General features: G+C 57.8%; 61 protein-coding genes and 1 pseudogene (2 of these 62 only partly in view). 52 read left to right on the top strand and 10 right to left on the bottom strand.

The features are described from left to right. From F7R06_RS13380 to F7R06_RS13245, 28 genes are all read left to right on the top strand, one after another. On the top strand, nt 1-134 hold the final stretch of the coding sequence (locus tag F7R06_RS13380; RefSeq protein ID WP_090318918.1) for an antiterminator Q family protein. Its footprint begins 220 nt before the window's first position; 134 of the gene's 354 nt are visible here — the last part of the coding sequence; its start codon lies off the left edge, out of view; the stop codon is at nt 132-134. A 95-nt stretch (nt 135-229) separates the two neighbouring features. Next, on the top strand, nt 230-1,060 hold the full coding sequence (locus F7R06_RS13375) for a DUF2971 domain-containing protein (protein WP_139204766.1): 831 nt from the start codon (nt 230-232) through the stop codon (nt 1,058-1,060). A 247-nt stretch (nt 1,061-1,307) separates the two neighbouring features. Further along, nucleotides 1,308-1,637 (top strand): phage holin, lambda family, encoded by a 330-nt coding sequence (locus F7R06_RS13370; protein ID WP_090318924.1) that lies wholly within the window; start codon nt 1,308-1,310, stop codon nt 1,635-1,637. Nucleotides 1,638-1,641: 4 nt separating this feature from the next. Further along, the gene (locus tag F7R06_RS13365) at nt 1,642-1,836 is read left to right on the top strand and encodes a DUF7940 domain-containing protein (protein WP_090318927.1); all 195 of its coding nucleotides are present in this window, start codon (nt 1,642-1,644) and stop codon (nt 1,834-1,836) included. Nucleotides 1,837-1,905: 69 nt separating this feature from the next. Continuing rightward, the gene (locus F7R06_RS13360) at nt 1,906-2,085 is read left to right on the top strand and encodes a YebO family protein (protein ID WP_090318930.1); all 180 of its coding nucleotides are present in this window, start codon (nt 1,906-1,908) and stop codon (nt 2,083-2,085) included. Further along, the gene (locus tag F7R06_RS13355) at nt 2,076-2,450 is read left to right on the top strand and encodes an HNH endonuclease (protein ID WP_090318933.1); all 375 of its coding nucleotides are present in this window, start codon (nt 2,076-2,078) and stop codon (nt 2,448-2,450) included. Before F7R06_RS13360 ends, F7R06_RS13355 begins: the two co-directional genes overlap by 10 nt. Nucleotides 2,451-2,609: 159 nt before the next feature. Next, nucleotides 2,610-3,095, top strand: a complete 486-nt coding sequence (locus F7R06_RS13350; RefSeq protein WP_090318937.1) for a phage terminase small subunit P27 family — start codon at nt 2,610-2,612, stop codon at nt 3,093-3,095. Next, nucleotides 3,095-4,816, top strand: a complete 1,722-nt coding sequence (locus F7R06_RS13345; protein ID WP_090318939.1) for a terminase large subunit — start codon at nt 3,095-3,097, stop codon at nt 4,814-4,816. Before F7R06_RS13350 ends, F7R06_RS13345 begins: the two co-directional genes overlap by 1 nt. After that, the gene (locus F7R06_RS13340) at nt 4,816-6,087 is read left to right on the top strand and encodes a phage portal protein (protein ID WP_090318942.1); all 1,272 of its coding nucleotides are present in this window, start codon (nt 4,816-4,818) and stop codon (nt 6,085-6,087) included. Before F7R06_RS13345 ends, F7R06_RS13340 begins: the two co-directional genes overlap by 1 nt. Before the next feature lie 39 nt (nt 6,088-6,126). Further along, nucleotides 6,127-6,768: an HK97 family phage prohead protease gene (locus tag F7R06_RS13335; RefSeq protein ID WP_245706676.1), complete on the top strand. Its 642-nt coding sequence runs from the start codon at nt 6,127-6,129 to the stop codon at nt 6,766-6,768. A gap of 3 nt (nt 6,769-6,771) precedes the next feature. Then, entirely contained in the window at nt 6,772-7,935 is a 1,164-nt protein-coding gene (locus F7R06_RS13330; protein ID WP_090318948.1) for a phage major capsid protein, read from the top strand. Nucleotides 7,936-7,970: 35 nt separating this feature from the next. Next, nucleotides 7,971-8,222: a hypothetical protein gene (locus F7R06_RS30755; RefSeq protein WP_090318949.1), complete on the top strand. Its 252-nt coding sequence runs from the start codon at nt 7,971-7,973 to the stop codon at nt 8,220-8,222. Beyond that, nucleotides 8,219-8,551, top strand: coding sequence for a head-tail connector protein (locus F7R06_RS13320; protein WP_090318952.1), 333 nt, complete (start codon nt 8,219-8,221; stop codon nt 8,549-8,551). The genes F7R06_RS30755 and F7R06_RS13320 overlap by 4 nt, the downstream gene beginning before the upstream one ends. Next, nucleotides 8,548-8,886 carry a phage head closure protein gene (locus F7R06_RS13315; RefSeq protein WP_090318955.1) on the top strand — a complete coding sequence of 113 codons (339 nt, stop codon included), beginning with the start codon at nt 8,548-8,550 and terminating at the stop codon, nt 8,884-8,886. Before F7R06_RS13320 ends, F7R06_RS13315 begins: the two co-directional genes overlap by 4 nt. Further along, entirely contained in the window at nt 8,879-9,364 is a 486-nt protein-coding gene (locus tag F7R06_RS13310; RefSeq protein WP_090318958.1) for an HK97-gp10 family putative phage morphogenesis protein, read from the top strand. The genes F7R06_RS13315 and F7R06_RS13310 overlap by 8 nt, the downstream gene beginning before the upstream one ends. Continuing rightward, nucleotides 9,364-9,729, top strand: coding sequence for a DUF3168 domain-containing protein (locus F7R06_RS13305; protein ID WP_090318961.1), 366 nt, complete (start codon nt 9,364-9,366; stop codon nt 9,727-9,729). Before F7R06_RS13310 ends, F7R06_RS13305 begins: the two co-directional genes overlap by 1 nt. A 63-nt stretch (nt 9,730-9,792) precedes the next feature. Beyond that, nucleotides 9,793-10,287 (top strand): phage tail tube protein, encoded by a 495-nt coding sequence (locus F7R06_RS13300; RefSeq protein ID WP_090318964.1) that lies wholly within the window; start codon nt 9,793-9,795, stop codon nt 10,285-10,287. Between the two features lie 9 nt (nt 10,288-10,296). Continuing rightward, nucleotides 10,297-10,722, top strand: coding sequence for a phage tail assembly chaperone family protein, TAC (locus tag F7R06_RS13295; protein WP_090318967.1), 426 nt, complete (start codon nt 10,297-10,299; stop codon nt 10,720-10,722). After that, nucleotides 10,674-10,931, top strand: coding sequence for a phage tail assembly protein T (locus tag F7R06_RS31455; protein WP_425530742.1), 258 nt, complete (start codon nt 10,674-10,676; stop codon nt 10,929-10,931). The genes F7R06_RS13295 and F7R06_RS31455 overlap by 49 nt, the downstream gene beginning before the upstream one ends. 71 nt (nt 10,932-11,002) lie before the next feature. Beyond that, nucleotides 11,003-13,492, top strand: a complete 2,490-nt coding sequence (locus F7R06_RS13285) for a phage tail tape measure protein (RefSeq protein WP_090318976.1) — start codon at nt 11,003-11,005, stop codon at nt 13,490-13,492. Beyond that, entirely contained in the window at nt 13,489-13,974 is a 486-nt protein-coding gene (locus F7R06_RS13280; RefSeq protein ID WP_090318979.1) for a DUF1833 family protein, read from the top strand. Before F7R06_RS13285 ends, F7R06_RS13280 begins: the two co-directional genes overlap by 4 nt. Then, on the top strand, nt 13,975-14,376 hold the full coding sequence (locus tag F7R06_RS13275) for a hypothetical protein (RefSeq protein ID WP_090318982.1): 402 nt from the start codon (nt 13,975-13,977) through the stop codon (nt 14,374-14,376). Next, nucleotides 14,348-17,458, top strand: a complete 3,111-nt coding sequence (locus tag F7R06_RS13270; protein ID WP_090318985.1) for a host specificity factor TipJ family phage tail protein — start codon at nt 14,348-14,350, stop codon at nt 17,456-17,458. The genes F7R06_RS13275 and F7R06_RS13270 overlap by 29 nt, the downstream gene beginning before the upstream one ends. A 12-nt stretch (nt 17,459-17,470) precedes the next feature. Further along, nucleotides 17,471-17,947: a hypothetical protein gene (locus F7R06_RS13265; RefSeq protein WP_090318988.1), complete on the top strand. Its 477-nt coding sequence runs from the start codon at nt 17,471-17,473 to the stop codon at nt 17,945-17,947. A 73-nt stretch (nt 17,948-18,020) separates the two neighbouring features. Beyond that, nucleotides 18,021-19,946, top strand: a complete 1,926-nt coding sequence (locus tag F7R06_RS13260) for a hypothetical protein (RefSeq protein WP_090318991.1) — start codon at nt 18,021-18,023, stop codon at nt 19,944-19,946. A 15-nt stretch (nt 19,947-19,961) separates the two neighbouring features. Next, nucleotides 19,962-20,687, top strand: coding sequence for a hypothetical protein (locus F7R06_RS13255; protein WP_090318994.1), 726 nt, complete (start codon nt 19,962-19,964; stop codon nt 20,685-20,687). Between the two features lie 99 nt (nt 20,688-20,786). Further along, a complete protein-coding gene (locus F7R06_RS13250) occupies nt 20,787-21,212 on the top strand; it encodes a cell wall hydrolase (protein WP_090318996.1) in 426 nt (141 codons plus the stop codon). Between the two features lie 76 nt (nt 21,213-21,288). After that, the gene (locus F7R06_RS13245; RefSeq protein WP_090318999.1) at nt 21,289-21,546 is read left to right on the top strand and encodes a hypothetical protein; all 258 of its coding nucleotides are present in this window, start codon (nt 21,289-21,291) and stop codon (nt 21,544-21,546) included. Between the two features lie 25 nt (nt 21,547-21,571). Here the strand turns inward: F7R06_RS13245 and F7R06_RS13240 are convergent, their stop codons facing one another. The 3 genes from F7R06_RS13240 to F7R06_RS13230 all read right to left on the bottom strand — a co-directional run bounded on the left by F7R06_RS13240 (nt 21,572) and on the right by F7R06_RS13230 (nt 22,839). Continuing rightward, the gene (locus F7R06_RS13240; protein ID WP_090319002.1) at nt 21,572-21,898 is read right to left on the bottom strand and encodes a hypothetical protein; all 327 of its coding nucleotides are present in this window, start codon (nt 21,896-21,898) and stop codon (nt 21,572-21,574) included. 294 nt (nt 21,899-22,192) lie between these two features. After that, entirely contained in the window at nt 22,193-22,402 is a 210-nt protein-coding gene (locus F7R06_RS13235) for a hypothetical protein (protein ID WP_090319006.1), read from the bottom strand. Nucleotides 22,403-22,629: 227 nt separating this feature from the next. Further along, a complete protein-coding gene (locus tag F7R06_RS13230; protein ID WP_090319009.1) occupies nt 22,630-22,839 on the bottom strand; it encodes a hypothetical protein in 210 nt (69 codons plus the stop codon). Nucleotides 22,840-23,033: 194 nt separating this feature from the next. Between F7R06_RS13230 and F7R06_RS13225 the strand changes: the two genes are divergently transcribed. Then, the gene (locus F7R06_RS13225; RefSeq protein ID WP_090319012.1) at nt 23,034-23,855 is read left to right on the top strand and encodes a MinD/ParA family protein; all 822 of its coding nucleotides are present in this window, start codon (nt 23,034-23,036) and stop codon (nt 23,853-23,855) included. A 184-nt stretch (nt 23,856-24,039) separates the two neighbouring features. Beyond that, complete coding sequence (gene aqpZ, locus F7R06_RS13220; protein WP_090319016.1) at nt 24,040-24,738, top strand: aquaporin Z; 699 nt, start codon at nt 24,040-24,042, stop codon at nt 24,736-24,738. Between the two features lie 208 nt (nt 24,739-24,946). On the opposite strand, the gene F7R06_RS13215 is transcribed toward aqpZ, so the two are convergent. From F7R06_RS13215 to F7R06_RS13200, 4 genes are all read right to left on the bottom strand, one after another. Further along, entirely contained in the window at nt 24,947-25,156 is a 210-nt protein-coding gene (locus F7R06_RS13215; RefSeq protein WP_090319020.1) for a hypothetical protein, read from the bottom strand. A gap of 369 nt (nt 25,157-25,525) precedes the next feature. Continuing rightward, nucleotides 25,526-26,056 (bottom strand): hypothetical protein, encoded by a 531-nt coding sequence (locus tag F7R06_RS13210; RefSeq protein ID WP_090319023.1) that lies wholly within the window; start codon nt 26,054-26,056, stop codon nt 25,526-25,528. Nucleotides 26,057-27,621: 1,565 nt separating this feature from the next. Beyond that, nucleotides 27,622-28,329 (bottom strand): cupin domain-containing protein, encoded by a 708-nt coding sequence (locus F7R06_RS13205; RefSeq protein WP_090319026.1) that lies wholly within the window; start codon nt 28,327-28,329, stop codon nt 27,622-27,624. A gap of 61 nt (nt 28,330-28,390) precedes the next feature. After that, nucleotides 28,391-29,248, bottom strand: coding sequence for a GNAT family N-acetyltransferase (locus tag F7R06_RS13200; RefSeq protein WP_090319030.1), 858 nt, complete (start codon nt 29,246-29,248; stop codon nt 28,391-28,393). 242 nt (nt 29,249-29,490) lie between these two features. Between F7R06_RS13200 and F7R06_RS13195 the strand changes: the two genes are divergently transcribed. The 13 genes from F7R06_RS13195 (at nt 29,491) to F7R06_RS13135 (ending at nt 45,530) form a co-directional block, all read left to right on the top strand. Then, nucleotides 29,491-30,963, top strand: a complete 1,473-nt coding sequence (locus tag F7R06_RS13195; protein ID WP_090319033.1) for an aldehyde dehydrogenase family protein — start codon at nt 29,491-29,493, stop codon at nt 30,961-30,963. A gap of 388 nt (nt 30,964-31,351) precedes the next feature. Beyond that, nucleotides 31,352-32,020, top strand: a complete 669-nt coding sequence (locus F7R06_RS13190; RefSeq protein WP_090319036.1) for a haloacid dehalogenase type II — start codon at nt 31,352-31,354, stop codon at nt 32,018-32,020. A 44-nt stretch (nt 32,021-32,064) separates the two neighbouring features. Beyond that, nucleotides 32,065-33,339 carry an NAD(P)/FAD-dependent oxidoreductase gene (locus tag F7R06_RS13185; protein WP_090319039.1) on the top strand — a complete coding sequence of 425 codons (1,275 nt, stop codon included), beginning with the start codon at nt 32,065-32,067 and terminating at the stop codon, nt 33,337-33,339. 94 nt (nt 33,340-33,433) lie between these two features. Further along, nucleotides 33,434-35,071, top strand: coding sequence for an ABC transporter substrate-binding protein (locus F7R06_RS13180; protein WP_090319042.1), 1,638 nt, complete (start codon nt 33,434-33,436; stop codon nt 35,069-35,071). 45 nt (nt 35,072-35,116) lie between these two features. Then, complete coding sequence (locus F7R06_RS13175; RefSeq protein ID WP_090319045.1) at nt 35,117-36,073, top strand: ABC transporter permease; 957 nt, start codon at nt 35,117-35,119, stop codon at nt 36,071-36,073. After that, entirely contained in the window at nt 36,070-36,945 is an 876-nt protein-coding gene (locus tag F7R06_RS13170) for an ABC transporter permease (protein WP_090319048.1), read from the top strand. Before F7R06_RS13175 ends, F7R06_RS13170 begins: the two co-directional genes overlap by 4 nt. 1 nt (nt 36,946) lies before the next feature. Beyond that, on the top strand, nt 36,947-38,788 hold the full coding sequence (locus tag F7R06_RS13165; protein WP_090319051.1) for an ABC transporter ATP-binding protein: 1,842 nt from the start codon (nt 36,947-36,949) through the stop codon (nt 38,786-38,788). Beyond that, complete coding sequence (locus tag F7R06_RS13160) at nt 38,785-39,093, top strand: (2Fe-2S)-binding protein (RefSeq protein WP_090319054.1); 309 nt, start codon at nt 38,785-38,787, stop codon at nt 39,091-39,093. The genes F7R06_RS13165 and F7R06_RS13160 overlap by 4 nt, the downstream gene beginning before the upstream one ends. Beyond that, nucleotides 39,075-40,451, top strand: coding sequence for an FAD/NAD(P)-dependent oxidoreductase (locus F7R06_RS13155; protein ID WP_090319059.1), 1,377 nt, complete (start codon nt 39,075-39,077; stop codon nt 40,449-40,451). Before F7R06_RS13160 ends, F7R06_RS13155 begins: the two co-directional genes overlap by 19 nt. Then, a complete protein-coding gene (locus F7R06_RS13150) occupies nt 40,448-41,602 on the top strand; it encodes an NAD(P)/FAD-dependent oxidoreductase (RefSeq protein ID WP_090319062.1) in 1,155 nt (384 codons plus the stop codon). Before F7R06_RS13155 ends, F7R06_RS13150 begins: the two co-directional genes overlap by 4 nt. Beyond that, nucleotides 41,599-42,756, top strand: a complete 1,158-nt coding sequence (gene argE, locus F7R06_RS13145) for an acetylornithine deacetylase (RefSeq protein WP_090319065.1) — start codon at nt 41,599-41,601, stop codon at nt 42,754-42,756. Before F7R06_RS13150 ends, argE begins: the two co-directional genes overlap by 4 nt. 211 nt (nt 42,757-42,967) lie before the next feature. Then, nucleotides 42,968-44,425, top strand: a complete 1,458-nt coding sequence (locus F7R06_RS13140) for an NAD-dependent succinate-semialdehyde dehydrogenase (protein ID WP_090319069.1) — start codon at nt 42,968-42,970, stop codon at nt 44,423-44,425. Between the two features lie 25 nt (nt 44,426-44,450). Next, on the top strand, nt 44,451-45,530 hold the full coding sequence (locus F7R06_RS13135; RefSeq protein ID WP_090319073.1) for a tartrate dehydrogenase: 1,080 nt from the start codon (nt 44,451-44,453) through the stop codon (nt 45,528-45,530). A gap of 124 nt (nt 45,531-45,654) precedes the next feature. On the opposite strand, the gene F7R06_RS13130 is transcribed toward F7R06_RS13135, so the two are convergent. Then, entirely contained in the window at nt 45,655-46,581 is a 927-nt protein-coding gene (locus F7R06_RS13130) for a 2-hydroxyacid dehydrogenase (RefSeq protein ID WP_090319076.1), read from the bottom strand. 273 nt (nt 46,582-46,854) lie between these two features. Here F7R06_RS13130 and gabT point away from each other — a divergent pair, with 273 nt between their 5' ends. The 6 genes from gabT to F7R06_RS13095 all read left to right on the top strand — a co-directional run bounded on the left by gabT (nt 46,855) and on the right by F7R06_RS13095 (nt 53,231). Continuing rightward, complete coding sequence (gabT, locus tag F7R06_RS13125; RefSeq protein WP_090319078.1) at nt 46,855-48,147, top strand: 4-aminobutyrate--2-oxoglutarate transaminase; 1,293 nt, start codon at nt 46,855-46,857, stop codon at nt 48,145-48,147. Between the two features lie 95 nt (nt 48,148-48,242). Next, nucleotides 48,243-48,899, top strand: a complete 657-nt coding sequence (locus tag F7R06_RS13120) for a 2-haloalkanoic acid dehalogenase (protein ID WP_090319081.1) — start codon at nt 48,243-48,245, stop codon at nt 48,897-48,899. 45 nt (nt 48,900-48,944) lie between these two features. Then, the gene (locus F7R06_RS13115) at nt 48,945-49,433 is read left to right on the top strand and encodes an Lrp/AsnC family transcriptional regulator (RefSeq protein ID WP_090182530.1); all 489 of its coding nucleotides are present in this window, start codon (nt 48,945-48,947) and stop codon (nt 49,431-49,433) included. 382 nt (nt 49,434-49,815) lie between these two features. Next, complete coding sequence (locus F7R06_RS13105; RefSeq protein WP_245706677.1) at nt 49,816-50,586, top strand: DUF4198 domain-containing protein; 771 nt, start codon at nt 49,816-49,818, stop codon at nt 50,584-50,586. Nucleotides 50,587-50,613: 27 nt separating this feature from the next. Continuing rightward, entirely contained in the window at nt 50,614-51,819 is a 1,206-nt protein-coding gene (locus F7R06_RS13100) for an acetyltransferase domain-containing protein (RefSeq protein WP_090319087.1), read from the top strand. A 65-nt stretch (nt 51,820-51,884) separates the two neighbouring features. Further along, on the top strand, nt 51,885-53,231 hold the full coding sequence (locus F7R06_RS13095) for an OprD family porin (RefSeq protein WP_090319090.1): 1,347 nt from the start codon (nt 51,885-51,887) through the stop codon (nt 53,229-53,231). 524 nt (nt 53,232-53,755) lie between these two features. On the opposite strand, the gene F7R06_RS13090 is transcribed toward F7R06_RS13095, so the two are convergent. Further along, nucleotides 53,756-54,085, bottom strand: coding sequence for a hypothetical protein (locus tag F7R06_RS13090; RefSeq protein ID WP_090319094.1), 330 nt, complete (start codon nt 54,083-54,085; stop codon nt 53,756-53,758). 294 nt (nt 54,086-54,379) lie between these two features. Then, nucleotides 54,380-54,500 (bottom strand): annotated as a pseudogene (locus F7R06_RS31450) (integrase); the annotation flags it as partial. Nucleotides 54,501-54,731: 231 nt separating this feature from the next. Between F7R06_RS31450 and F7R06_RS13080 the strand changes: the two are divergent. The 3 genes from F7R06_RS13080 to F7R06_RS13070 all read left to right on the top strand — a co-directional run. Beyond that, nucleotides 54,732-54,935: a hypothetical protein gene (locus F7R06_RS13080; RefSeq protein WP_090319097.1), complete on the top strand. Its 204-nt coding sequence runs from the start codon at nt 54,732-54,734 to the stop codon at nt 54,933-54,935. Nucleotides 54,936-55,106: 171 nt separating this feature from the next. Beyond that, on the top strand, nt 55,107-55,499 hold the full coding sequence (locus F7R06_RS13075) for a hypothetical protein (RefSeq protein WP_090319100.1): 393 nt from the start codon (nt 55,107-55,109) through the stop codon (nt 55,497-55,499). 368 nt (nt 55,500-55,867) lie between these two features. Continuing rightward, a protein-coding gene (locus tag F7R06_RS13070; protein ID WP_090319103.1) for an MFS transporter crosses the window boundary here: on the top strand, nt 55,868-56,107 show its start. It continues 1,098 nt past the right edge of the window; the window shows 240 of its 1,338 coding nt (coding positions 1-240); its start codon is at nt 55,868-55,870; its stop codon lies off the right edge, out of view.

Raw genomic sequence — 56,107 nt, 5'->3', positions numbered from 1 at the left:
ACACGGCTCGAGATAAGGCGCTGGTGGACGTTGGCAGGAAGATTGGTTTCGGCGAAGAGAAGACGCGGCAGCTTTGGAAGGCAGGTATTGCCTGGATTGATGGTGCGTTGGACTTTCGTCGTGATGCTGCTTAGCCAGATTTTTCATACGCGAGAAATCTGGTTTAATCACTTTTGAAGACCTGTAACTGAATATCGACTCGCATTGCGAGAGGGGTTAAGGAGTTTTTTTGAACGTTTATAAATATTTAGACTCCTCACGATTAGGCTTTCTTCGCGACGGATTAATACGATTTTCGCAACCTGGTGCATTGAATGATCCATATGAGTGTTTGCCAGCGTTGCCAGAGGATTTGATCCAAAAAAATATCGAATTGTTTAAAGCTTCTATTGTAAGTGAATATAGTCCGCGCATAGGTGATGACAGATCAACTAGGCGTCGCAAAGCGGCTCAGTTAAAGGTGGTTTTAAAAGATGCTGAGCGAAAAACGAAAGAGTCTTCAATATATCTAAGAAACAAATTCTTTGATTCAACAAGCGAAAAACTTAATTCTGGCTTAGGGATTTTATCTCTTTCACGCCGCTGGAATAGTGCTTTGATGTGGTCTCACTACACTTCGTCATATACTGGATTTTGTGTTGGTTTTAATGGAGATCATCCGTTCTTTGATGGAGTTCCCGATCATAATGGAGAAAGGTTTTCACTCAGTCCCGTAAGATATACAGAAGATAGGCTGAAAGTTCAGGGTCGCAAATTCAGCCATCAAGAGTCCATCGCAGTCGTTCTGACAAAGTCATTGGATTGGGCGTACGAGGAGGAAGAGCGCCTCGTTAGCATGCTTGATATGGCGGATGATATTAAAGAGATGTCACCTTACAACATTCATCTGTTTAAAGTCCCTTTCGACAGTATTAGCGAGTTGATCGTAGGGCAGCGAGCGAATTCCTCACTTAAAGAAAAAATACTTATTGCCTCGAAACGTCTTGGCGTTCCAGCTTACGAAACCAAAGTATCTGACGAGTCATTCGACGTCGAACGGAGACCGCTCAAGGTCCTTTGAGCTTTTACTTTGTGTGCTGAAGATTGGGGGCTTGACAGCCCCGGGGGCGAACTATAGATTTCAGTTACTTTGCGGTTTTTCCGCGAGCAAAGCCCGATCTTGAGTCGGGCTTTTTGCTTTTCGCAGTTCTCCAAGCCTCGGCACTTTGCCGGGGCTTTTTCGTTTTCGGCTCCATCACACCCATTGCTCCGAGCTGGGAGTGCTTTTGGGGCCGACCTATCTCGCTCCCCACAAGGGAGGACGCTGGATGCCACATATGCCCGACAAACCAGACACCTGGCTCTTCGTCATGGCCTGGCTTAGCCAGCATGCCCCGATGTTCTACGCCGCAGCGCTGTCGTGCTGGATTGCCTTCCTCCGCGTCATTTATGGCGGTGGAGGGAGGCGACAGGCCCTGTTGGAATCCTGCCTGTGCGGCGCGATCACGGCCGGGGCGTTTCCGCTGCTCGAGTACTTCAACCTCCCATCAAGTTTGGCGGCTGCTCTCGGCGCCGTCATCGGCACATTGGGAGTGAAGAAGGTGGCGGACCTGGCCGACCGATTTACTGACTTCAAATTGCCCAAGCGGCAGGAGTGACCCCATGCAACTGATCGACAACTGGAAGCAAGCGCTGAGCATGACCAGCGTTCAGGCGGGTGGTGCTGTCGCTGCCCTTGGCGTGACTGAGCAACTAATGCCATCGCTTCAGGCAGTGTTGCCCCCGATTGCCTATGGCGTGCTCGGCCTCTTGGTGATGATTGCCCGGGTCGTGCTGCAGCCGAAGCTGGCCAAGTAGCGCTGGTGATGGCGTGCACTGGATGCGCGGCCCGGCGTGAATGGATTAAGAAGTGGAGTGCAATTGCGTATGAGCGGGCAAGCGATCTCCTATCTCGCCGAGATACTGAGCGAGCAGAAGAAGCAGACAGCTATACTCGAACGGATGGCAGAGCAACAGAGCCTGCTGATCCAGGCGATGGCCGAGGACGAGCCTGAAGACTCAGATGCCCAGCCGCTTACCTACATGGATGGCACGCCATGCCGCTGAGGCCACAGAAGCCGTGCAACGCCCAGGGCTGCAACACTCTCACCCGCAACCCTCGCTACTGTGATGAGCACGCTCACCTACTGAAGAGCGCGGCGCGAGCCAAGCCTCGGGAGAGCAGCACCAAACGTCACTACAACTACAAGTGGCAGCAGGCGCGGGCCGGTTTCCTCGCGAAACACCCGCTCTGCCTTCATTGCTCGGCGCGGGGCTTGGTGGTTGTGGCCACCGATGTCGACCACATCATCCCGCACAAGAACGACATGGCCCTGTTCTGGGACAAGACCAACTGGCAGAGCCTCTGCGCACCGTGCCACTCGGCCAAGACGGCCGCTGAGGACGGCGGATTCGGCAATGCGAGGCGTTGAAAGCAGAAAAGCCCCAAAAAAACAGTGAAACTCGATCAAATGAGAGCGATTCGCGCTCACGGGGAGGGGGAGGGTCGAAAGTCTGGGCCTTTTCGCTTCTAGACCGCGCCCTCAATCGTTTTTTCACACCCGCGAAATTAAAAATCCAGGAGTTGCGCGATGGGAGGCACCGCCACGGTCGCCGGCCGTGGTCGCAAACCCAAGCCGACGGCCAAAAAAGCACTGGCCGGAAATCCTGGCAAGCGCGCCCTGAATAAGGCCGAGCCCCAGTTTTCCAAGATCACCCAGATCGACCCGCCGGAGTGGTTCAGCCCGCGGGCCGCCACCATGTGGAACATGATTGTTCCGGAGCTGCTGCGCGAAAACGTCGTGGCGATTACGGACCTGCACAACGTTGAAGCCTTCTGTTGTGCCTATGACAACTGGCGGTATGCACAGGAGTCGATCAAAGCACACGGCATCGTGGTCACCGGAGCCACCGGCGGTCCCATGAAGAATCCTGCGCTGACCGCTGCCAACGAAACGATGCGCCAAATGGTGACCTTCGGGTCGATGCTCGGCCTTGATCCGGCAAGCCGAACGCGCTTGATCGGCGGCAACAAGGAGAAAGAAACCAACGAATTCGCAAAACTACTGAGTAGCTGATGACCAAATCTGCCCACCCCAACGTCGATAAGGCTATGGCGTGGGGGCGGTCATTGCTCCGTGGAAAGGTCCCGGCCTGCCGTTACATTCACCAAGCGGTGCAGCGTCACTTCGATGACCTGGCAGCCAGCCGCAAACGTGGGTATCGCTACAAATTTGATCCGGCCAAGGCCGAGAAGAAGCTGAAGCTGATCCAGCTCCTGCCGCACACCAAGGGCGAATGGGCATTCAAGCGACAGCTGATCAGCCTGGAGCCGTGGCAGCTCTTCGGCCTGGCCGTCACATTTGGTTGGGTCAAGAAGAAAGGCGGGCACCGCCGTTTCCGCGAAAGTTATTGGGAAGTGCCGCGCAAGAACGGTAAGTCCGTGGTGGCCGGCGGCGTGGGCATCAGCATGTTCGTAGCCGACGGCGAGTTCGGCGCCGAAGTCTACTCTGGCGCGACCACTGAGAAGCAGGCGTGGGAAGTCTTCCGTCCAGCGAAACTGATGGTGAGCAAGTCGCCGATGCTGATGCAGGCTGCTGGCATCGAGGTCAACGCCTCGAACATGAACATCCCGTCCGACTTCAGCCGGTTCGAACCGTTGATTGGCAACCCGGGCGACGGCGCTTCGCCCAGCTGCGCCATCGTCGACGAATACCATGAGCACCCAACGTCAGCCCAGTACGACACCATGCTTACCGGCATGGGCGCCCGGCGGCAGCCGCTGATGTTCATTATCACTACCGCCGGGGCGGACATCGAGGGGCCGTGCTACGACAAACGTCGGCAAGTAGTCGAGATGCTCGAAGGTACCGTACCGGACGACGAGCTGTTCGGTTGGATCTGGACGCTCGACGAGGGCGACGACTGGACCGATCCGAAAATGCTGGCCAAGGCCAACCCGAACCACGGTGTTTCGGTGTTCCAGGAGTATCTGGAGAGCCAGCAGGCTAGGGCGATTCGCTCGGCGCGGTTCACCAACACTTTCAAAACGAAGCACCTGAACCTGTGGGTAAGCGCGAAGGCCGGCTTCTTCAACATGGAAGACTGGAAATCCTGCGAAGACACCACCCTGACCCTGGAGCAGTTCGAAGGCCAAGAGTGGAACGCCGGTTTCGACCTGGCGCGAAAGCTCGATATGAACTCAAGAGCCCGGTTGTTTTGGAGAATCACCGACGGCAAGACCCACTACTACAGTGTCGGCCCCAAGTTCTGGGTTCCGTACGACACCGTTTACAACAGTGACAACAAACGCATGTCGGAGCGATTTCAGGCATGGATCAACTCCGGGCATTTGGAAGTCACTGACGGCGCCGAGATTGATTATCGCGAGATCCTCGAGGACACAAAGGAAGCCAATCACCACGCGCCGTTGCGTGAGTCTCCGATTGACCCACATGGTGCGACGGGCCTGAGTCATGACCTCGACGACGAGGGATTCAACCCGATCACCATCACGCAGAACTACACCAACATGTCGGACCCCATGAAGGAATTGGAGGCGGCCATCACCGCGGGCCGGTTTCATCATGATGGTAACCCGATCATGACCTGGTGCATCGGTAACGTGATTGGCAAACATCTGCCGGGTAACGATGACGTTGTCCGCCCGATCAAGCAGGGCGATGACAACAAGATAGATGGCGCGGTGGCGCTGATCATGACGATAGGCCGGATACTCGCGAATGCGGATGTCCAGGGCTCTGTCGACGACTTCCTCTCCAGACCGATGAGCATGTAATGGCAGACACCGACTACAGCATTGACCTGCGCACCCGCAGCCCATTCTGGGCGCGCATGGTGAGCTTTTTCGTCGGCGGCCGGCTCGTCACTCCGGAGAAGGGTTCGCAGACCGGGCCTGTGTCGGCATCCGGAGTGGTGGGTGACTCAGTCGTCAATGACGAGCGCTCGTTGCAGATATCCACGGTTTTCGCCTGCGTACGCTTGATCTCGAGTGTTACGGCCTGCATGCCCTTGGACGTATTTGAGACCAAGGGGGATGACCGCAAGAAGGTTGGCCTGGACAATCCGTTAGCGCGCCTTCTGCGATACAGCCCCAACCAATTCATGACGGCGTTCGACTTCCGCGTTTCGATGACCATGCAGCTTTGCTACTACGGTAACGCTTACGCCTTGATCGAGCGCAACAGCGTCGGCGACGTGATCAGCCTTGTTCCCCTTATGTCGGTCAACATGGATGTTCGGCTTGAGGGGAAGCGGGTTGTCTACCGGTACCGTCGGGACAATGCGTACGCCGATTTCAAGCAGAGTGAAATCTTTCACCTCAAGGGATTCGGCTTCAACGGGCTCGTAGGGTTATCGCCGATCGCCTTCGCGGCGAAGACGGCCGGCGTGGCTGTGGCGATGGAGGATCAACAGCGCGACTTCTACGCCAATGGCGCGAAGTCCCCGCAGTTGTTGATGACCGGTGAAGGGAAGGTGCTCAACAAAGACCAGCGAGCCCAGGTTGAGGAAAACTTCAAGGAGATCTCCGGCGGTCCAGTCAAGAAGCGATTGTGGATTCTGGAAGGTGGTTTCACGACGCAAGCCATCGGTGTCAGTCCGCAAGACGCTGAAACAATGGCTGCGAGGAAATTTCAAGTCAGCGAGCTTGCGAGATTCTTTGGTGTGCCACCGCACCTGGTGGGCGACGTTGAGAAGTCCACCAGTTGGGGGTCGGGAATCGAACAGCAGAACCTTGGCTTTCTTCAGTACAGCCTGGATGCGTATCTCGAAATCTGGGAAGGCTGCATCCTGCGCTGGCTGGTCAAGCCTGCCGATCTGGGTCGTATCCACGCCGAGCATAATCGCGACGGGCTTTTGAGCGGGGATTCCACGGCGCGAGCAAATTATATGAAAACCCTGGTCGACACCGGCCTGCTCACAATCAATGAAGGGCGCCGTGTGAACAACAGGCCACCGGTTGACGGTGGTGATGTAGCCACTCGGCAATCACAGAACGTCCCGCTCACACAACTCGGCCAAACGAACCCCGTCCCAAGCGGGGTTTAGTTTTTCTGGAGCTACCCAATGTCCAATATTAAAAAGACCTTGGCCTTTGATCAGGTCGAGATCAAGTTCGATTCGTCTGGAAAAAACGGGACGTTCGAGGGCTACGCGAGCGTCTTCGGCGTGGTCGACAGTGATGGCGACATCATCATGCCTGGCGCATTCAAAAAAGCGCTCTCCAGCCAGAGCCGTCAGGTTGGAATGTTTTTCAACCATCGCACCTGGGAGTTGCCGGTGGGCAAGTGGCTGTCGCTCGAAGAGGACAGCAAAGGTTTGCTCACACGCGGTGAGTTGACCCCAGGGCTATCGGTATCCACCGATCTGCGCGCCGCCATGGAGCACAAGACAGTCGAAGGCATGTCCGTCGGATTCACCGCCCTTAAAAACGACTTCGACCTGATCGGCACCGGGCGAGCGTTCAAAAATGTGCAGGCCCTTCGTGAGATCAGCATCTGCACCTTCCCTGCCAATGAGCAGGCGACCGTCGAGTCCATGAAGAGCCTGGAGTCGATCACCACTATTCGCGACGTAGAGCACTGGCTGAGGGATTCGGCTGGCCTTTCAAAGTCGCAAGCCCTGGGCTTCATCGCCCGGATCAAGTCCGCAGTTCGGAGCGATTCCGAAGGTGGCGAAATCACCGCGATTCTCAATCGCCTCAAAACCTTCCCAACTGTAGGAAACTGAACCATGTCCGAATTGGCCCAGATCCAAAAGGCAATCGAAGACGCGCAAACGAACATGACCCAACTGTTCGATGCGCAAAAGAAAGAAATCACCGAAACCGGCGCGATCAGCAAAAAGCTGCAAACCGATCTCCAGAACGTTCAGGAAGAGTTGACCAAGTCCGGCACTCGGCTGTTCGACCTCGAGCAAAAACTGGCAAGCGGTAACCTGGATAATCCCGAAGCGAAAAAGTCCTTCGCCGAGCAGACCGCGCTGGACCTGCAGAAGTCGTGGGACGGCAAGTCGTCTGGCAAAGTCGACGTCAAAAGCTTCAACAAGCAACTGGGCAGTGGCACCGGTTCCGCCGGCGCCCTGATCGAGCCACAACGCAACGCAGGTATTCTGATGCCTGGGCTGCGTCGCCTGACCATCCGTGACCTGTTGGCCCAAGGCCGAATCAGCTCGAACTCGCTTGAATACGTTCGCGAGAACATTTTCACCAACAGCGCTGCGCCGGTTGCAGAAGGCACGCTCAAGCCCGAATCCAACCTGACCTTCACCAAGGAAACGGCGAACGTCAAAACCATTGCCCACTGGATCCAGGCTTCTCGCCAGGTCATGGATGATGCGCCGATGCTCGAGTCCTACGTGAACAACCGTCTTCTGTTCGGTCTGGCGCTGGTTGAAGAAGGTCAGTTGCTGAACGGCGACGGTACCGGCGATAACCTCATCGGGCTGAACAAGGTCGCCACCGCGTACGACGCAACTCTCAACGTCACCGGCGACACTCGTGCAGACAAGATCGCTCACGCTATTTTCCAGACCAGCGAGTCCGAGTTTGAAGCCTCCGGCATCATCCTCAACCCTCGCGACTGGCACGCGATCGCGCTGCTGAAAGATGCCGATGGTCGTTACATCTTTGGTGGCCCCGCCGCATTTGCCGCGAAGGTCATGTGGGGCTTGCCGGTCGTAGCGACCAAGGCCCAGGCATTGGGCACCTTCACTGTCGGCGGCTTCGACCTGGCTTCTCAAGTCTGGGATCGCATGGACGCAACTGTAGAGGTCAGCCGCGAAGACCGTGACAACTTCGTCAAGAACATGCTGACCATTCTCTGTGAAGAGCGCTTGGCCCTGGCTCACTACCGGCCAACCGCGATCATCACCGGTCCTTTCGCCACCGCACCGTAACCGAGGCCGGGGCAGGTAACTGCCCCGATTGCGCCATGATCAAAATTCGCGCGTTGCGCCAGTTTTCGCATTATCACGCCGGCAACTTCAGTCAGTTCGAGGTCCGCGAGGTCAAGGACGAATATGCCGAGGCATTGATCGGTCTGGACTTGGCAGAAGCGGTTGAGGCCGATCCAATCCTGGAGCCAGAGCCAGAGCCAGAGCCAGAGCCAGAGCCAGAGCCAGAGCCAGAGCCAGAGCCAGAGCCAGAGCCAGAGCCAAGCCAAAAAAAAGGCGCTAAAAAATGACCGTGGCCGCTGCTGATCTGCTCCCCATCGAGCTGATTCGCAAGCACCTGCGTCTGGACTATGAGGACGAAGACGACCTCATAGTCCTGTATGCCGAGTCAGCGTTGGCCTGGGCACTCTGGTTTTGTGATAACCCAAAACTTCTTGAAGTCGAAGATTTCCCGGCGAGTTTCAAAGCAGCGCTGCTGCTGTTGATCGGGCATTCCTACGCGAACAGGGAGGCGGTCGTGGTTGGCACAATCACTGCGGAAGTACCGTTGGCCGTTGAATCTTTGCTCTGGTCCTCGCGCAACTGGTCGGGTCCACCTGACCCAGTGGTGACGCCGTGAGAGCCGGTTCATTGCGCCATCGCATCACGTTCCAGAAAAGTGGACTGGTTCAGGATCTGGGCACGGGCGAAATGCTGCCTGGATGGGAAACCGTCTGGGAAGACGTGCCTGCCTCGGTTGAACCGCTCAGTGCTCGCGATCTGATTGCGGCGCAGGCAGGCCAGTCTGAAGCATCGGGCCGAATGGTGATCCGGTACCGCGCGGGCGTTCTGCCGACGATGCGCATTCTGCACCGTAGCGACGTCTACAACATTCAGGGGCAACCAATGCCCGATCCGGTGTCCGGTCTTGAATACCTCACCATTCTGGTAGCGAAGGGAGTGAACGATGGCTGACAACATCGAGTTCAGCCTGGTCGGCATGGATTCGCTGATCGGAAAACTCGAAGCCATCACCTACGACGTGAAGCGCAAAGGTGGCAGGTCGGCTCTGCGAAAGGCCGCACAGCTGATTGCCGAAAAAATGAAGGATGGCGCCCGGAACATCGATGATCCTGTAACGGGTCGATCTATCGCGGACAACGTCGCATTGCGGTGGAATGGTCGGCTGTTCAAATCAACGGGCGATCTCGGTTTCAGGGTTGGTGTTCTGCAAGGCGCCGTGCTGAAAAAAGGTGGTGATACATCGGCCAACTCGCCGACACCACACTGGCGCTTGATTGAGTTCGGTACGGAAAAGATGCGTGCACAACCCTTCGCGCGGAAAGCTCTGGCAGACAACATCAGCGAAGCGACCAACACATTCATAACTGAATACGAGAAAGCCATCGATCGTGCGATCAAGCGTGCGGCGAAGGCTTCAGGGAGTAACTGATGCCAGCAGCACCAATATTCGCGGTATGTGCCGCTGATGCGGGCATCCAGGCGCTACTCGGCGTTATACCCCGGCTGTATCCATTCGGTGAAGCGCCAGAGGGAGTGACCAAGCCGTATGCCGTGTGGCAACTGGTCACCGGCAGCCCAGAGAATTACCTGGCCGGGCGTCCAGACTTGGATGGATTCACTCTGCAGGTTGACGTGTATGCCGCCACTGCATCCTCAGCTAGGGCCGTCGCCGACGCAATTTCCCATGCGATCGAACTAAAGGCCTACGTCGTCCGCTGGGGCGGCGAGACTAAGGACACACCCACGAAGCTTTACCGGTCGAGCTTCGACATCGACTGGCTTGTACCCAGATAGCTGAACCTCAATCCCCGGCCCGCCATGTGCGGGTTTTTTTATGCCCGACATTTGGAGAGCGCCATGTCGATTCTTACCCAAGGCACCCAGATTTACGCTCTGGTCCCTACCGTCGCGAACCCTGCTATTTTCGAAATTCTCGAAGTCGAGTGCGCGACGGCATTCAATCCCGGTGGCAACCCTGCCGACCAGATCGAGGTGACTTGCCTGAGCGACAAGGTCCGGCGCTATCTGCGCGGCCTTCGTACTCCGGGCCAGGCCTCGCTAACCCTCAACGCTGATTCACGCAACGCTTCGCACATCCGCCTGCATGCGCTCTCTGAAGACGATTCCATCGAGACCGTTTCTTGGGCGGTGGGCTGGTCCGATGGAATCGGCATCGCGCCTACGGTAAACACGGGCGGTGATGATTTCGAGCTGCCAGCCACGCGTACCTGGTTCATTTTCGAGGGCTACGTATCGGACTTTCCATTCGATTTCGCAGCAAACGCTGTTGTGACCACTGCCGCGACCATCCAGCGTTCGGGCGGTTCTGCCTGGATTCGCAAAACTCCATAAGGTCTGATCATGAAGCTGAGCATCAATAACCTGAAAGAAGTGGGCGCCTTCACCGGCGCTCCAGTCGAAAAGGAAATCACCTGGAAGCAGGGTGATGCCGAACTCACAGCTACCGTGCTCGTCCGCCCGCTGGGTTACTTGTCGGCGGTCAGTGACGTGCTGGCGGCTGGCGGCAAGCGTGATGGCATTGCGGGGCGCATCGCAGCGTGCATTTGTGACGAGAGCGGCGCACCGGTGTTCGCTGTGGATGACATTACTGGTGCCGCTGATCCGGAGCGGGGCGCCTTGGATGGCAACTTGACCATGGCGCTTCTGGCGGTGATAGCAGAGGTTACCGGCATGGGAAAGACGATGAGCTCAGCGACCTCGACGAGCTCTGGCACGAAATCGCGATCACGTTCGGCTGCTCAATCTCGGAAGCCCAAGCTCGCCTGAGTTATCCAGAATTCCGGCAGTGGCAGAAATACCGAGCCAAACGGGGGTCACTCAACTGGGGAATGCGCATAGAGCGCGGCGCAGCAATGCTCGCGACGCTTTATGCCAACTCGAAAAGCCAGAAGGGTGGTTTCAAGATCTACGATTTCATGCCGCATGATTCGGAGCAGCCAATGACGCTCGAACAGGCAATGGAGTCCTGGGCATAGCTGCTGCATTTTGCTCAGAGCAACCGACTACTTGACTCGCTAAGGCGGGTTTTTTTACGCCTGGAGTTTTTATGGCTTCCCGATCGCTTGGTACGTTAACGCTGGACCTGATCGCCAAGATCGGAGGGTTTACGGGGCCGCTCGATAAAGCCAGTCGCGAATCTCAAAAGCGCATGGCCGAGATTCAAAAATCGGCTGAGAAAATTGGGATTGGCATCGGCGCCGGCGTCGCCGCTGGCGTTGCAGCGCTGGCCGCGCTGACCGTTTCGTCCGTGAAAGCAGGGGCCGAGATTACTCGATTTGCACAGGTGTCCGGTACAAGCTCCAGCGAGTTTCAGAAGTATGCTGCCGGTGCAAAAGCCGTGGGAGTCGAGCAGGATAAGCTGGCGGATATTTTCAAGGATGTGAACGATAAAGTAGGCGATTTCTTGCTCAATGGCGGCGGGGAATTGCAGGACTTCTTCAAAACAATCGCGCCCAAAGTTGGTGTGACTGCCGAGCAGTTTCGGAATCTCTCAGGTCCTCAGGCATTGCAGTTGTTCGCGTCCAGCCTGCAAAAGGCGGGACTTAGCCAGGCAGAAATGACGCAGCAAATGGAGTCGCTGGCAAACGATGCGACATTGCTCCTGCCTTTACTGCGTGACAACGGGGCAGCGTTCAATGTGCTGGGCGATGCAGCGCAGCAAGCTGGCGCGATCATGGATGAGAAAACCATCAAGGCTACTCAGGGCTTGGCCGCCGCCGGGTGGCTCGCAGAGCAATCCCTGGCCGGTATCAAAAATCAAGTTGCGGCATCGCTAATGCCGACGCTGAGCGACTATGCGGACATTCTTTTTGGTCTGAGCCAGGACACCGCCTCGATTTCCCTGCTTTCCGATGGCCTTAATAGCGTTCTCAAGTTTACTGCGAAAACTGCGGTCGGCATTGCGTACACCTTTGAACTGCTGGGTAAATCCATTGCTGGTGTTGCTGCGATCGTTGTCAGCGCTTTTGATGGGGTGGATTTTTCCAGTCCGATCGATGCCATCAACAAAATGAGCGAAAATTCATCCCGTACGGCGTCAATCGTTGGCGATGATCTGGATGCGTTAGACAAAAAATACAACAGCCTTTGGGGGCGAATCGACCAGGCGGGTTCGAGCGGGCAGGCAAGTGGGCATCTGAAAGAAATTGCTGATGCGTTGAATGGAGTTGGAGCGGCGGCGCGCCCTGGCACCTTCAAAGCGCTGACCAAGGACCAACAAGATGCGGCCAAGGCGGCTGAGGCGGCTGCTAAGAAGTTGCAGGGTGTCTTCGATACCACCGAAGAGGGCTACGAGCGTCAAATCGAGCTGATCAATACGTCAAATGATGCCCGAAAAGATGCCACCGAAATCGCCAAGCTTCAGTTTGAGATCGAGTCCGGCAAGTTGGTTGGTATCAATGCTCAGCAGCAGAAACGCCTTGAGGGGTTGGCCGCTGAACTGGACGGCTTGAAAAAGCTGAAGCAGGCCAATGAAGACGCCGTAAAGCTGGCTGCCTTCGGGGTTACGCTCAAAGACAGCAATCAAACAGTCAAACAGGGGTTTGAGATTGAGCTGGCTGGTGCTGGCTCAGGTGACAAGCTCAAAGAGCGCCTGCAGGCCGATCTGGAGATTCAGCAGGACTACAACAAACAGGCCGCAGACCTGCAGAAGCAGCTTAATGGGGGAGACATTACCCAGGAGCTGTACGACAAAGAAACCGCAATGCTCAGCGAGGCTCTCGCCGAGCGCATGGTTTTGCAGCAGGACTACTACAACCAGCAGGACACCGCGCAACAAAACTGGCTCGATGGCGTCAGCTCGGCCTGGGAGAACTACAAGGATACGGCCACCGACTACCAGCAACAGGCAGCCGATTTCACTTCGAGCGTGCTGGAGGAAAGCACCAGCGCAGTTTCAGAAAATATCAGTGCAATGCTCACCGAGCACAAGAGCCTTGGCGATTCGGTGATGGACGTCGCGTCTTCCATGGCTAATGCGCTCATTGATGCCTTGGCCAGGATGGCCGCGCAGTGGCTGGTATATCAAGGCGTACAGCTTGCGATGGGCGCGACTGGTGCCTCCGCTTCAGTAGCAGAGGCTGCTTTTGCAGGCCCTGCTATCGCGGCGGCATACGCGCCGGCTGCGGCGATGGCTTCCTTGGCATCCTTCGGTACCAACTCGGTTCCGGCAATTGCAGCCATCACGTCAACCAATGCCACCGCCTCATCGATGGCCCTGCTGGGCATGGCACACGACGGCATCGACGCGGTGCCAGAAACGGGAACCTGGCTGCTGCAGAAGGGTGAGCGGGTAACCACTGCGGAGACAAGCGCAAAGCTTGATCGAACTCTTGAGCGGGTTTCGAGGGAGGGTGCTGGTAGCGGCAAAACGGAAGTAAACCTCCATGAAGACGCCAGCCGCGCAGGGCAAGTGCAAACCAGCACGGGGCCGGACGGAAAGCAGATCACTGATATGTGGGTGTCCAACATCCGCGGTCAGGGCCAGATGGCCAAAACCCTTGAGCAAACCTATGGACTGAAGAGAGTTGGGCGATGACGGCACTTGAAACGCTGTACGCCTCTGGCGGCAAGGCTGTGATCATCCCGACGCTTGAGCTGTTTTGCACGCCGTGGGCGGCGCCGATTTACCTCTGCCAAGGGTTCGAAGACATCACGGCAAAAACTGAGGCCGGGGTGACTGCGAAATTCACCGCCTCAGGCTTCGCTGCGGCGCTGCCCAAGCGGGATAATAGCGGTAACCAGACGCTGACCTTCGCCATCGACAACGTAACGGGGGAGGCACAGCAGCTGATTGACCAGGCGCTTGAAGCCCGGGCGAGTATCGGGATGGTTTTCCGGATTTTTATCTCGACCGACCTTACAGCGCCGGCGGAACGTCCCTACCGAATGAAAGTTCTCAGCGGGTTCATGCAAGGTTCGAGCGTCCAGCTCAACGCTGGATATTTCGACCTGATCAACCTCGGCTGGCCTCGCCGCAAGTACACCTTGGCCTTCGCGCCCTGCCTTCGGTACATCTAAATGTTCGAGAAATACCTGAACGCTTCCTACGAGGATGGCGGGCGCGGCCCTGCGCGGCTGGATTGTTGGGGCCTGGCTCGACTTGTCCGACATGAGGTCTACGGGTTGCCCCTGCTTCCCAGTTGGGGCTACGTCCGCAACACCATGCCGAAGGAATTCACCAAGGCGGTGAACGAGGGCGCTGCTGCCATGGAGCGATGCGAGCCTGAAGTCGGCGCGATCGCCTGCGTGTGGCGCGGCCAGATCTGCATTCATGTCGCCGTGATCATCGAGGTCGACAGCCGGCTTCACGGAATGGAAATGAAGCCATCCGGCGCGACCATTAAGCCGCTACGCAAATTTCAAGACCAATACCTGACAGTGAGTTATCACCGTGATCGAACTCTACCCGAGCAAACTTGAAGGCCAGCCGCTGGAGCGCCACAAGACTGATCGCGTGATGACCCTCGAAAGCTGGTTGGTAGCCAAGGTGCCTAGCTACCAGGTGCGTGAATCACCGCCAATCAGCATCGAAGTCAACGGCCTGTTCGTTGCGCCGACCGGCTGGAACAAGGTGGAGTTTGGTCCGGATGACGTTGTTCGCATTTATCCAGAGCCAAAGGGCACCGGCCTGGAGATCGCGGCTTGGGCTGTTGTCGCTGCCATTGTTGCTGTCGGCGTGGTCATGCTGACGCAGAAACCACTGGTCACCCCCAGTTCGGCGAGCAACGCCGCATCTGGCAAGGGGCTAGGGTTGGCGAAAACCACGGCAAACCAGGTGAGGCTGGGCGATGTGATTCGCGAGTGCGCGGGGAAGAACGAGATTTTCCCGGATTACCTCACCCCGACACGTCGCTATTTCGGCACCGATCCGAAGGTTCAGTGGGTCGAAATGCTGCTGTGCCTCGGTGTGGGCGAGTTTGAGATCCAGCCTGGACAGGTGCGAATTGGTGGAACCCCGATTGCGTCGCTCGGCAGCACGGCAAGCTATGCCATTTATGGACCAGGTGAATCTGTAGCTGCCGAGCCTGCCCGGCTTTGGTGGCACAACTCGGATGAGGTCGGATCTACCTCTACAGGTAGCGCCGGCCTGACGCTGACCACCACCACCAATATCGATCAACAGCTCAATGCAGCTACCGTGCAGTTCAGCGATTACGTGGTATCCGTTCCCGTTGGAGCGGGGTGGTTCCCGACGGGCTGGGCTGCGGGCTTGATCGCGCGCATTGAAGTTCTTTATCCCTATGTGTTCACTGCGCCTGCAGATGGCTCGGCTACCGTCATCAGCGGTGACCATATCCCAATGCTCAAGCCATTTGTTGGCATGAAGATCGAGATCGCCGGCGCCAATGCCGGCGATTACGTGGTGGCCAGTTATGCGCCTTACGTTCCGGCAGTACCAGCGGTTACGGGTAGCGCGTCTATGGTCACTGGTAACGCAGCGCCGACGCGCTACGACTTCAACGTGACACCGCTAACGTTCACGGTGAGCCGGGGCGCGAGCAACTATTCCATAACTCTGAACACTGCGACCACCAACCTTGCCGGCCTGGTGACAGCCGTAAATGCCAAGCTGGTCAGTACAGGCCTTGTTGCTAGTGCCTCAGGCAGCTTCCTGCGGATCGCCGAGTCTGCATCGCCGTTCAGCGGGGTAGCGCTAACTTTGGGCGGATCTTCGTCGACGGTCTTCGGGTCGACACCGGCGTTCGTCACTGGCGTGAAGACAGTCGCGGCCGCTGATGCTGTCCCTGCGAAAATCACTCTGGCTTACGATGGCGGTGCACCTGCCGTTGGCCTTCAAACCGGAACCCTCTGGTCATGCATTGGATATCGCGATCTTCGCTACCGAATTGCATCGGTATCGGCTGACGCTGTAGAGGATAACGAAAGCACCACAGACATCGACGAAAGCCACGGTCCTTCGGCGATCACCGTGATTCGGCTGAAGGATACCGGCGCGGAAGATGAGAGCTGGCCAGGGTTCGACGACATCGAGACCAATACAGCATCCATCACCCTCGATGGTTCGACAACCGAAGGTGACTGGGCTGGGCCTTTTTATGCCTGTCCTGAAGGTGAGGTCATTCGCCGCTTTGAAGTGGACTTCTTCTTTCCGCAGGGGCTGGTTCGATACACCGAAAAGAATGGGAACACCCGCTCGCACTCGGCGAAAGTCGAGGTCCAGTATCGTGATGCTTCGACCGCTGGAGCATGGACTAGTGTGTCCTACACCTTCACGGCGATGAGCCCGGATCAGCAGGGTTACACGCGCAGTATTCTGGCCCCGTCCTACATTCGGCCAGAGGTCAGGATTCGTAGAATTGGGGAAGAGTCGCCGGAAAACTTCAAGTTCAATCGTGTGCAGTGGTATGGGTTACGCGGCCGCATCGACAAGGCGCCGAGCAGTTATAAGGACTGCACCACCATGGCGCTTTACGTGCGCGGCGGCGACAAGCTATCGGCTCAATCGCAAAATCAGGTGTCGGTGATCGCCACAAGGAAGCTGCCTATTCTATCTGGCGGTGCGTGGACTGCCCCCGTGGCCACACGCGACATCGTGCCTTGGGTGAACTACGTGATGAAGTCGGCCGGCGGTACCGATAGCGACCTCGACCTCGAGGAGTTTGCGCGGTATGGGGCGATCTGGTCACCGCGCGGGGATTACTTTGACTACAAGGTTGAGGACGACAGCACGGTCAAGGAGTGCATCAATGACGCCCTTTTGGCAGGGTTTGCCGAGTTCACACTCGAGCGCGGCCGGGTGACGCCAGTTCGTGATGAGCTGCGAACGCAGATCGGCCATATGTACACGCCTCAAAACATGACCGAGCAGCTCAAGCGCAGCTTCACTTTGCCAGGGCCTGACGATTACGACGGCGTCGACATCAAGTACATCGACGAGGTAACACACGCGACTGAAGTGGTCAGGTGCAGACTGCCAGGCGACCTTGGGCTACGCGTTCAAACTGTCACGCTGAAAGGGGTCACCAACCGCGATAAAGCTTGGCGAATAGGAAGGCGCATGCGGCGCGCCCAGGTCTATCGCAACAAAAGCTATAGCTGGAGCACTGAGTTTGACGCATTAAACAGCGGATATCTCAGTTATGACGCGGTAGCTGATGACATCCCAGGTTACGGGCAAAGTTCCCTCCTGCTGGGAATCACGACCGGCAACGGTCTTGTGCTTCTGGAGAGCTCCGAACCCCTGACTTGGAAATCAGGCGTTGCCCATGTTGTCGGCTTGCGGCGCCCGGATGGAACTGTAAGCGGGCCCTGGCCAGCAACTCGCGTCGACGACTACAGGCTCACCGTCCCTTCGCTGGATTTTGAGCCGGATGTCTCTTGGGATATCGAGCCGCCACACTTGCTGTTCGGCGAGTCGACGCGCTGGTGCTACCCGGTTCTGATCACATCAATTGACCCCGGCGATCACTCGGCGGACGTCGAGGCTGTCAACTATGACCCGCGCGTGTATGCGGATGACGACAACTTCGCCGACAACTAAGGAACGCGAATCATGCTGACAATGCCTGACGGCATTCCGCTGCCGTTGCGAGACGGATACGGATTCAAGCCGACAAGCCCCATCGTTCGCTCTCCCTTTGTAAGTGGCCGCGCCAGAAACCGGCGTCGATACCGGAGCGTGCCAACTGAGGTATCCGTTTCGTGGCTGTGCAATGCCGAACAGGCTCGACTGTTTGAGGGTTGGTGCAAATGGGGGATAGGCTGGGCCGATTGGTTCATGTGTCCCATAAAGAGCCCGCTCGGCCTGATGCAGTCACAAGCCCAGTTCACGGATATTTACGACGGGCCGACTCTGGTGGGCGTCAACCTTTGGCGATACACCGCTGTTCTTTCGCTTTTTGAAATGCCGATTATTACCGAGGCAGAACTCACTGACCTGCTGGCCGGCATGGATATTGGCGTCATGAATGCCCAACTGCGTGGATTGTTGCAGCGCTGGTACTCGAAGTCCTGGCCTGTCTCCACCTAACCGCTCGATTAACCGATCACCTTTCAATTCTATGGCCCGCCGTTGAGCGGGTTTTTTTGTGTCTGGAGAAAATATGAGCGGACCTTCGGATCTCGCCCGGCTTACCGTGACGATCGACACAGCCAACGAACTGTTGCTGTCCGATAAAATCAAGATGATGGATGTTGGCGGTGGCGTCATGCGCCCCACCAATGCCAAGGCCATCTCTGATCTGGCCGCGCAAATGAGCGGCGCAATGGTCTACCTGAGCGTGGCGGCTGGGCTGGCCGGCACCGTCGCCGGTGGGTATTTCAGCGTGGTCGCTGCTGGGGTGGAGGAGTACGTCATCCTCTACCGCAACGAGGCGGGGACTGCACTTGAGATCAAGCGTTACCCCGCGGCCAGCGCATTGGCAGCCATGCGCGAGCTGATCGACTTCAACAACGGCGAAGCCGGTGATATCGCCTGCTCGTTTCTGGATTCCAATCGCTTCACCCTGCTCAAGCTCATGGTCGACGGCGCGCTGGATATGCTTTCGGCGAAACTGCGTAACGCGGGTGATGGTCTGGAGGTTTCAGACGCTAGCGGCTTCCTGTTTGCGCGTCTTGGTGCTGGCGGCAGTGATATCAATGGTTGGGTGACCCGCCCAATGGATCGTCCCGGTACGGAGTACGTTGACCAATACGGGTTTGTTTTCGGGCGAGTCGACAACAACAAGGCGTATTTCGGACCTCCGCCTTCGCTTCCGCCGGCTCCGGTTATTCCACTGCCGGTCGCCGTGCTCGACCAGCAGCAGCGTACCGATTACAAACAGGTGATCGAGTATGGCCAGTCGCTGTCTCGCGGCGTGAGTTCGATCCCGGCTATCTCGCTGACGCAGCCCTTTGCCAACGTAATGCTGGCCAGTGGCGTGAAGCTGCGTTCATTTGAGGGGGGCTATGACCCTTCGTCATTTGTCCCGCTCGTTGAGTCCGGAACTACTGGGGAGGGGGAGACGCCTGTAACGGGCATCTGCAACGGTATTACCAGACGGGCTGTGGCCGCTGGTGAGAGTGCTGATAAATGGGTCATGGTCGGCACTTCCCCAGGGCGTTCAGGCAAATCGATTGAGGATCTATCTCCGCCACCGATGGGTAAAAACAACGACTTTGTGGGCATGGTGAAAACCATCTCCGACACAGCCGCGCTCGCCGCCAGCTTGGGCAAAACGTATTCGGTGTGGGCCTACTCTTGGGATCAAGGCGAGACTAACTACATCTCTACGGGAGAGTTCGAAAACTCCCCCTATCAGTACATGCAGTACCAGCTTTCCCTCTTCGACACCCTGACCGAGAACATTGTCGGTATCACCGGCCAGAAGTTCCGGCCGTATCTGTTTACCTACCAGGTGGCCGCGCACCGCAAATACGGACGCGATGATATGCCGATCGCCCTGACTCAATGGCGCATCAGTCGGCAGCGCGCCGACGTGGCCTTGGCCGTGCCGTGCTACATCTTCCCGGTAGCAGCCGACAATCTGCATCTGACTAACGAAGGTAGCTGGTTGATGGGCGAGTACAAGAGTCGAGCGATCTACGAAACCATGATCCGTCGTCATGGTAAATGGCGCCCGTTGGAGCCCATCGGCGTGGACTGGAAAGACGACCACGTCGACATCCAGTTTCATGTGCCGCGAGGGGAGTTGGTACTGGATGCCGCGCTGGCCACCCTGACGCCGAATTTTGGTTTTGATATTCGCGAAGGCGGTGTGCTGGCGTCGAATTTAATCACCAGCGTCGCAATCAATGCGCCTGGCTCTGTTCGTCTGGCCCTCTCGCGACCGGCCGCAGCTGACGCGACGTTGTCCTATGCGCGCGGTCGGGTAGGCGACGCGGCGCATTCCGGCCCAGCAACTGGCGCCCGTGGGAACTTGCGGGATACCCATGGCCTGTACGACACCGCTGTATCGCCATTGGGCAACACTTTTGCCCTGCACAACCCTTGCGTGATGTTTGAGTACGATCGCAAGACGGGTTTCTAAAAAGAGGATTTATCGATGGGTGTTCAAGTCGTAGCCAAAGGCGTTGATGCCGAACAATATGCAACTGAGTATGCCGCACCAGTACGTCGCGGCCTGGAGGGAGTTTTCTTCCTCAATACTTCGCTTGAGAAATGTGCCCGAAATTATGCGCCGGGCAAGGCCGCCGGTGCCATTGTCGGCTCGCCTCAGGTGGCCGCTGGCTTCATCAGCTGCAAGGGGATGACGAACTATGTTCAAACCCAAATTCAGGAAACCAGTGAAGTCACGATGCTGGTGATTGCCCGTAGCGCGGATGTTCCCGGCACCCCGGATACTACGCCGCTGATTTGCGGGTGCTTCGCTACCGGTGTCACGTCCGGCGTCAGCCTGTACGGCGCGGCCGCTGACCGTGTGTCAGGCACTGGCGGTTTTGGTGACGACGATCCGGGCAACTCTAACGTAGTGGCCTCGGTCAACCCGGTGGCGCTGAGCAGTTGGGGGCTCTATTCCGTTGTAATTGCGGCAAATGGTGTAACCACCAAGAGCCACACTGCAAATCTTTCCATTTTAAATGCTCAGACAAAACCGCGTCGTCCGTCGACCCGGACTCTCCGCATTGGCAGCGGCTACTCGAACAGCCAAAAAGGCAACGTGGACATCGCGCTGTTTCAATGCCACAGCGTCGCCCTGACAGCTGATGAGCTGGCCCGTACAGTGGCTGATCTTCGGGCCTATGCGGCGCGACGCGGAATCGTCGTCTGAAGACTATTCGCTTTCGAAACCGGACCGCCTTGAGCGGTTTTTTTACGCCTTGAATTTGATAGCCCGCCATGTGCGGGCTTTTTGCTACCTGGAGAAAACATGCCTGTATCAGATAAAGACCGCGACATCCTAGCTCGCACGCTGTGGGGTGAGGCTCGCGGGGAATCGTTGAACGGCCAGATCGCCGTAGCCTGGACCATCCGCAACCGCGTCAACGACGGCAATGCCAAGTCGTGGTGGGGCGAGGGCTATGCCGGTGTTTGCCAGAAGCCTTACCAGTTCAGTTGCTGGAACAAGACGGACCCGAACTATCAGTTCCTGATTGGCGTGAAGCAGATCCCGTTCCGCGAGCTGGCGCAGGCGCGCATCGCTGTCGATCAGGTCATTGACGGCAAGGTGGCGGATCCAACCGGCGGCGCCACTCACTACTATGCTACGACCATGCGCAAGCCACCGACCTGGGCCAAGGGTGCAAAGCAGACACTGACGCTGGGCCACCACATTTTTTTCAAGGATGTGCCCTGAGCGAGCGGTCATCCAGAGACAATGGTGGAGGCGATTACAGATAAGATGGTGCGCAGTCCAAACCCCGGAGGCCACCATGAAGTCTTTCATCTTGTTTGCGTTGATCGTTTTTATTGCAGGCTGCGCGAATCATCCGGGTGAGTGTGCGCTTGGTACGCCTCGTGCGGATTGCTTGCCAGGAACAAATGGCTACGCCGAGCGACAGCGTCGGATGAAGGCGGCGGCGGAAGAGCGGTCCAGCAAAGAATTGGCTGATGATCAGAAGTGCCGATCATACGGTGCGATACCTGGCAGCGACGCTTACGTGAGTTGCCGGGCTCAACTCGAGAAATAATTATCCTATGGCCGTCCGCAAATGGTCATCTCCTGTGGTTGAGCTTGAGCGCTTCCAGTTCGCGAATCTTCATGTCTTTTTGGTCAACGACTCGCGACAAGCTTTGGATCTTCGCTAACTGATCAGTGGTCTCGGCTTCGAGGTTTGCCATCCAGATCCGTTTCCTTTCGAGATCGGCAGAAAGCTGGTCGTTCATTTGGATCAGCCCCGTGATGTTTTCCTTTGCCGCGCGCAGTTCCCGCTTCAGCGCCTGGACGTCTTCCTCAAGCATGCTGGCGTAATGCTGGACGGTCTCCAGCCTGGATGGCGAGCCCAGCCAATCGCTGGTGTCTTCGATTTCGTTCGGGTCCACGGTGATGCCTTATCAAGTACTGTTTGGATATACAGTACTCGAGACGTGATATTTTCGCGAGGGGCAGGCGACGAGTGATTGTTGTGGGGGGTAGTGCTCGTTCGGCAGGACGCCGGGGGTGGGATTTTCTGCGGGAAATTCTTCCCCAAAACGCAACCGTTTGGACCAATGTTTATTGGGTTCTAAACAGTCGCAAAAGTAGCTGTTTTTCGTAGCTGATTTATAGCTCAAGGCCTTGATTATAAAGGCATTTGGCTATTTTTATGCGGCATCCCAGGCTTTGACACCGCAAAGTCACTCCGGCGTCATCATCACTGCGAGCGTCATATTGATGAATTCCTCGTTGCGGTCGATGGCGACCAAGGCACCACGGATGTTGTCGGCAACATCGGCCGCGCCTCGCTGCTCGACCCAGTTTGAGAGCTCCATGATGGCGGCTTCCAAGGCGAGCTGATTTTCATTGATCTTGTAGAGCAGGGAAGGGAGCAGGTCTGAATTTGGCATCGCGAATCCTCCGTGGAGTTTTCAGCGTAGCAGCAGTATTGCTAACTGACGAACGGTAGGCAGGACGCCGTAGGAGGGAATGAAGCTTGTACCAATTTTTGTACCACTGACCGTGTAAAGCAGGTTAAAACCGGGTATCCAAAGTAAGAATACCCCCGGTTTCATTGGCCCAGAGTACTTTGCCTTACCCCTTTAGAATCGCGGTGTAATTCTGCTCCTGTCGATTGTCAATCCGGCGTCATCATCACTGCGAGCGTCATGTTGATGAATTCTTCGTTTCGGTCGATGGCAACCAGGGCGCCGCGGATGTTATCGGCAACCTCGGCCGCGCCGCGATGCTCGACCCAGTTCGAGAGCTCCATGATGGCGGCTTCCAGGGCCAGTTGGTTTTCGTTGATCTTGAAGAGCAGGGAAGGAAGCAGGTCTGAATGTGGCATGGCGAATCCTCCGTGAAGAGGTAAGCGTAGCAGTGGCAGTTATGGTTCGCGTGATTGCCATGTAGTGGTTACAGCGTTTCTGGAGATCCTGTAATAAAGGTAGGGCTATGTGTCTGGACTTTTCAGCTACCATTGCGCTTTAGGGATAGTTTGCGACTACACGCACGCGTTGCGCATGGAAGGGAATCAATAACATGGATAGTGCGCGTTCTGTGCAAGTTATCGCTGTGACCGGCGGAAAGGGCGGCGTCGGCAAGACGACTGTGGCTGTGAATCTTTCATTGGCGCTGGCGAAACTTGGAAGGCGAGTCGTATTGCTTGATGGCGATCTTGGCTTGGCGAATATCGATGTCCTGTTGGGACTTTCGCAGCAGTACACGCTTGTCGATTTATTCGAAGGTCGCTGTGAGCTTTCCGATGTACTTTTACGCGGTCCGGGCGGGATACGAATCGTCCCCGCGGCTTCAGGTATCCAGAGCATGATGCATTTGTCTCCGGCTCAGCACGCAGGCCTGATCCATGCCTTCAGTGAAATAGGTGACAGCCTCGATGTGCTGGTGATCGACACAGCAGCGGGCATCGGCTCGTCGGTGATTAGTCTCGTCCGGGCGGCTCACGAAGTCTTGCTGGTGGTGTGCGACGAACCGACCTCGATCACTGATGCCTACGCATTGATCAAACTGCTTAATCGTGATTACGGAATGGACCGTTTCCGGGTGCTGGTCAATATGGAGCAGAGCCCGAAGGAAGGTCGCGCGCTGTTCGCTAAATTGGGCAAAATCACCGATCGCTTCCTCAGCGTAAAGCTACAGTATGTGGGAGCGGTTCCGTACGATGAATGTGCGCGTAGGGCAGTGCAGAAGCAGCGAGCAATCTACGAACACTTTCCGCGCTCCAAGTGCGCCCTAGCATTTCAGGAAATCGCTTTAAAGGTCGACGCGTGGCCGTTGCCGGCCTCCCCCAGAGGGCATATAGAGTTCTTCGTTGATCGACTCGTCCATAATTCGAGGCGGTGACATCTAACTCCTGGCGGTGCGGATGCTGCTCGTTCTAGTGTTCGAAGGCAATGGCCAGGTAGCGTAGTGCCGGCTGGCGTGATGGGCCTGCTTTACGTTGATAGGCGCCTACTCTGTTTTTCATGCCCCCCGCTGGATGTACTAGGATTGGAACGGCAGTCAAACCTCGGAAGGATCCACTCTTATGTCTCTATTTAAACGTTCAGCAACAGAGTTGGTAGGTACGTTCTGGCTGGTGTTGGGGGGCTGTGGCAGTGCTGTGCTGGCCGCCGCCTTCCCAGATGTAGGAATTGGTCTACTGGGGGTGTCCCTTGCGTTTGGGTTGACGGTGCTGACCATGGCGTTCGCTATTGGCCATATCTCGGGTTGTCACCTCAACCCGGCGGTGTCGCTGGGGCTAGTGGTCGGCGGACGGTTCCCGGCCAAGGAACTGCCGGCTTACATCATTGCGCAGGTGATTGGCGGGGTGATTGCTGCCGCGTTGCTGTACTTCATTGCTAGCGGCAAGCCCGGTTTCGACCTGGCCAGCGGCCTGGCCTCCAACGGCTATGGCGAACACTCCCCCGGCGGCTATTCCATGGTGTCAGGGTTTGTCTGTGAACTGGTAATGACAGCGATGTTTGTTCTGATCATCCTCGGAGCCACCGACAAGCGTGCACCGGCGGGACTTGCCCCCATCGCCATCGGCCTGGGGCTGACCCTGATCCACCTGATCTCGATCCCGGTCACCAATACCTCGGTAAATCCGGCGCGCAGCACCGGCCCGGCACTGATCGTCGGCGGCTGGGCGATTCAGCAACTCTGGATGTTCTGGGTCGCGCCGTTGCTCGGTGCGGTCGTAGGCGGTGTGTTGTATCGCTGGCTGGGCAAGGAGGACAACTAAAGGTCTGATTGACCTTAAGCGTCCGCCCAACTTACCTTGCATGACTCAGACCGGCATCCACTCAGGCGGCGGTAGTTGATCAATCTCACTGGCACGCTGCGGTATTCGTCGACCTCCAAGTTGCGCGGCGAATTTGAAATAGGAGCAGGTGATTTAGAGCAGGGTCGCGCTTTTCCAGATCTCGTCCGAGAGTGGTGATCGATTGCCGTCACTCGGGTGTCATCATCACCGCATGCGTCATCTTGATGAATTCCTCATTGCGGTCGATTGCGACCAGGGCGCCGCGCACATTGTCGGCGACATCGGCATCGCCGCGCTGCTCAACCCAAAGCGTGAGCTCCATGATGGCAGCCTCAAGGGCGAGCTGGTTTTCGTTGAGTTTGGAAAGTAAGGAAGGGAGTAGGTCAGAATTTGGCATCGCGAATCCTCCGTGGAGTCTTCAGCGTAGCAGGGGAACTGTGGGGTGGGCGAAGGTCGGCAGAACGCCGGAGGGCAGGTGTACTACTGTAGGAATATACAACGCTAAGTTCTTGATTTTTATAGGGCGATATCGCTGTTTTGTACTTCACTTAAAATGCTTATTTTCCTTGTGGATTAATTGCTTACAGATGTTTCGGGGTCACCTTGACATGGTGGGGAGCAAAATTAATTTCTGCGGGATATAAAAAGACGCCAACAGGAATTATCACAGAGAGTTCGGGGCGTCGCTGGTTTCGATAGGAAAGAAGCTCTTTAACCGTGGGCACGCTCAAGCAGCTGTCGGGCTGAGGTCAGAGTTTAAAAGCAACTAGGCCTTTGATGTGTCCCAATGGAACCACTGAGCACTAACTCGCTTTATCCAAGGTAGGTTGCTGACAAGTTTTTCAGCTTTCTCCTTAGGGTACATTGATCTGATAACGTCATTCATGGCAAGTAATTCTAGAGCAGGAAGAGTAGGCGGTTCATCAGCTTCAATTCGGCGTATTTCACTCCTATATTGACGAACTTTAGAGAGCTGAGTTTCAGTATTCTCTGCAATCATCTCTGCTTCAATCTCTAAGTATCGCTTACGTAGATCGTTATGTAGCCACGCTCGGTCCGCAGTTCCGGCTACAAGGTCAGTCGCAGACGCCAGCGTTACAATCAAAGCAGCTCCTCCGGTGACCCAGGGAGGTGAGCTTGCCAGCAGGGATGTTACCGTTGCAGATCCAAAAATAACGCCTATAAAAGCGGTAACCCGTCCCCAGTAAAGGAAAAAGGCGGCTCTTCGCATGTGGTAGCGAATGTTTCGTTGAATGTAAAAATTCAACTCGTGGAGTTCTTCGTTCGGACCGTCCATTTTAAAGGTCCCGAAAATCTTCTTCGTCGGGCGGCTTAGGGGTAGGGCGACTGCCCTTTACGGTGCCTACTCCATCTTCTTTTTTGGAAGGGACTTTCACTCCCGGAGGAGCATCATCATTTTTCGGTTTGATTTCCACGTAGCACCCATTTGGTAGAGTTCATGTGAAGACTTTCGCTACCAAACTATAGACCCAGCCAGTGAAGGCTTATGGTGGTCAGCAATCTGTTTCGGATCAGTGGTTAATGGGGGGCGGAAGAGAAGATTGATATTCGTTTGTAGTGATAGGCGGCTGGCATGAAACGAGACGACTGTGCGCAAAACCTCCTCTGCAAGCCACGGTTTACCGTTTGCAAAACTACAAAAAAGCGGATTTTTTGCTGCCTAAAAAACAGGCTGTATTCTTTATAAAACAATGGGTTAGATCGCTTTAGACCCCAGCATGGGGTGCTAGGGGTCGAGTGTTCGAATCACTCCGTCCCGACCATATTATTCAATGACTTAGCCCAATCTTCTCAGGTTGGGCTTTTTCATTGGTGGGGAGTTTTTCGGGACTTCATCCCGTGTGAGTTAGCGCCGCTTTTGGCCCTTTTTCGCGCTGCCATTGGCACCAACCCTGTCTGATATTTCTCTTCCTTTCTCAGCTTTTTCGCATGTCAGATAGCCTTGCCAAACGCCCTGTTTCCGGGCGGTTAGGGCGTTTTTCCTCACCCGCTCCGCGGCGCTAAACCCTGGAAGCTCAGTTCCGATTCTTCGTTCTTAAAGGTCACCATCCAACATCCGCGAAACAGGCTGTACGTCACGCGGGCCGTGCCTTTGAAGACAAACGGAAGCACCTTTAGGCCGGACTTCCGATTGTGCGCTAGGGAAACGAAACAGAGCGCGGGGAGGGCGCATCTATTCGAATTGTTTGCTGACGGGCTGTGGGCCTCCTGAAGACCCTTTGATCACAAGGCCCAGGGGCCGATTTGGAATCAAACCATCGCGTCCGAGAGCATGACTCATACCTCCAAATTCGACGTTTTTGGGCCCAAACCGCAGTGCCAAACAGACCGCAAATTGACCCGACTTCTTGCTGTTTTGGTGACAAACCATTTTGCAGGTAGTTGGCACCGATTGAGTGCCGCTGAACCCTCGAAAGATCCGTCGGCCGCGGCTTCTAGCGGTCAACTCCGAATCTCTTGCAAGGTCCTGGTCGGTGCCAAATCCGCTGCTAACTCACAGCTGATACCAAATTCGGAATTTTTCCCGAGTACGGCTTTGGCCTCAGCGTACTGAGTGAATTGACGACGGTTTTGGGGGCATTGCTTTCGCACGTTGCCAACGCTATTGGCCGATAGTTGTTGGTCGCGATGACGAGGGTGGATGTTTCACTGAGTGTATGTTTGAGCTAGAGCTGGGGTGGAGATTCCTTGACCGCCGACGTTACGATGGATTTTTTCCTGGCGTTTGCCGAGATCAAAATATTGATCTCAGCGATCAGGTCATCGACCGCCGAGAGCATGAATTCGATCGTTGTTTTATCAACGAATCTTCCATCCCGGCATTTTTTTGACCACCGGTGTCTATTTAACTGCATACACCTTGCGCACATACCCTGTGCTTTTCCAGGCACACGGCGCACCCTGCGCAACGAACACGCTGTCTCCGGTATTGATCGTCATGCTTGTTCCGTCAGGCGCCTGCAAAGTCACGCTACCTTCGATCAAGTACATCAGTTCATTTAGCTTGTGCGCTCGGCCGTGGCGTTCGTAAGGTGTCGAGTCCCAGACCCCGACGCGCAGATTGGTTGCCGCGTTCTCGAAGGCGTTACGTGAGCGGCATTGCGGCGTCGGGCCAATCAGAATTTGCGGTTCTGGTGCAGAGGAAGGGGACAGCATCGCGAGCGGGTCCAGCAAAGTCAGGCCCGGGGTCGGCGCTTCAGTGGTTGAGGCACAAAACGCCCATTGCGTGCCTGGATGTGCTTCGATCCGCAGTGCGGTCCCGCGACCGATCACTGCGCTGGCGCCGACACCCAGTTCCAGTGTCAGCTCCGGAGTTTTCAGCGTCACGTGGCCAGCATGGACGACGATCACTTCGGTATGCGGGAAATCAGCGATATCAAACACGTCGCCGATATCGATGATGCCGGCAGAGACACCGTCGATCCCGGACCAGGCTACCCGGCGAGTGTCCATGAATGGATCGGCAGCACTCAATGGCAGCGGTTTGAAAGGCGTGACAACGTGGCTGCTGTCAGCGCGAGCCAACAGCAGAATGGAAGGTTGCGACATAGGGGTGACACTCCCTGTAAATAACAATGTTGTGTAGAGAGAGTTCGAGCGAGGCCAGCTATCAGCCGAGCGCTTGGGTGACCAATGCAAACTGGTGCACGTCGTGGGAGGCGTGCGGCGGTGTGCCGCGGGCCATTTGCGCGACGGTGTCAACCTGCTTGAGGCCGGTGGTTTCCAGCCAGTCGCTCAAGCCACAATCCGCCGGAATGTCGATACGCACGAAGGTGTCCGAAACCTGGGCCAGTAACACGCCAATCAGATGTTGGGCTTGCTCGAGGTTCTCGCAGACCACCGGGCCAATACCGCGACCCCGGCCGTAGGGGCGCAACATGGCGAAGGCGCGCAGTTGGCCATCGCGCTCAATGCCCACCGAATGCTCGACGACCTCAAGCAGGTCGGTGATCACGGTACGGCGGTCCAGGCCGGTACCGGCGTTAGCCAGCTCCAGCACGCGCGCCTTATCGGCCTCATGCAGTGGGCGACATTTTTCACCATCGGCCAATGGGGTAATTGCGGGGGCCTGCGCCTGACCTTGGTGCTGCAGAATCCGACCGAACTCGACGAAGCCCTGGCTCACGTAAAGCGGTGCTCCGGCGAGGGTTGCGTTCAAAATCGGGATGCGTGACTGGCACGCATCAAGCGCCCGTTCCATCAATTGGCGTCCGATCCCCTTGCCTTGATAGTCGTCGCTCACGATCACCAACCCGATGGTGGCGAAATCACCTTGGGGGCAGGCGAATGCTGTGCCGATCAGACGCTCGCCATCGAGCGCCACAAAGCCGTCGCTGATCCGCAGCACCATGGCCCAGTCATCCAGCCGGTGGGGCCACTTCAATTGCACGGACAACGCGTGGGCTGCCGGGAGATCGGCAACCGTCATGGGGCGATAACCATAAGTGGTTTGTTGCGAGGCGGACATGGCGAGTCTCCGTTAAACAGGGTTCACGAGCGGCCGGTTTTCCAGCGCGATGGTGCCTGTATCCCATCTGCCTGAAGGGCTGACAAGGGGGTGTTGCACATTCGGCAGATTCCGCGAGGCAGAGGCCACAAGACCACATTTACTACTTAATTGCACGGCAAGGTCGGCAGCAAATGCCTGGGCTTTTTTTCTACGATGGAAGCCAGAGTAAACGACTCGCCGGCCCATATCTGGAGTGCTCCATGGATAGTTTTGATCCTCGTCTAATCGCTGTGCGCAGCGCTCATTTCATTGGCGGGCAATACCGCGATGCTCAGACTGGACTGGAGGTGGCGCGGCCCTCGGACGGCCAGGTGTATGCCGGATTGCCGATTGCCGATGCCAACCTGGTGGACGAAGCCGTCAACGATGCCTGGCGGGCGTTCAACCGCAGTGATTGGGCTAGCCGTCCACCTCGAGAGCGGGCGCGGGTCATGCGTCGTTGGGCCGATCTGATCGAAGCGGATGCCGAGACTCTCGCACCGCTTGAAGCAGTGGGTTCGACCCGACCGCATAAAGACGTGTTGGCCTGGGATATTCCTTATGTCGCCGAAGGCATTCGCTTTTTTGCCGAACTGGCGGACAAGCACGGTGGCCAGGTCGCCGCAACCCAGACCGATCGGCTTGGCATGCAGATCGCCGAACCCTACGGGGTGATTGCGGCTATCGCACCGTGGAATTTCCCGCTGAGCATGGCTTCCTGGAAAGTCGCGCCGGCAATTGCCGCAGGCAATGCCGTGGTGCTCAAGCCTTCGGAACTGACTCCATTCTCCAGCCTGCGTTTTGCCGAACTGGCGTTGCAGGCGGGTATCCCGGCGGGGATTTTCAACGTGGTGCAGGGCGATGGCCGTATCACCGGCGATGCCTTGTGCCGCCACCCGCGGGTCGCCAAGGTGACCTTTACAGGTTCCACCGCGACGGGTTCAAACATCATGTCCACCTGTGCGCTGGTGGGGCCGAAGCCGGTCACCCTGGAACTGGGCGGCAAGAGCCCGCAACTGGTGTTTGCTGATGTGCCGGACATCGCCAAAACCGCGCGCACCGTAGCGCTGGCCATTACCGGCAACGCCGGACAGGTGTGCGTCTCCGGTTCGCGGTTGTTGATTCAGCGTTCGATCATGGAACCGTTTATCGCACATTTGCGCGCCTACTTCGAAGAGCTTCGTCCCGGTCCCACCTGGTCGCCGGAAAGCACGTTGTCGCCTATCATTTCCCGGCTCCAGGCCACGCGCATAGACGGCATCGTCCAGCGTTCGCGCCAGGCCGGGGCCGAAGTGCTGACCGGTGGCGGATTGTTCGAAGGATTGGGCGGTGCTTACTACCAACCGACACTACTGGTCGGCCTCGACAATCAGAACCCGGCGATCTGCGAAGAAATCTTCGGCCCGGTGCTGACGGTGCAGGCGTTCGATGACGAAGAACAGGCGCTGAGCCTGGCCGCCCATGCCACCTACGGTCTGGCGGCGGGGGTACATACTGCCGACATCAACCGTGCCCTGCGCCTGGTCCGGCGGTTGGAAGCGGGGACAGTCTGGGTCAACCGCTATGGTCGTAGTAACGATTACATCCTGCCAACCGGAGGCTACAAACGCTCCGGCATCGGCAAGGACCTGGGGCGAGAAGCATTCGAAGCCAATTTGCGCTTCAAAAGCGTACTGATCGACATCCTCCAATAACACCGCGACCCCCCAGGTAACCGGTCAGCCGCGGAGAGATGGCAGGCTCCAAACCACATCAAACGGGCGCTTCCTCAGGGACGCGCCCGTTTTCGTTCAGCCCGGCGCAGTTTCTGCGGTCAACGACGGTACGCGCGGGTCGTACAGGGTTATAAAGGTCCATAAAAGCGCACAAATACGGGGTTTGCCCAAGGTGGGAGCGTGCCGCAAAGTCTGCTGAGGGGGGAGGCTAAAACGGTGGTTTGTATCGAGCAGAGGTCACTTTTAACGCCATCTGCTGAATTCACGGTGTTGTAATGACGGTGTGCTGCAGCGTTGCATCACAGCTTCTGGAATGAAGCGAATGCTAGTCACGCCATGACCTCAACGAACTTCAGGACCGCACTCAATGAGCTTTCTTCGCCCCAAATTCATTACGTTCGACTGCTACGGTACGCTGACCAATTTCCACATGGGCACGATGACTCGCGAGATTTTCGCTGATCGCGTTCCTGCGGAGCAGATGGACCAATTCGTCAAGGATTTCTCGGCCTATCGCCTGGATCAGGTCATGGGTGACTGGATGCCTTATGACGAAATCCTCAAGACCGCCCTGGCCCGGACCTGCAAGCGTTGGGGTATCGAATACCGCGACGAAGGCCAGCTGTATTACGACGCCGTACCCACCTGGGGGCCGCACCCTGACGTGCCGGCAGGCCTGTCGAAAATCGCCGACAAAATTCCCCTGGTCATTTTCTCCAACGCCAGTGACAGCCAGATAATGTCCAACGTCGACAAGCTCGGCGCGCCGTTCCACAAAGTCTTCACCGCCGAGCAAGCTCAGGCTTACAAGCCGCGACTGGCCGCCTTCGAGTACATGCTCGACAACCTCAACTGCGGTCCGGAAGACATCTTGCATGTGTCCTCCAGCTTCCGTTATGACCTGATGCCGGCCCACGACATGAAGATCAAGAACAAGGCGTTTGTCGCCCGTGGTCATGAAGTCCCTGCCAATGCCTTCTACGGCTACCAGCAAATCACCGACATCGGCGGGCTGGCGGCATTGGTCGGTCTTTGAGTTGTAACGGTAATGGCACTTTTCCTGGCATAGGCGGATTAGACATGGGCAGTGAATCCTACTGGCTCGACACCGCACCGGCGTTCACCGGTGCCCAGCCCGGTGCGTTGCCCGGGCAGGTCGACGTGGCCATCGTCGGTGGCGGTTTCACCGGTCTGGCGGCGGCTCGGGCGTTGGCCTTGAAAGGCGCCAGTGTCGTAGTGCTGGAGGCCGGGCGGGTGATCGGTGAAGCTTCGGGACGCAACGGCGGTCAGTGCAACACCGGGGTGGCCCAGGACTACGCCGGTCTCAGTGCCAGCCTCGGTGCCGACAAGGCTCGGGCCTATTACAAGGCCTACGAAAGTGCAGTGCAGAGCGTGGTGTCGCTGGTGGAACAGGAGCAAATCGCTTGCGATCTGATCCGCAACGGCAAGCTGAAACTGGCAGCCAAGCCGATGCACTACGAAGGACTGGCACGAACCTGCGAACTGATTCGCCGGGAAGTCGATGCCGATGTCGAGTTGCTAAGCGCCGAACAGACCCGCACTGAAGTGAATTCGGCGCAATTCTACGGTGGCTTGCTGCAGCGCAACGGTGTGCAGATGCACGTCGGGCGCTTCGGTGTCGGCCTGGCGGAAGCGGCGGCACGTCATGGTGCGCTCATTCATCAAGGCACCTCGGTAAGGGACTGGAAAGCCCGTGCTGGCGGATATCAGGTCAACACCAGCAAGGGTTCGCTGCACGCCGGACAAGTGATGCTCGCCACTGGTGCCTGTCAGCACGGCGGGTTGGGCTGGTATCGGCGGCGGATCGTGCCGGTGGGCAGTTTTGTGATTGTCACCGAAGTCCTGCCGCAGTCGTTGATTGAGCAATTACTGCCCGGTCATCGTGCCTATGTCACCAGCCGCATGATCGGCAACTACTTCCGCCTGACTCCGGACAACCGCCTGCTGTTCGGCGGCCGTGCGCGGTTTGCCATGTCCGACACCGTGAATGACGCAAAGAGCGGTAAGGTGCTGCAAGCGGCGATGGTGCAGATGTTCCCGCAATTGGCCAACGTGAAGATCGACTACTGCTGGGGCGGACTGGTGGACATGACCTCCGACCGTTTGCCTCGTGCTGGTCAGCACGGCGGGGTTTATCACTCCATGGGTTACAGCGGGCATGGCGTGCAGATGTCGGTGCACATGGGCCAGGTCATGGCCGAGGTGATGGCCGGCAAGGTCGAGGCCAACCCTTGGCGCGAACTCGACTGGCCAGCGATTCCCGGGCACTTCGGCAAGCCGTGGTTCCTGCCGTTCGTGGGCGCTTATTACCGTTTTCAGGACTATTTGCATTGAGTTGATGTTGTCGCGTGACCGTCGTTTGCGTTTCCAGGACGCTCCGGCTAACCGGAGCACTCGAGTCTTCTCATCTTCGACAGGTACAACTGATATGACTGACAACAAGATCGAGTCACAACTGATTTCCGGCCAGGACAGCCTGCGAGTATTCGAAGGCCTCAATCGCGGCATGTCGCGCCGTAATGCCCTGCAAATGCTCGGTTTGGCGGGTGTTGCGGCGGCGGGTGCCGGTAGCCTGTTCGGCACCGCGGGCAAGTTGTTTGCCGAAGAGGCAGCGACTCCAGGCAAGGGCAAGCCGGGCGGGCGGATTCGCGTCGCCGGCATGTCCAGCTCCACCGCCGACACCCTCGACCCGGCCAAAGGAGCGCTGTCCACCGACTACGTGCGCCACTTCATGTTCTACAACGGTCTGACCCGTTTCGACATGCACCTGGTGCCGCAGCTGGAACTGGCTGAGCGTATCGACAACACCGACGCGACGCTGTGGACCATTACCCTGCGCAAGGATGTGACCTTCCACAACGGCAAAACCCTCACTGCGGCGGACGTGGTGTATTCGCTGTCGCGACACAAGGACCCGTTGACCGGTTCCAAAGTCATGCCACTGATGGAGCAATTTACCGAGATCAAGGCCACCGGCACCAACGAAGTGCAGATCCGCCTCAGCGCACCAAATGCCGAATTGCCATCGATCCTCGCTGTATCGCACCTGCTGATCGTTCCCGAAGGCACCACCGACTTCAATCAGGGTATCGGCACCGGGCCGTTCAAGGTCAAGGAGTTCAAACCGGGCGTGCGTTCGATTGCTGCGCGCAACACCGGCTACTGGAAACCCGGCCTGCCGTACCTCGACGAGATCGAGTTCATCGCGATTGCCGACGAACCGTCGCGAGTCAATGCATTGCTGTCCGGCGATGTGCACATGATCAACGAGGTCAACCCGCGTTCGACCACCCGTATCAAGGCCAGTGCCAAGCACCGCGTCGTCGATGCACCGTCGGGCAACTACACTGACTTGATTATCCGTCAGGACCAGATGCCCGGAAAAAGCGCGGAATTCACCCAGGCCATGAAGCACCTGATGGACCGCGAACAGATCAAGTCTGCAGTCTTCCGTGGCTTTGCCGTGGTCGGTAACGACCATCCGATTGCTCCCGGTTCACGCTACTACAACGCCGACCTGCCGCAGACCGCGTACGACCCGGAAAAAGCCAAGTTCCTGCTCAAGAAGGCCGGCATGGAAAGCATCAGCATGCCGCTGGTCGCGTCGCCGGCCGCCACCGGTTCGGTGGACATTGCTGTGCTGTTGCAGCAATCGGCGAAACAGGCCGGGCTCAAGCTCGACGTCAACCGCTTGCCAAGCGACGGCTACTGGTCCAATCACTGGATGAAGCACCCGCTGAGCTTCGGCAACATCAACCCACGGCCGAACGCCGACGTGATGTTCTCGCAGTTCTTCCAGTCGAAAGCACCGTGGAACGAGTCGGGATGGCAGAACGATCAGTTCGACCAATTGCTGATGCTCGCGCGCGGTGAAACCGACGATGCCAAGCGCAGCAAAATGTACGCAGACATGCAAACCCTGGTGCATGAGCACAGCGGTATCGGCGTGCCGGTGTTCATCAGCAACATCGACGGCGTGGACCAGCGCATCAAAGGTTATGGCAGCAACCCCCTGGGCGGCTTCATGGGCTATATGTTCGCCGAGCAGGTCTGGCTGGACGCTTGATAAGCCGTCGGTTTGAACGGCAGGGACAGTGCAGGAGGGTAGGCGATGAATAGCAACACACTGTGGTTGATCGGCCGGCGTCTGGGCGCCGCGATCGTGACTTTGTTGATCGTGTCCATGGTCGTGTTTGCGATCACGGCGGTATTGCCGGGGGACGCGGCGCAACAATCGCTCGGGCAGTTCGCCACGCCGGAACAGGTGGCGGCCTTGCGCCTGAAACTGGGGCTCGACCAACCCGGTGTGGTGCGTTACCTGCACTGGCTGATGAACCTGCTCAGCGGCGACATGGGGTTGTCGGTGTCCAACGCGATGCCGGTCGGCGAATTGATGGCCGGGCGGGTGCCCAATACTCTGATGCTGGCGGCCGCCACGGCGCTGGTGTCAGTGCCTGTGGCGCTGATTCTGGGCATCGGCTCGGCGATGGGGCGCGGTGGGCGCATCGACAGCTTCCTGAGCTTTTTCACCCTGGCCATGGTCGCTGTCCCGGAGTTTTTGGTGGCGACCCTGGCGGTTCTGATTTTTGCGGTGAACCTGGGTTGGTTGTCGGCGCTGTCCTATGCCAGCGACATCACTTCACCCTGGCAATTCATGCGCACTTACGCCTTGCCGGTGATGACGCTGTGTTGCGTGATCGTCGCGCAAATGGCCCGCATGACCCGGGCCGCAGTAATTGATCAACTCGACAGCCCCTACGTGGAAATGGCTAGGCTCAAAGGTGTCAGCCCGATGCGCATTGTGCTGCGCCATGCCTTGCCCAACGCGATCGGGCCGATTGCCAATGCCATTGCCTTGAGCCTGTCGTACCTGCTGGGTGGGGTGGTAATCGTCGAGACGATCTTCAACTATCCCGGCATCGCCAGCCTGATGGTCGATGCCGTGACCAACCGTGACATGGCGTTGGTCCAGGCCTGCACCATGCTGTTTTGCACTGCGTACCTGGGGTTGGTGCTGATTGCCGACCTGTGCGCGATTCTGTCCAATCCGAGGCTGAGAAACCAATGAACAATCTCATTGTGAAATCGACGCCTGCGACCCCCGACCTGGCGGCTGGCAAGGTGTCTCATGGCCCGGCGTGGCTGGGACTGATCGGGGCTGCGATGTGCGTTGTCTGGTTGCTGGTGGCAATTTTCGGCCCATGGCTGGCACCGCACCCGGTGGGCGAAGTGGTCTCCGACAATGTCTTTGACAGCATCAGCGCCGTTTACCCGTTTGGCACTGATTACCTGGGTCGCGACATGCTAAGTCGTGTCCTTGTGGGGGCACGATTCACCGTCGGCCTGGCGTTGATCGCCGCGGTACTGGCCAGTGGCCTGGGAACCGGCTGTGCGTTGCTGTCGGTGGTTTCGCCGAAATGGCTGGACGAAGTAATCAGTCGCTTGATGGACGCCTTTATCTCTATCCCGAGCAAGATGCTGGCGCTGATCATGGTTTCGGCCTTCGGTTCCTCGGTGACCTTGCTGATTTGCACGGCGGTGTTGAGCTTCACCCCGGGTGCGTTTCGCATTGCCCGCAGCATGGCGGTGAACATCGAAGCCCTGGAATACGTGCAAGTCGCCCGTACCCGTGGGGAGCGCCGGTTATATATCGCCTGCGTGGAGATCCTGCCAAACATGCTCAACCCGGTGCTGACCGATTTGGGCCTGCGCTTTGGCTTCATTGTATTGCTGCTCAGCGGCATGAGCTTCCTCGGCCTCGGCGTGCAACCGCCGGATGCCGATCTCGGCTCTCTGGTACGGGAAAACATCGGCGGTCTTAACCAGGGCGCGCCGGCCATCGTGATTCCGGCCCTGGCCATCGGCACGCTGACCATTGGTGTGAATCTGTTTATCGACAGAGTGTCGTCCCGACGTAGTCGCCGCACGGGAGGGCATTGAAATGAGCGAATTGATACGAGTAGAAGACTTGCGCGTAGTCGCCTGTGGCGAGCGCGGTGAAACCGAAATAGTCAAAGGTGTCAGCTTTTCCCTGGAGAAAGGTGAAGTGCTGGCGTTGATCGGTGAGTCCGGCTCCGGCAAGACCACCATAGCCCTGGCGCTGCTCGGTTACGCCCGGCGCGGTTGCCGGTTGTCGGGTGGTGTAGTGCAGATCGGTGAGCACAACATGCTCGCACTGAGCGAAAAGGAACTGCAGGGCCTGCGTGGCAATCGGGTGTCGTACATCGCGCAAAGCGCGGCGGCGGCGTTCAACCCGGCGAAGAGGCTGATCGACCAAGTGGTGGAGGGCGCGCTGATTCATGGCCTGGGCACTCGCGCCGTGCTCGAAGCCAAAGCGATCGAACTGTTCCGCGACCTGGCCCTGCCAGACCCGGATCACATTGGCCAGCGCTACCCGCACCAGGTCTCGGGCGGGCAATTACAACGGGTGATGGCGGCCATGGCACTGATCAGTGATCCAGTGCTGGTGGTATTGGACGAACCGACCACCGCCCTCGACGTGACCACCCAGATCGATGTGCTCCGCGCCTTCAAGCGGGTGGTCCGGGAACGTGGGGCGACGGCGGTCTATGTCTCCCACGACTTGGCGGTTGTCGCGCAGATGGCCGATCAGATTGTCGTGCTCAATGGCGGCCAGATTTTCGAACAGAGCGCCACCGCGCCGCTGCTCAAAGGCCCGGCTCACGAATACACCCGCAGCTTGCTGGCTGCCGCGCGGCCGGACACCACGATTCGGCCACCCTGCGGCGTCGCTGAAGACGAACCGCTGTTGACCATCAAGGGCCTGACCGCCGGTTACGGCAACAAGAACATGCAAGGCATGCCCGCGATCCGCGTGCTGGAAGATATCGACCTGACCGTGCGCCGGGGCCAGGCCATTGGGGTGATCGGTGAGTCGGGGTCGGGGAAATCGACCCTGGCACGGGTAGTGGCGGGGTTGCTGACACCGGCTCTCGGCGGATTGACCTTCGATGGACAACCCTTGGGCGGTAGTCTCTGCGAGCGAACTGACGAACAGTTCCGCCGGATTCAAATGGTCTTTCAGAACGCCGACACTGCGCTCAACCCGATGCACAGTATCAGCACCATTTTGAGCCGGCCGCTGAAGATGTACTTCGGTCTGAAGGGAGCCGCTTTGCGTGAGCGTATTGGCGAGCTGCTGGACCTGGTGCGCTTGCCACGGAACCTGGCTGAACGGCGGCCGAGCGAACTGTCGGGCGGGCAGAAGCAACGGGTCAACCTGGCCCGCGCATTGGCGGCCAAACCGGATTTGATCCTTTGCGACGAGGTGACCTCGGCGCTGGATACAGTGGTCGGCGCGGCGATTCTCGAACTGCTGCGCGATCTGCGTCAGGAGCTAGGGGTTTCCTATCTGTTCATCAGTCACGACATTTCCACCGTACGGGCCCTGTGCGATGACATTGTGGTGATGTACAGCGGCCACAAGATTCAGGCTGGCACTCGCCAGTCATTTGCCCAGGCACCGTTCCATCCCTATACCGACCTGTTGATCCATTCGGTGCCGGAACTGCGTCAAGGTTGGCTGGAGAACTGCGGCACCACCTGCGGCCAGCTGCCGCCGATCGGCGCCAAGGCCAACGTGCCGGAACTGTGCACGTTCCTCAGCCGCTGCCCGGTGCGAGTCGATGGCCTCTGCAATCGCACTGCGCCGAGCCGCCGGATCATAGAAGGCGGCAGTGAAATCCTCTGCCACCACGACAGCGCCGATTTGCTGAAAACCCAGCAGGATTTGATCACCATGAGCCAGGGAGCCTATGCATGAAGGGGCGTTTTGTGAGGCTGGCCGAGCAGGGCCGGCCGACCGTCAATTTGAAAGTGGACGGCGCACCCATCGAGGCGCTGCAGGGCGACACCCTGATGGTGGCGTTGCTGATCCAGGGCAACGCGCTGCGCCAGTCAGAGTTCGATTCTGGCCGGCGCGCCGGTTTCTGTCTGATGGGTGCTTGTCAGGATTGCTGGGTCTGGACTCGCAGCGGCGAACGCCTGCGTGCCTGTTCCAACGAAGTCCGTGAAGGAATGGACATCGTCACCACACAACCGGAGGCGAAATGGCCACTGCACGGATAGTCATCGTCGGCGCCGGGCCGGCCGGTATTCGCTGTGCCGAAACACTGGTAGCCGCGGGTTTCAGACCTATCCTGATCGATGAAAATCGCCGGGATGGCGGGCAGATCTATCGTCGCCAACCGGCAGGTTTCACTCGCGATTACGCCACGCTGTATGGCACCGAAGCCGCCAAGGCGCGGGACCTGCATGAAAGTTTCGATCGTTTGCGCGGGTTGATCGACTACCGTCCGGACACGCTGGTTTGGAACCTTACGCCGGGTCAATTGTGCTGCGTCAGTCAGGGCAAGCATTCAACGGTGGATTACGAGGGGCTGATCCTCTGCACTGGCGCTACCGATCGGTTGTTGCCGATTGAAGGTTGGCAACTGGCCGGCACCTACAGCCTTGGCGGGGCGCAAATCGCGCTCAAATCACAAGCGGTTTCCATTGGCCACAGTGTGGTGTTCATGGGCAGCGGGCCTTTGCTGTATCTGGTCGCCAGCCAATACCTCAAGGCTGGCGCCAATGTGGCGGCGGTGCTGGACACTTCGCCACTGAGCAAGCGGATCGGCGCATTGCCGAAACTGCTGGCTCGCCCCGGGGTGCTGTTCACCGGGATGAAACTGTTGGCGCAGCTGTATCAGGCGAAGATTCCTGTGCACTTGGGGATCAAGCCCCTGCAAGTACTGGGCGACTCGGCGAGCGGAGTCAGTGGCGTGCGGATCAGCACGGCGCGTGGGGAGACCCTGGCGGTCAATTGCGATGCCGTGGCCCTGGGTTATCACCTGCGCCCGGAAACGCAATTGGCGGACCTGGCCGGTTGTCGCCTGCGTTTTGATGAGGCATCCAGCCAATGGTTGCTGGCAGTTGATGAGGACGGCCGGACCTCTGTCAGTGGCGTGTACGCAGCCGGTGACGGCTCGAAAATTCGCGGCGCGGATGCTGCTGAACATGCCGGAAGGCTGGTCGCCATGGCGCTGCTGGAGGATCTGCAGCAACCAGTGGATGCCGGGATGCGCGACGAACAACGCCACGCGCTGGGGGTGATGGATCAGTTTCGCCTGGGGCTGGCCCAGGCATTTCCTTGGCCTTCTGCGCAAGCCAAAGACTTGCCGGATGCAGCCATCGTCTGTCGCTGCGAAATGATCAGCGCTGGGGAGTTGCGCCGCACTGTAAGCGAAAAAGGGGCCTGCGAGGTCAATCGGGCCAAGGCGTTCAGCCGTGTCGGCATGGGTCGCTGCCAAGGCCGATATTGCTCCCAGGCCGGGGCCGAGGTCATCGCTGCTGCGGCCGGCGTCAATGTGCAGCAGGTTGGCCGACAACGCGGCCAGGCACCAGTCAAACCCCTTTCAATGCTCACCGAGGAGGTGTCGCCATGACGGTTCACAAAGCCGATGTCGTGATTGTCGGCGGCGGCCTGATGGGCTCGGCGGCGGCGTTTTTTTTGCGTCAGCGGGGCCAGTCGGTGATCCTGCTGGAGCGCGATCAGATTGGTCAGTACGCCAGCGGTGTGAACTTCGGCAACGTGCGCCGACAGGGCCGATTCCTTGGGCAGCTGGCGTTGGCCAACCGATCGTGGGCACTGTGGAAGCGCTTGCCAGAGTTGATCGACGACGACCTCGAATTCATCGCCAGCGGGCACATGCGTGTGTGTTACCGCGAAGACGAAATCCCCGAACTTGAAGCCTACGCAGCGGCGCCCGAAGCGGCGCAACTGGATCTGAAGATTTTTCGCGGCGCCGAGCTGCACGCACGGTTCCCGTTTCTCGGGCCAGATGTGAAGGGCGGCTCCTACGCGCCCCACGACGGCCACGCCAACCCGCGTTTGGCAGCCCCGGCGTTTGCCCGTGCCGCACGGCGACTGGGTGCGCGAATCGAAGAACAGGCGGAAGTCGCCGAAGTGCAGAAGGTCGGTGGCGAGTTCAATGTCACCACCACCGATGGTCGCCAATTCAACGCCGCTCAGTTGTTGATCACCGCTGGCGCCTGGGGCCAAAAGCTTTCGGCGCAGTTCGGCGAGCCGGTCCCGCTGGACACCCATGGCCCGCAAATGGCCGTGACCGAACCGGTGCCTTACGCCTTGCCGACGGTGATCGGCGTGTACACCAAAATTCCCGAGGAAGTGATCTATTTCCGCCAGATCCCACGCGGCAACATCATCATCGGCGGCGGCTACCGCAGTAAACCGGACATGCTCAATCGCCGGGCCCATGTCGAACCGCGCAGTATCCTCAATCAGATGGAGCAGATGCGCCGCCTGCTGCCGGGTGTCGGCAACCTCAACATCATTCGGGTCTGGAGCGGCATCGAAGGTTACCTGCCCGATTCACTGCCGGTGATGGGCCCCAGCGGCACCGTCGATGGACTGTTCTACGCATTCGGCTTCTGCGGTCATGGATTTCAGCTCGGTCCTGGCGTCGGCGACGTGATGGCCGAACTGATCAGCACCGGCAGCACCAGCACGATGATTGAGCCGTTCTCGATCAATCGGTTCGCCCTTTCAGCCGAGCAACGGAGCAAGGCCTCATGAAACCCCGTGTACTGGATATTCTCAAGCGTCTGATGGCCTTCGATACCGTGTCTTCGGAGTCGAACATGGCCCTCATCGAGTATGTGCGCGACCTGCTGCTGACCAAGGGCATCGAGTCGCTGATCGTCAAGGACGAAACAGGCAAGAAGGCCAACTTGTTCGCCAGCACCGGCCCTCGCGAATTGCCGGGGATTCTGTTGTCCGGGCATACCGACGTGGTGCCGGCGGTGGGGCAGGTCTGGAGCTTCCCGGCGTTTCAGGCGACGGTGCAGGACGGACGGATTTACGGCCGAGGCAGTTGCGACATGAAAGGTTTCATTGCATTGGCCATCGACGCCATGCTCGATGCGGCGGACAGCGCCTTAAGCCGGCCGCTGCAACTGGCGCTGTCCCATGACGAAGAAACCGGCTGCGTCGGCGTGCGGCGTTTGCTGGATGTGTTGCATCTGGCACCGGTGCGGCCATTCCTGTGCCTGATCGGTGAACCGACCAACATGCAGTTTGTGTTGGGGCACAAGGGCAAAGGTTCATACCGCACCTACTGTCGTGGCCTGGAGGCACACTCATCGCTGGCACCTCGTTCGGTCAATGCGATCCACGTGGCCTGCGACTTCATCGCTGCGCTGCGTCAAAGCCAGCAACAGTTGCAAGAGCAGGGTGCCAGGGATGCTGACTACGACGTGCCTTACAGCACCGTGCATGTCGGGCAGATTGCGGGTGGCAAGGCGCTGAACATTGTGCCGAACCTGTGCACCCTGGACTTCGAAGTGCGCAACTTGCCGGCGGACGATCTGGATCAGTTCCTGGAGCAGATGCGCGAGCGCGCCGAAGTCATCGTGCGTGAAGCCAAAAAACTGTCCAGTGTTGCAGCGATCGAGATTGAAACCATCAATGTCTATCCAGGCCTCGATACGCACCCGAGTGTCGAGGCGGTGCGCTTCCTGAAGCACTTCGCCGCGCCGGATACCGGCATCGCCAAAGTCTCGTTCGGCACCGAAGGCGGACTGTTCAAGCAACGTCTCGATGTACCGGTGGTAGTCTGCGGACCGGGCTCGATTGAACAGGCGCACAAGCCGGACGAGTTCATCGAGATCAGCCAGATGGAGGCCGGGGAACAGTTTCTTCAGGGCATGCTCGGTTCCCTGAAGCTATAAAAAATTTTGCAACAAACAGAGATCAAATCGGGCAGCGCAAGCCGGCTGGCAGAGGGGGGCTGCGTTCAGTGCTGACCCCTCAGGCACCCTCCGGTAGAGCCTGCCGTCCCACCCCGAATTTCAGCATCCAACACCGCCGAATCGACACTTTCAGCATCCTCATCCGCGGCACCTCCCTAGACTGGAGCGTGTCTCGGATCAGGACTCGACCATGCTCAAGAATCGTTTGAAAGACCCCAGCCTTTTGGTAGAACTCGCCTATGTCGACGGGAAGTGGATCGGTGCCGACAGCACGGCGACCCTTGACGTCATCGACCCGGCCAGTGGTCAGCTGATTGGCCGCGTACCGGCAATGCAAGGCGCAGAAACCCGTCGCGCCATTGAAGCGGCTGAAAGAGCCTTGCCGGCCTGGCGCGCACGCCCCGCAGCGGAACGTGCGGCGCTTCTCGAGCGCTGGTATCAAGCCATGATCGACAACCTGGACGACCTGGCACTGATCATGACCTGCGAACAAGGCAAGCCGCTGAATGAAGCCAAGGGCGAAATTCGCTACGGTGCCGGCTTCGTCAAATGGTTCGCCGAGGAGGCCCGACGGGTCTATGGCGAAACCATGCCAGCCCCTGGCGGTGATCGTCGACTCATGACCCTCAAGCAACCGGTGGGGGTTTGCGCTGCGATCACTCCATGGAATTTCCCCAACGCGATGATCACCCGTAAATGTGCGCCGGCGCTGGCGGCCGGGTGCCCGATCATCGTCAAGCCCTCGGACCTGACGCCGTTGTCAGCCTTGGCCCTGGCGGTACTGGCCGAACGGGTCGGCATCCCGGCCGGGGTATTCAACGTGCTGACCGGCATGCCCGCCGGCATCGGCGAGGAGCTGACTGGCAACCCGAGCGTGCGCAAGATTTCCTTTACCGGCTCGACCGCCATCGGCCGCTTGCTGATGCGCCAGAGCGCCGAACATATCAAACGCTTGAGCCTGGAACTGGGTGGCAATGCACCGTTTATTGTGTTCGACGATGCCGATCTTGAGCAGGCGGTGGCCGGCATCATGCTCAGCAAATTTCGCAACGCTGGCCAGACTTGCGTGTGCGCCAACCGCATTCTGGTGCAGGACGGCATCTATGATCGCTTCGCCCGGCGGCTGGTGGAGGAGGTTGGCAAGCTCAAGGTCGGCAACGGCCTGGATGCCGACGTCACCATCGGCCCGCTGATCAACGCCGCGGCTGTCAGCAAAGTCGCCCGGCACATCGACGATGCCTTGAGCCAGGGGGCGCGGTTGCTCTGTGGCGCGATGCCCGAGGGCGACAGCCAGTTCGTGCAGCCTACGGTCCTCGGTGACACCCACGCCGGCATGCTGCTGGCCAATGAAGAGACCTTCGGTCCGGTGGCGCCGTTGATGCGCTTTACCGACGAAGCCGAGGCTCTCGCGCTGGCCAATGCCACGCCTTACGGCCTGGGCGCCTACTATTTCACCCAGGACTTGCGTCGTTCGTGGCGATTCGGCGAGGCGCTGGAGTTCGGCATGGTCGGGCTCAACACCGGGATCATTTCCATGGAAGTCGCGCCGTTCGGTGGCATCAAGCAATCGGGCCTGGGCCGTGAAGGCAGCAAGTACGGTCTGGATGAATACCTTGAAGTCAAAGCCTTCCACATCGGCGGGCTGTAATGCACAGACACGGGGGGGCAAATTGATGAGCAAGACATTCAAAATCGCCGCGATTGCCGGCGATGGCATTGGCAAGGAAGTGCTGCCCGAAGGCTTGCGAGTGCTTGAGCAGGCCGCGAAGAAATGGCAGTTGGATTTGAGCATCGAAGTGCTTGACTGGGCGCACTGCGATTACTACCTGGAACACGGGCAAATGATGCCTGGAGACTGGTTCGAACAGCTCAAGGGTTTCGATGCGATCTACTTCGGTGCCGTGGGCTGGCCGGAAAAGGTGCCGGATCACATTTCCCTGTGGGGCTCGTTGCTGAAGTTTCGTCGCGACTTTGATCAGTACGTGAACATCCGCCCGGTGCGGCTGTTTCCCGGGGTGCCGTGCCCATTGGCCGGGCGCAAGCCGGGTGATATCGATTTCGTGGTGATCCGCGAAAACACCGAGGGCGAATATTCTTCAGTCGGCGGCAAAATGTTCGAAGGTACCGAGCATGAGTTCGTGCTGCAGGAATCGGTGTTCACCCGTCGTGGTGTGGATCGGATTCTCAAGTATGCCTTCGAACTGGCGCAAACCCGGCCACGCAAACGTCTGACGGCGGCGACCAAATCCAACGGCATTTCCATCAGCATGCCGTACTGGGACGAACGCACGGCATTGATGGCCGAACAGTACCCGGACATCACCTGGGACAAACAGCACATCGACATTCTGTGCGCGCGTTTCGTGTTGCAGCCGGAGCGCTTTGATGTGGTGGTGGCGTCTAACCTGTTCGGCGATATCCTGTCCGACCTGGGCCCGGCGTGCGCCGGGACCATTGGCATTGCGCCTTCGGCCAACCTTGATCCGGAGCGACGGTTTCCGTCGTTGTTTGAGCCCGTGCATGGTTCGGCGCCGGATATCTATGGGCAGAACATTGCCAATCCGATTGCGATGATCTGGTCCGGAGCGTTGATGCTGGATTTCCTGGGAAACGGCGATGAGCGCTATCGCGCGGCGCATGACGGTATCTTGCAGGCGATTGAACAGGTGATTGCCGACGGGCCGATCACACCGGATTTGGGCGGGAAGGGCACTACGCAAGACGTCGGTAAAGCTATCGCGGACACACTCTAAAACCACCAACGAACCATGGTGGGAGTGAGCTTGCTCGCGATTGCGGGTGGACAGTCAGCATTGAACCTGAATGTTCTACCGCTATCGCGAGCAAGCTCCACTCCTGCAGTTGATTGAGGGGTGATCAGTAACCTTGGGTGCGATCAATCTGGCCCACCATGGATTCGCCCCGCTCAAACCGCCGAATATTTTCCAGCAACACCCCAAACGCGCTTTCCGGCTGGGTCATCGCCGCGATATGCGGTGTCAGCAGAATCTGCGGATGCCGCCAAAATGGATGGTCCGCTGGAGCCGGTTCTTGCTGCAGTACATCCAGTACCGCGCCACTGAGTTGACCACTGTCCAGTGCCTCCAGCAGATCGCTTTCCACCAGGTGTCCGCCACGGCCCATATTGATCAGGGCTGCGCCGTGGGGGAGCTGTCGAAACAGTTCACGATTGAGAATGCCCTGGGTCTGTTCAGTCAGCGGCAGCACACAAAGCAGAATGTCGCATTGACCAAGGAACGCCGGCAGTTGCTCGTGACCGGCATAACAATCCACGCCAACTACATGATGCGCACTGCGCGCCCAGCCCTTCAGCGCAAACCCCAGTGGTTGCAAGGTCGCCAGGATCTGTTGTGCCTGGGTGCCCAACCCCATCACGCCTACCCGTCGCTTGCTGGCCGGTTGCAGCAAGTGCGCCTGCCAACAGCGGGCCATCTGTTGCTGGCGATAACGCAGCATGTCCCGATGCAGGCTAAGCACGGCAAAACTGGCGTACTCGCACATGCCACGGGTGATCCCTGGATCCAGCAGTCTCACCACTGGCAGGCTGTGCGGTAAACGCTTCAGGTCGAGCTGATCTACCCCGGCGGACAACGCAAACAGCACCTTCAGATTGGGCAGTAACACCTCTAGGTCATCCGGTGCCTGCCATGCGGCCAGGTATTCAATCCCGGACGGATCGCCAATGTCCGGCCAGGCGCGCCATTCGATATCCGGAGCGTGTTCGGCGAATAGCGCTTTCCACTGTTCGCCGCGTACAGGGTCAGCTTTATATAGCAGGGCCATGGGCAATTCCTGAAGGGGTCAAGGTGTAGCCATCATCGCGCAATGCCAGCGCAGTATCTGTCGAAAGGGCCGGGTTAAACGGGTTGCTTCACGTTGTATCGGCAAGGCTGCGGCAGATTCGGCGGGCTGAAGGATTCTGCCGTTTGGCAGGGTGAAAACAGTCGATCCGAATTTCTCAGGGGCCAAGTTCGGCGTAGTTCGTTTCGCGCAAGCCTTAACCTGAACACCATCGCAACCACCTCCCGGTTGCCGGACTCACGATGGGAAAATGCCATGAATAGCAAAGTCGACGAAACCCCTCATTTGCTCCGTCAGCGCGATCAATTCGTGCCGCGTGGCCTGGTAACCGCACACCCGCTGGTGATTGATCGCGCCCAAGGTGCCGAGTTGTGGGATGTGGACGGCAAGCGCTACCTGGATTTTGTCGGCGGCATCGGTGTGCTGAACATTGGCCACAACCACCCGAAAGTGGTCGCGGCGGTGCAGGCGCAACTGCAAAAGGTCTCCCACGCGTGCTTCCAGGTGGTTGCCTATCAGCCTTATCTGGATCTGGCACAGCGCCTGTGCGAAATGATCGGCGCTAAAGAAGCCTATAAAGCGGCATTCTTCACTTCCGGTGCCGAGGCCGTGGAAAACGCGGTGAAGATCGCCCGGGCCCACACCAATCGGTCGGCGGTGATTGCCTTCCGCGGTGGCTTCCACGGCCGGACCTTGCTCGGCACCACGCTGACCGGCATGAGCCAGCCTTATAAACAGAACTTCGGCCCGTTCGCACCAGAGGTGTTCCATACGCCGTATCCGAATGCCTATCGTGGTGTCACCAGCGAGATGGCGCTCAAGGCACTGGATGAATTGCTTGCAACGCAAGTGGCGCCGGAGCGGGTCGCTGCGATCATCATCGAACCGGTGCAGGGCGACGGCGGGTTCCTTTCGGCTCCTGTCGAGTTCCTCCAAGGCCTGCGCACGCTGACGGAGAAACACGGCATCGTGCTGATCCTCGACGAAATCCAGACCGGTTTCGGCCGTACCGGCAAATGGTTCGGCTTCCAGCATGCCGGCATCCAGCCAGACCTGGTGACCGTCGCCAAGAGTCTGGCCGGTGGCTTGCCGCTGTCCGGCGTGGTTGGGAAGGCCGCGATCATGGACGCACCATTGCCGGGTGGCCTGGGCGGCACCTACGGCGGCAACGCATTGTCCTGCGCGGCGGCACTGGCGGTCATCGATGCCTTTGAGGAAGAACAGCTGCTGGTGCGCGGCGAAGCGCTGGGTGAGCGTCTGCGCCAGGGACTGCTGCGCTTGCAGAGCCGTCACCCGCAAGTTGGCGATGTGCGCGGTACCGGTTTCATGCTGGCGATCGAACTGATCAAGAACGACACGGCCCGTACTCCGGACGCCGACCTCAATCAACGGTTGATCGATGAAGCCCGCAAGGGTGGCTTGCTGGTGATCAAGTGCGGCGTTTACCGCAACGTATTGCGCTTCCTCGCGCCATTGGTGGCTACCCAGGCACAGGTCGATGAAGCACTGCAGATTCTGGAAGCCGCCTTGGCACGGGTCTTGAACTAAGCTCCTGCCGGCTCCGGGCGCCGCTGCAAGGCATCGCCCGTGAGCGTTTATGGAGCATGGATTGATGGAATGCATCATTGGAGGCTTTGCACACGATGGGGCTGACTGAATATCGAGCACTGCTCATCGATTGCGATGAAGTCCTGGTCGATCGCGACTCGGGTGTCTGGGCGGCATTGCAACCCTTGCTCGACAGCCGGGGTGGACACCCGGACAAGGAACAGGTGCTGGCCGAATACAGCGAGGTGGTGCGTGCACTGTATCCGCGCTTCGGTGAGCTGGGTTTTAGTGGTCTGCTGTGTTTCGCCCATCGCCGGTTGGCTGAATGCTGGGGGCTCAAAGCCAGCTGGGAGGAGGGCATGAGCTTTGCCCGTTCGGTTGCCAATTGGTCGCTGTTCGAGGATGCGCCGGGGGCGATGCTGTACCTGCGCAAGTTCTATCGCCTGCTGGTGCAGGGCGATCGGGATGTTGAAGATCGATCGCTGCTCTGTGAGCGGCTGGGGATCATGCCCGACGATTTCATTTCACTGGCCAGTGATCCATTGCAGGATCAGGATTGGTTAAAGGCCAACGGGCTTGAAGTCGGAGATATCCTGCAAGTGACGCGGCCTTCTGCCGGTCGGCGGTTGGCCGCCAATGTATGCCTGATCTGTCGTGCCCGTGAAAAAAAGCCATCCCCATGCGCGGCGGATTACTGCATCAACAGCATGGCGGATCTGGTGGCTCAGCATCAGCTGTCTTTACGGCGCTGATTTTGCTAGAAGATTGTCCTACAAACGGCAGTCACGAGGTACGCAATGGAAGGTTTAGTGAAACTGGACCGGATCGACATCAGCATTTTGGTTGAACTGCAAAAAGACGGCCGCATGACCAACGTCAGCCTGGCCGATGCTGTGGGATTGTCGGCCAGTCCCTGCCTGCAACGGGTCAAGCGACTGGAGTCGGCGGGGTATATTTCCAGCTACAAGGCGCACCTGAACCTGGCGAAGATCACTGACTCGGTCACGGTCTTCACCGAGATCACCTTGAGCGACCACAAGCGCGAAGATTTCGCCAAGTTCGAGTCCAATATCCGCCAGGTGGATGAAGTGCTTGAATGCCATTTGATCAGCGGTGGCTACGATTACCTGGTGCGCTTCATGACCCGCAGCATCCAGCACTATCAGGAAGTCATCGAAAGCCTGCTGGACAAGAACATCGGCATCTCCAAGTATTTCAGTTACATCGTCATCAAATCACCCGTGCTCAAGGACGGCGTGCCACTGCGCAAATTGCTGCGTCACTGACAGACTCAATAACCTGTGGGAGCGAGCTTGTTCGCGATGAGGGCATCACATTCAACATCCCCGTTGACTGTTGCGCCGCCATCGCGGGCGAGTTCGCTCCCACATTCGTTTTGACTTGCAGTAACGCACTGGGTTTGGACACCGAGCCTACAGGCCCACTCAATGCGCCTCATCCTGGCGCAAGCCGCATAAACGGCTGTTTCAAGCCGCAAAAACAGTCACCGTTGGCCCCGCATGCGCCGATTTCGGAACAAACCGCAAAGTCTCTGCGCTGTAATGCGTACAGCTAGAGGGGCGCGGTTTGTGACGATGCTGATTTCGGGAGGATGAAGCGACTGCAACGAATCGCTGAATAACACCAATCGGAGCCAAAAAAATGCGAATGAGCAACGCAAAAGCACTATTGGGTTACAGCGTCTTCATGCTGGCAAGCAGCAGCGAGGCACACCAGATCTGGTACGAACAGCCGCCCGGGCAACCGCTGGTGTTGTACTACGGCGAATATGACAAGAACATGCTGGAAGTTACACCGGGCGGGATGGACCGGTTCCAGCAACTCAAGGGGTGGTCGATCAGCAACAACTCGAAATCATTGAATCTGATTTTGCAACGCCAGGCTTTTGCGGTGAACCATCAGGCCAAGGGCGATGACTCACTTCTGGCCCAAGATCCGCATTATCCGATCTTCGACCTGCACGAAGCCGACAAGACCTTGAAAACCCACTGGACGCCAGCGACCCGTTGGGTTGGCGATTTGCGTGCGCGAACTCCGGAGTTGACCCTGGACATCGTGCCCACCGGCATCGTTGACGGGAACAAGGCCTGGTTCCAAGTGTACTATTCGAAAAAACCGCTGATGGATCAGGACGTTATGCTGGAAACCGGTTCCGGCGAAGTCTTCACCCAGCGCACCGATGCGACCGGAAAAGTCAGCTTCGATTTACCCTGGCAGGGCACGTACGTGGTGGCCGTCGAATACAAAGACCGCACGCCCGGTGAACGGGTCAGCCCCGATGGCAAGACCGAGCCGTATGACCTGAAAAGCTTCAGCTCCACGCTGTCGTTCTACCGGACGCAGGGTAAGCCATCGTTGCCACGGGCTCCATCGCGGTTGCCAGCCTCAGAAGTCGCCCGGTTGAAAAAACAGGCCTGATCCATTGCCCCTACAGGAGTTACCAAAATGTCCCGATCTTCAGGATTGGCCGGGCAGGTGGGAAGTGTTTCCGCTGCGCTGGCCTCCACTCAGGTAAAAGCCAGTACGCGAATGCTGGCGATCGATGCCCTTCGCGGTTTCGTCATGCTGTTGATGCTGATTGACCATGTGCGCGAAACCTTCCTGCTGCACCGTCAGGTCACCGATCCGATTGACGCGTTAAGCGTGACGCCGGACCTGTACTTCACCCGGATGCTCAGTGAGATCTGCGCGCCGGTATTCATCTTCCTCACTGGGTTGTCGGCCTGGTTGTACAGCCAGAAGCACACGGCCAATGAAACCTCGTTGTTCCTGCTCAAACGCGGGTTCTTCCTGGTATTTCTGGAGATCACCTTCGTTTGCTTTGCCTGGAACGCCGAGTTTCCGCCCAAGACCCTATGGTTGCAGGTGATCTGGTGTATTGGCATCTGCATGATCGTGCTCGCCGGGATGCTGCACTTCAAGCGTGGATGGCTGATTGTGATCGGTATGGCCATCGTGGCTGGGCATAACCTGTTCGATAACATCATCGTCGGGCCGGAGTCGCCCTTCTATGTGCCGTGGTCGATCCTCCATCAAAAGGTATTCATCGACATCACCGAGTTCACCCGGGCTCGCACTACGTACCCGGTATTGCCGTGGATCGGGGTGATTCTGCTGGGTTGGGCCATCGGTCCGTGGTTTGGCAAGGACATGGCACCGGCCGAGCGAATTTCCCGCCTTGTTAAACTCGGCGCAGGCCTGCTGGTGGCCTTCGTGTTCATTCGCTACCTGAATTTCTACGGCGAGAAGCCCTGGGTACAGACCGGTGATTCGTTACGGACCTTCATGAGCTTCATGAGCGCGAAGAAGTACCCGCCGTCACTGATGTTCCTGATGCCGACCCTCGGGTTGGGGCTGCTCCTGTTGGCGTTGTTCGAGAAGCTGCAGGACCGCTGGTCCACTGCGACGTTGGCGGTCTATGGCGGTGCACCAATGTTCTTCTATTTGCTGCATCTGTACGTGCTCAAGGCCATGTACCTGGTGGCCGTCGCAATGTGGGGCACCAATCAGGGCGCGTATTACGGATTCGAAAACCTCCCCACGGTCTGGCTGTGGAGCGTGATTCTGGGAGTGTTGCTGTTCTTCCCGACGCGCTGGTTCGCCAGCCTGAAACAGCGCCGTCGCGATATCGCAATCCTCAAATACCTCTGACATGCCCAACGGTGTCCCCGGTTTGCGGGACACCTCGGCTATCCCGCATTTTTTGGAGTTGCGCTGTGAAGATCTTTTCGACGCACACCCTGCTATTGGCATTGGGCGGGCAATCCCTGCTCGCCCTGGCTTCAGAGCAAGACAACGCTAAAGGCATTGTCGAGGACAGCCAATGGAGTTTGCTCAACCGTACCGTCTACGACCGACGCGACTACGAACACGGCTCGCTGAGCAACGGTGCACGCAATGCCTACAAACCCCGCGCCCAGCGTAGCGATCTCGCCGAGGAATGGGCATACGGCCTGATGGCCGAACTCACCTCGGGCTACACCCGCGGTACCGTAGGCCTTGGCTTCGACGCCCACGCCTATTCCGGTTGGGAACTGGACAGTGGCGGCGGGCGGGCCGGCAAGGCGCGGCTGCTCGGCATTGACAATGATGGTTATCCCAAGGGGCAGTACAGTCGCGGTGGCGCCCTGGCCAAAGTGCGGTTCTCCTCAACCGAATTACGCTACGGCGAGCAACGGGTGAAAACCCCGGTGTTCGGCTCATCCGACAGCCGCCTGCTGCCCGAAACCGCCACAGGCTGGTTGCTGACCAGCCGGGAATTTCCCGCTACTTCCCTGTACGGTGGACATTTCAACGAAAGCACTGACCGCAATGCCACCAGCCATGACCAGGGGTTTGTGGTCAATTACTCCAACGGCAAACAGGGCGACAGTTTCGACTTGGTCGGCGTGCGTAACTCGGCGATCAAGGGGCTAAATGCCAGTCTGTTCAGTGCTGTCTACGCCGACACCTGGCGTCAGCATTACTTGGGCGCGGTCTACACTCAGCCTTTGGCCGACGACGGCCAGGACCTGACATTCGACCTCAATCTGTACCGCACGCAGGACACCGGTAAAGCCTTGTCCGGTCGAATCGACAATACTTCCTGGAGTTTTCTGACCACTTATAAGGCCGACTCCCACAGCCTCGGCCTGGGCTATCAGAAAATTGACGGAGACACGCCCTATGACTACGTCACCCGTGGCGCGATCTACCTGAGCAATGCGGTGGCATTGTCCGACTTCAACGCGCCCGAGGAAGCCTCCTGGCAAGCCCGTTACGACCTGAATATGACTGGCTATGGTGTTCCCGGCCTGACCTTCGGTGCACTGTATGTGCGTGGAAGCGGCATCAACGGCAGTCACATGGACCCCAATGGCGGTTACACATGGCTTGGGTACGGACAAGGCGGCAAACACTGGGAACGCGATATACAGGCCAAATATGTGGTGCAGTCGGGCGTAGCCAAAAACCTCGCGTTTAGCTTGCGCCATGCCGTACATCGTGGGAACGCGGCTCAAGCCGAACTGGATGCCGATCAGATCCGTCTGGCGGTCGAATACCCGCTGGGACGCAAATTCTGATTCGCTAGCCGTCTTGCAGGTCGTTCGGTAGGTTTGTGTCATGCCCTTGATCGCATGGCCTGCCTGCCCATTCCGGCCTTCTTGTGCAGATGCATCCACGCCGCTCCCACTTCACACAGGGCATACGGCCTTGCTGTTGCCGATCGCCTTTTCGCGGGGGCCGTCGGGACGCTCACTGGCTGGCGTGAGGTGAGCTACTGGTCTACGCATCTATGTCGAATTCAGCCTGATGGGAGACCGAAATGAGATTGCAAGGTGATATCAATCACTTGCGGCAATCAAGGAAGGCTTCAAATGCTTGAGGCAACTCATTAAACAGGCTACCTGCTGAAAGGCGCTTGTCCGACTGCAGAGCCTTCAGCGAGGCAGGTGAGGGCGGGTCAGGTGGTTAGCGAGGCTTACAGTCGTCAGGTCATCGGTCCATCATTACCATTAGCCCTTGAGGGACCTCGCGGGCTAATGGGCAAAACACTTACAACAAAAGCTCACCAAGGTGAGCACGAACCGAAAATCACAGGTAAGGCTTAGCCGCCAATCTGGTGGCTTACAGCATTCTCTTGTTGGTTAAGGGTCCTTTGCTCCTGCTTGGTGATATGTCCGCCATTTTGGCTAGCCATGCTCCGTTCTTCCTGACGAATCTGATGGTCTTCCTTATGCAGATTGGCTGCCTGCCCCTTGGTTATTTCACCCTCTTTGACTTCGTTGCTGATTCGCTTGTTCTGGTTGGCCAGTCGACCATTGACTTCGGCTCTACGGGGGTGATCTTTTTGCCATTGGCCTTGAGCAGCCATTACATTGCTGGCAGCCGCGCCAACCAATGCGGACAACAAAATAGCAGCAAGCTTTTTAGACATATTTGATTCCAGGAGAGGGCTTTAAGGCTGGCCGGTTGTCCTGCCCAGCGCCAGCCATGTAGATACTGCGTCATCCCTGGTCTCGTAGACACGATTCAGTCCCGGCAGTTCATTTTTAAAGCGTTCATGGGGATGCTCGTGGCTGTACCCAGTCACGCGCTTTCCTCCGTGACCGGATGGAGCATGGTGGCTTTTGGCCGGGGTACCCAACAGCTTATTTAGATGAGCGAGTGTCGTCACAGATGAACAGTCGAGAGGGGAGCCAATCAGAGTTTGGCATCGCGAATCCTCTGCGGACCAGATGATTTCCTTATGTCCCTGTTGGTAGTTTTGGGTCATGTCTTCATTCGCATGGCCAGCGATTTTCTGCCCATCCTTTTCGAGTTTTTTATAGGTGAAGTGACAGCGCTCCCACTCCGCTTGGCAGTTCGCTGGATTGCTGATCAACTTGAATCCATCCCGGGTAGAATTGGTCGCCACCTTGATGCACCGGCGAGAGTGCGTTAGCCATTGGTTGCTTCTCGTAGTGGCGTTTCAATAGTGATAAATTTCGCTTCGTTACCAAATGGTTACGGCGACCCCTGCACTCCTTATGTTCTGTTTGGCATGTGCTCACCAACACAACGTTTTGTGGGAACTCTAACAAATGCCAAAGAAACATCCTCAAGACACCGCCTCAGTGACGGCTGCTGATATCGAGCGTTCTATCCAGGCCCTGAATAAAATGGCTGAACGTCTGTGGGGAGATGGTCGAGAGGCCGAGGCGAAAGCCCTCCTCAATGCCTTGGATTCGTTAAACCGGGCGCTGGACCGAATCAGGATTGGTGAAAGTCGCAAGACTCTTCATTGAAGAGCGCAGGAAGGATTGTGTGGAGCGAGGATAAACAACTCGCGCGCAGACAGTCTGGTCATTCTTGGCCTTCCAACAGTCGGAAATTGACGCCCCTCGTCCATACCTCGTTGACGACACAAACCTCTGAGCGTTGAATTTTCTTGCAGGAAAATGCAGGGAGGGTTTGGTATGGCAAAAATAAAAATCCTGGCAGGAGATTTTCTTGATGGGCATGCAGTGTATGAGCCCGGGTTCATCACAATAGAGACAGTTGTGTACCCTTGGCCTGGACTAAAGATATCTACCCAGGAGATCCGTGACGTTACATTAGTCAGCGAAAGCTCAAATTCAGATGTATCAAGCTCCGTCAGCCTGGGCTTGGCCGGTGCGATGGTACTCGGTCCGATGGGTGCGGTTGCAGGCTTTATGTTGGCGGGCGAAGAGGACGAGGTAACATTTTCTGTGGCACTCAGAGATGGCAGGTCAATGCTGTGTGTGACTGATGGATGCACCTATCGGGACATCGAGTCTACCGTGGGCAAGCAAGAATATTTCAAGCGGCACAAATCTCATCCGCTGTGACAGCCAAAATCTCCGCTCATCCAAGGCCCGGCCCCAGCGCCGGGCTTTTTCGTATCTGCCCTTCGCTGATAATTCGACTGCATAATTCGGGGCGAATAGACACATGGTGTGCTCCAATCTCCCTCATGTTCTTCATGACCTCTGCCACCCACTCGATCACATAAAACCTCTATCAAGACCAGCATCCCGGCTGGGTCTTGACCCTTCCTGTCTTTATCACCTCATAAGAAAAACCGATACCCGCTTAAGGATTTCCCAGAGGCGGGGCAGGCACTTGCGGCTTTACAGTCACGCCCAACGTTCAGCCTTCAGGCTCGCAGCCATTACCAGGTCTGTCGGAACTTCTATAAAAACAAAAAGGTGAAAACATGAGTCATGAAACGGTCGACATCAAAGCGTGGATCGATAGCCGTCCGGTTACCAGGTATCAGTGGCTCATCATGGGCCTGTGTTTCTTCATTGTTCTATTCGACGGCCTTGATGTGGCGGTCATGGGCTTTATCGCACCTTCACTGATTCAGGCGTGGGGGCTCTCCAAAGCCGCTTTCGGCCCCGTGATGAGTGCGGGTATGGTCGGGCTCGCCATCGGCGCCCTGACGGCTGGTCCT

The organism is Pseudomonas moorei, assembly GCF_008801475.1.
Taxonomy (GTDB): Bacteria; Pseudomonadota; Gammaproteobacteria; order Pseudomonadales; family Pseudomonadaceae; genus Aquipseudomonas; species Aquipseudomonas moorei.
This window is presented reverse-complemented; position numbering and strand designations above follow the sequence as displayed.

Coding starts and splice junctions, on each gene's coding strand:
- F7R06_RS13370 (WP_090318924.1), top strand. CDS start 1,308: ATGCCACATATGCCCGACAAACCAGACACCTGGCTCTTCGTCATGGCC.
- F7R06_RS13365 (WP_090318927.1), top strand. CDS start 1,642: ATGCAACTGATCGACAACTGGAAGCAAGCGCTGAGCATGACCAGCGTT.
- F7R06_RS13360 (WP_090318930.1), top strand. CDS start 1,906: ATGAGCGGGCAAGCGATCTCCTATCTCGCCGAGATACTGAGCGAGCAG.
- F7R06_RS13355 (WP_090318933.1), top strand. CDS start 2,076: ATGCCGCTGAGGCCACAGAAGCCGTGCAACGCCCAGGGCTGCAACACT.
- F7R06_RS13350 (WP_090318937.1), top strand. CDS start 2,610: ATGGGAGGCACCGCCACGGTCGCCGGCCGTGGTCGCAAACCCAAGCCG.
- F7R06_RS13345 (WP_090318939.1), top strand. CDS start 3,095: ATGACCAAATCTGCCCACCCCAACGTCGATAAGGCTATGGCGTGGGGG.
- F7R06_RS13340 (WP_090318942.1), top strand. CDS start 4,816: ATGGCAGACACCGACTACAGCATTGACCTGCGCACCCGCAGCCCATTC.
- F7R06_RS13330 (WP_090318948.1), top strand. CDS start 6,772: ATGTCCGAATTGGCCCAGATCCAAAAGGCAATCGAAGACGCGCAAACG.
- F7R06_RS30755 (WP_090318949.1), top strand. CDS start 7,971: ATGATCAAAATTCGCGCGTTGCGCCAGTTTTCGCATTATCACGCCGGC.
- F7R06_RS13320 (WP_090318952.1), top strand. CDS start 8,219: ATGACCGTGGCCGCTGCTGATCTGCTCCCCATCGAGCTGATTCGCAAG.
- F7R06_RS13310 (WP_090318958.1), top strand. CDS start 8,879: ATGGCTGACAACATCGAGTTCAGCCTGGTCGGCATGGATTCGCTGATC.
- F7R06_RS13305 (WP_090318961.1), top strand. CDS start 9,364: ATGCCAGCAGCACCAATATTCGCGGTATGTGCCGCTGATGCGGGCATC.
- F7R06_RS13300 (WP_090318964.1), top strand. CDS start 9,793: ATGTCGATTCTTACCCAAGGCACCCAGATTTACGCTCTGGTCCCTACC.
- F7R06_RS13295 (WP_090318967.1), top strand. CDS start 10,297: ATGAAGCTGAGCATCAATAACCTGAAAGAAGTGGGCGCCTTCACCGGC.
- F7R06_RS13285 (WP_090318976.1), top strand. CDS start 11,003: ATGGCTTCCCGATCGCTTGGTACGTTAACGCTGGACCTGATCGCCAAG.
- F7R06_RS13280 (WP_090318979.1), top strand. CDS start 13,489: ATGACGGCACTTGAAACGCTGTACGCCTCTGGCGGCAAGGCTGTGATC.
- F7R06_RS13275 (WP_090318982.1), top strand. CDS start 13,975: ATGTTCGAGAAATACCTGAACGCTTCCTACGAGGATGGCGGGCGCGGC.
- F7R06_RS13265 (WP_090318988.1), top strand. CDS start 17,471: ATGCTGACAATGCCTGACGGCATTCCGCTGCCGTTGCGAGACGGATAC.
- F7R06_RS13260 (WP_090318991.1), top strand. CDS start 18,021: ATGAGCGGACCTTCGGATCTCGCCCGGCTTACCGTGACGATCGACACA.
- F7R06_RS13255 (WP_090318994.1), top strand. CDS start 19,962: ATGGGTGTTCAAGTCGTAGCCAAAGGCGTTGATGCCGAACAATATGCA.
- F7R06_RS13250 (WP_090318996.1), top strand. CDS start 20,787: ATGCCTGTATCAGATAAAGACCGCGACATCCTAGCTCGCACGCTGTGG.
- F7R06_RS13245 (WP_090318999.1), top strand. CDS start 21,289: ATGAAGTCTTTCATCTTGTTTGCGTTGATCGTTTTTATTGCAGGCTGC.
- F7R06_RS13235 (WP_090319006.1), bottom strand. CDS start 22,402: ATGCCAAATTCAGACCTGCTCCCTTCCCTGCTCTACAAGATCAATGAA.
- F7R06_RS13230 (WP_090319009.1), bottom strand. CDS start 22,839: ATGCCACATTCAGACCTGCTTCCTTCCCTGCTCTTCAAGATCAACGAA.
- F7R06_RS13225 (WP_090319012.1), top strand. CDS start 23,034: ATGGATAGTGCGCGTTCTGTGCAAGTTATCGCTGTGACCGGCGGAAAG.
- aqpZ (WP_090319016.1), top strand. CDS start 24,040: ATGTCTCTATTTAAACGTTCAGCAACAGAGTTGGTAGGTACGTTCTGG.
- F7R06_RS13215 (WP_090319020.1), bottom strand. CDS start 25,156: ATGCCAAATTCTGACCTACTCCCTTCCTTACTTTCCAAACTCAACGAA.
- F7R06_RS13210 (WP_090319023.1), bottom strand. CDS start 26,056: ATGGACGGTCCGAACGAAGAACTCCACGAGTTGAATTTTTACATTCAA.
- F7R06_RS13205 (WP_090319026.1), bottom strand. CDS start 28,329: ATGTCGCAACCTTCCATTCTGCTGTTGGCTCGCGCTGACAGCAGCCAC.
- F7R06_RS13200 (WP_090319030.1), bottom strand. CDS start 29,248: ATGTCCGCCTCGCAACAAACCACTTATGGTTATCGCCCCATGACGGTT.
- F7R06_RS13195 (WP_090319033.1), top strand. CDS start 29,491: ATGGATAGTTTTGATCCTCGTCTAATCGCTGTGCGCAGCGCTCATTTC.
- F7R06_RS13190 (WP_090319036.1), top strand. CDS start 31,352: ATGAGCTTTCTTCGCCCCAAATTCATTACGTTCGACTGCTACGGTACG.
- F7R06_RS13185 (WP_090319039.1), top strand. CDS start 32,065: ATGGGCAGTGAATCCTACTGGCTCGACACCGCACCGGCGTTCACCGGT.
- F7R06_RS13180 (WP_090319042.1), top strand. CDS start 33,434: ATGACTGACAACAAGATCGAGTCACAACTGATTTCCGGCCAGGACAGC.
- F7R06_RS13175 (WP_090319045.1), top strand. CDS start 35,117: ATGAATAGCAACACACTGTGGTTGATCGGCCGGCGTCTGGGCGCCGCG.
- F7R06_RS13170 (WP_090319048.1), top strand. CDS start 36,070: ATGAACAATCTCATTGTGAAATCGACGCCTGCGACCCCCGACCTGGCG.
- F7R06_RS13165 (WP_090319051.1), top strand. CDS start 36,947: ATGAGCGAATTGATACGAGTAGAAGACTTGCGCGTAGTCGCCTGTGGC.
- F7R06_RS13160 (WP_090319054.1), top strand. CDS start 38,785: ATGAAGGGGCGTTTTGTGAGGCTGGCCGAGCAGGGCCGGCCGACCGTC.
- F7R06_RS13155 (WP_090319059.1), top strand. CDS start 39,075: ATGGCCACTGCACGGATAGTCATCGTCGGCGCCGGGCCGGCCGGTATT.
- F7R06_RS13150 (WP_090319062.1), top strand. CDS start 40,448: ATGACGGTTCACAAAGCCGATGTCGTGATTGTCGGCGGCGGCCTGATG.
- argE (WP_090319065.1), top strand. CDS start 41,599: ATGAAACCCCGTGTACTGGATATTCTCAAGCGTCTGATGGCCTTCGAT.
- F7R06_RS13140 (WP_090319069.1), top strand. CDS start 42,968: ATGCTCAAGAATCGTTTGAAAGACCCCAGCCTTTTGGTAGAACTCGCC.
- F7R06_RS13135 (WP_090319073.1), top strand. CDS start 44,451: ATGAGCAAGACATTCAAAATCGCCGCGATTGCCGGCGATGGCATTGGC.
- F7R06_RS13130 (WP_090319076.1), bottom strand. CDS start 46,581: ATGGCCCTGCTATATAAAGCTGACCCTGTACGCGGCGAACAGTGGAAA.
- gabT (WP_090319078.1), top strand. CDS start 46,855: ATGAATAGCAAAGTCGACGAAACCCCTCATTTGCTCCGTCAGCGCGAT.
- F7R06_RS13120 (WP_090319081.1), top strand. CDS start 48,243: ATGGGGCTGACTGAATATCGAGCACTGCTCATCGATTGCGATGAAGTC.
- F7R06_RS13115 (WP_090182530.1), top strand. CDS start 48,945: ATGGAAGGTTTAGTGAAACTGGACCGGATCGACATCAGCATTTTGGTT.
- F7R06_RS13105 (WP_245706677.1), top strand. CDS start 49,816: ATGAGCAACGCAAAAGCACTATTGGGTTACAGCGTCTTCATGCTGGCA.
- F7R06_RS13100 (WP_090319087.1), top strand. CDS start 50,614: ATGTCCCGATCTTCAGGATTGGCCGGGCAGGTGGGAAGTGTTTCCGCT.
- F7R06_RS13090 (WP_090319094.1), bottom strand. CDS start 54,085: ATGTCTAAAAAGCTTGCTGCTATTTTGTTGTCCGCATTGGTTGGCGCG.
- F7R06_RS13080 (WP_090319097.1), top strand. CDS start 54,732: ATGCCAAAGAAACATCCTCAAGACACCGCCTCAGTGACGGCTGCTGAT.
- F7R06_RS13075 (WP_090319100.1), top strand. CDS start 55,107: ATGGCAAAAATAAAAATCCTGGCAGGAGATTTTCTTGATGGGCATGCA.